General features: G+C 33.5%; 51 protein-coding genes and 1 tRNA gene. 29 read left to right on the top strand and 23 right to left on the bottom strand.

Annotation, left to right across the window (positions count from 1 at the left end):
- The first annotated feature begins 267 nt into the window (after window positions 1-267).
- A complete protein-coding gene (locus A4F88_RS22750) occupies window positions 268-579 on the top strand; it encodes a GNAT family N-acetyltransferase (protein WP_233173349.1) in 312 nt (103 codons plus the stop codon).
- Window positions 580-581: 2 nt separating this feature from the next.
- Here the strand turns inward: A4F88_RS22750 and A4F88_RS22745 are convergent, their stop codons facing one another.
- Window positions 582-2,012, bottom strand: coding sequence for an anion permease (locus tag A4F88_RS22745; protein WP_068845080.1), 1,431 nt, complete (start codon window positions 2,010-2,012; stop codon window positions 582-584).
- Window positions 2,013-2,033: 21 nt separating this feature from the next.
- Window positions 2,034-3,185, bottom strand: a complete 1,152-nt coding sequence (locus A4F88_RS22740; RefSeq protein WP_068845078.1) for a porin — start codon at window positions 3,183-3,185, stop codon at window positions 2,034-2,036.
- Between the two features lie 552 nt (window positions 3,186-3,737).
- Here A4F88_RS22740 and A4F88_RS22735 point away from each other — a divergent pair.
- The 3 genes from A4F88_RS22735 to A4F88_RS22725 are packed head-to-tail and all read left to right on the top strand — an operon-like array spanning window position 3,738 to window position 7,248.
- Window positions 3,738-5,123, top strand: a complete 1,386-nt coding sequence (locus A4F88_RS22735) for a TolC family protein (RefSeq protein WP_245179199.1) — start codon at window positions 3,738-3,740, stop codon at window positions 5,121-5,123.
- 11 nt (window positions 5,124-5,134) lie between these two features.
- Complete coding sequence (locus A4F88_RS22730) at window positions 5,135-6,088, top strand: HlyD family secretion protein (protein WP_068845074.1); 954 nt, start codon at window positions 5,135-5,137, stop codon at window positions 6,086-6,088.
- Window positions 6,089-6,090: 2 nt separating this feature from the next.
- A complete protein-coding gene (locus A4F88_RS22725) occupies window positions 6,091-7,248 on the top strand; it encodes an ABC transporter permease (protein ID WP_068845072.1) in 1,158 nt (385 codons plus the stop codon).
- Window positions 7,249-7,309: 61 nt separating this feature from the next.
- On the opposite strand, the gene A4F88_RS22720 is transcribed toward A4F88_RS22725, so the two are convergent.
- Window positions 7,310-8,944: an ABC-F family ATP-binding cassette domain-containing protein gene (locus tag A4F88_RS22720; RefSeq protein ID WP_068845070.1), complete on the bottom strand. Its 1,635-nt coding sequence runs from the start codon at window positions 8,942-8,944 to the stop codon at window positions 7,310-7,312.
- Window positions 8,945-9,146: 202 nt separating this feature from the next.
- On the opposite strand from A4F88_RS22720, the gene A4F88_RS22715 reads away from it, so the two are divergent.
- Window positions 9,147-9,590 (top strand): PepSY-like domain-containing protein, encoded by a 444-nt coding sequence (locus tag A4F88_RS22715; RefSeq protein WP_068845068.1) that lies wholly within the window; start codon window positions 9,147-9,149, stop codon window positions 9,588-9,590.
- A gap of 99 nt (window positions 9,591-9,689) precedes the next feature.
- On the opposite strand, the gene A4F88_RS22710 is transcribed toward A4F88_RS22715, so the two are convergent.
- Both A4F88_RS22710 and A4F88_RS22705 read right to left on the bottom strand, forming a co-directional pair.
- Window positions 9,690-10,865, bottom strand: a complete 1,176-nt coding sequence (locus tag A4F88_RS22710; protein WP_068845066.1) for a GlmU family protein — start codon at window positions 10,863-10,865, stop codon at window positions 9,690-9,692.
- Between the two features lie 196 nt (window positions 10,866-11,061).
- Window positions 11,062-11,316, bottom strand: coding sequence for a type B 50S ribosomal protein L31 (locus A4F88_RS22705; protein ID WP_008464817.1), 255 nt, complete (start codon window positions 11,314-11,316; stop codon window positions 11,062-11,064).
- Between the two features lie 251 nt (window positions 11,317-11,567).
- Between A4F88_RS22705 and A4F88_RS22700 the strand changes: the two genes are divergently transcribed.
- The 6 genes from A4F88_RS22700 to A4F88_RS22675 all read left to right on the top strand — a co-directional run bounded on the left by A4F88_RS22700 (window position 11,568) and on the right by A4F88_RS22675 (window position 18,624).
- On the top strand, window positions 11,568-12,098 hold the full coding sequence (locus tag A4F88_RS22700) for a DUF4199 domain-containing protein (protein WP_068845064.1): 531 nt from the start codon (window positions 11,568-11,570) through the stop codon (window positions 12,096-12,098).
- Window positions 12,099-12,107: 9 nt separating this feature from the next.
- Complete coding sequence (locus A4F88_RS22695) at window positions 12,108-13,064, top strand: glycosyltransferase family 2 protein (protein WP_068845062.1); 957 nt, start codon at window positions 12,108-12,110, stop codon at window positions 13,062-13,064.
- 129 nt (window positions 13,065-13,193) lie between these two features.
- Window positions 13,194-14,921: a phospho-sugar mutase gene (locus A4F88_RS22690; RefSeq protein WP_068845060.1), complete on the top strand. Its 1,728-nt coding sequence runs from the start codon at window positions 13,194-13,196 to the stop codon at window positions 14,919-14,921.
- Window positions 14,922-14,926: 5 nt separating this feature from the next.
- Window positions 14,927-15,964, top strand: a complete 1,038-nt coding sequence (locus A4F88_RS22685; RefSeq protein WP_068845058.1) for a PDDEXK nuclease domain-containing protein — start codon at window positions 14,927-14,929, stop codon at window positions 15,962-15,964.
- Window positions 15,965-17,794 (top strand): ABC transporter ATP-binding protein, encoded by a 1,830-nt coding sequence (locus A4F88_RS22680; protein WP_068845056.1) that lies wholly within the window; start codon window positions 15,965-15,967, stop codon window positions 17,792-17,794.
- Between the two features lie 128 nt (window positions 17,795-17,922).
- Window positions 17,923-18,624, top strand: a complete 702-nt coding sequence (locus tag A4F88_RS22675; protein WP_068845054.1) for a hypothetical protein — start codon at window positions 17,923-17,925, stop codon at window positions 18,622-18,624.
- 153 nt (window positions 18,625-18,777) lie between these two features.
- Here A4F88_RS22675 and A4F88_RS22670 read toward each other — a convergent pair whose 3' ends face one another.
- The 3 genes from A4F88_RS22670 to A4F88_RS22660 form a co-directional block, all read right to left on the bottom strand.
- Window positions 18,778-19,500, bottom strand: coding sequence for a hypothetical protein (locus A4F88_RS22670; RefSeq protein WP_068845052.1), 723 nt, complete (start codon window positions 19,498-19,500; stop codon window positions 18,778-18,780).
- Between the two features lie 135 nt (window positions 19,501-19,635).
- The gene (locus tag A4F88_RS22665) at window positions 19,636-22,095 is read right to left on the bottom strand and encodes a TonB-dependent receptor (RefSeq protein WP_068845050.1); all 2,460 of its coding nucleotides are present in this window, start codon (window positions 22,093-22,095) and stop codon (window positions 19,636-19,638) included.
- 12 nt (window positions 22,096-22,107) lie between these two features.
- Window positions 22,108-23,802, bottom strand: coding sequence for a M23 family metallopeptidase (locus A4F88_RS22660; RefSeq protein WP_082815839.1), 1,695 nt, complete (start codon window positions 23,800-23,802; stop codon window positions 22,108-22,110).
- Window positions 23,803-23,981: 179 nt separating this feature from the next.
- Here A4F88_RS22660 and A4F88_RS22655 point away from each other — a divergent pair, with 179 nt between their 5' ends.
- From A4F88_RS22655 to rny, 3 genes are all read left to right on the top strand, one after another.
- The gene (locus tag A4F88_RS22655; protein WP_068845046.1) at window positions 23,982-24,272 is read left to right on the top strand and encodes a hypothetical protein; all 291 of its coding nucleotides are present in this window, start codon (window positions 23,982-23,984) and stop codon (window positions 24,270-24,272) included.
- Window positions 24,273-24,278: 6 nt separating this feature from the next.
- The gene (locus tag A4F88_RS22650; RefSeq protein WP_068845044.1) at window positions 24,279-24,572 is read left to right on the top strand and encodes a cell division protein ZapA; all 294 of its coding nucleotides are present in this window, start codon (window positions 24,279-24,281) and stop codon (window positions 24,570-24,572) included.
- Window positions 24,573-24,780: 208 nt separating this feature from the next.
- Window positions 24,781-26,343: a ribonuclease Y gene (gene rny, locus A4F88_RS22645; RefSeq protein WP_068845042.1), complete on the top strand. Its 1,563-nt coding sequence runs from the start codon at window positions 24,781-24,783 to the stop codon at window positions 26,341-26,343.
- A gap of 77 nt (window positions 26,344-26,420) precedes the next feature.
- On the opposite strand, the gene A4F88_RS22640 is transcribed toward rny, so the two are convergent.
- The 4 genes from A4F88_RS22640 to A4F88_RS22625 form a co-directional block, all read right to left on the bottom strand.
- Entirely contained in the window at window positions 26,421-27,941 is a 1,521-nt protein-coding gene (locus A4F88_RS22640; protein ID WP_068845040.1) for a PAS domain-containing sensor histidine kinase, read from the bottom strand.
- A 149-nt stretch (window positions 27,942-28,090) separates the two neighbouring features.
- On the bottom strand, window positions 28,091-28,987 hold the full coding sequence (xerD, locus tag A4F88_RS22635; RefSeq protein WP_068845038.1) for a site-specific tyrosine recombinase XerD: 897 nt from the start codon (window positions 28,985-28,987) through the stop codon (window positions 28,091-28,093).
- 81 nt (window positions 28,988-29,068) lie between these two features.
- Window positions 29,069-29,650 (bottom strand): porin family protein, encoded by a 582-nt coding sequence (locus A4F88_RS22630; protein WP_068845037.1) that lies wholly within the window; start codon window positions 29,648-29,650, stop codon window positions 29,069-29,071.
- A gap of 199 nt (window positions 29,651-29,849) precedes the next feature.
- A complete protein-coding gene (locus A4F88_RS22625; RefSeq protein WP_068845036.1) occupies window positions 29,850-30,401 on the bottom strand; it encodes an outer membrane beta-barrel protein in 552 nt (183 codons plus the stop codon).
- Between the two features lie 279 nt (window positions 30,402-30,680).
- Between A4F88_RS22625 and A4F88_RS22620 the strand changes: the two genes are divergently transcribed.
- The 3 genes from A4F88_RS22620 (at window position 30,681) to A4F88_RS22610 (ending at window position 34,362) form a co-directional block, all read left to right on the top strand.
- A complete protein-coding gene (locus A4F88_RS22620; protein ID WP_068845035.1) occupies window positions 30,681-31,244 on the top strand; it encodes a porin family protein in 564 nt (187 codons plus the stop codon).
- A gap of 144 nt (window positions 31,245-31,388) precedes the next feature.
- Window positions 31,389-31,802, top strand: coding sequence for a type II 3-dehydroquinate dehydratase (gene aroQ, locus A4F88_RS22615; RefSeq protein ID WP_068845034.1), 414 nt, complete (start codon window positions 31,389-31,391; stop codon window positions 31,800-31,802).
- A 70-nt stretch (window positions 31,803-31,872) separates the two neighbouring features.
- Window positions 31,873-34,362, top strand: a complete 2,490-nt coding sequence (locus tag A4F88_RS22610; RefSeq protein WP_068845033.1) for a DUF5686 and carboxypeptidase regulatory-like domain-containing protein — start codon at window positions 31,873-31,875, stop codon at window positions 34,360-34,362.
- A 312-nt stretch (window positions 34,363-34,674) separates the two neighbouring features.
- Here the strand turns inward: A4F88_RS22610 and A4F88_RS22605 are convergent, their stop codons facing one another.
- The 4 genes from A4F88_RS22605 to A4F88_RS22590 form a co-directional block, all read right to left on the bottom strand.
- Window positions 34,675-35,550 (bottom strand): cation diffusion facilitator family transporter, encoded by an 876-nt coding sequence (locus A4F88_RS22605; RefSeq protein ID WP_068845032.1) that lies wholly within the window; start codon window positions 35,548-35,550, stop codon window positions 34,675-34,677.
- Between the two features lie 142 nt (window positions 35,551-35,692).
- Window positions 35,693-37,003 carry a UDP-N-acetylglucosamine 1-carboxyvinyltransferase gene (gene murA / locus A4F88_RS22600; RefSeq protein ID WP_068845031.1) on the bottom strand — a complete coding sequence of 437 codons (1,311 nt, stop codon included), beginning with the start codon at window positions 37,001-37,003 and terminating at the stop codon, window positions 35,693-35,695.
- Between the two features lie 201 nt (window positions 37,004-37,204).
- Window positions 37,205-37,927 (bottom strand): DUF4290 domain-containing protein, encoded by a 723-nt coding sequence (locus A4F88_RS22595; RefSeq protein WP_068845030.1) that lies wholly within the window; start codon window positions 37,925-37,927, stop codon window positions 37,205-37,207.
- 3 nt (window positions 37,928-37,930) lie between these two features.
- Window positions 37,931-38,227, bottom strand: coding sequence for a DUF493 family protein (locus A4F88_RS22590; protein WP_068845029.1), 297 nt, complete (start codon window positions 38,225-38,227; stop codon window positions 37,931-37,933).
- 275 nt (window positions 38,228-38,502) lie between these two features.
- On the opposite strand from A4F88_RS22590, the gene A4F88_RS22585 reads away from it, so the two are divergent.
- The 7 genes from A4F88_RS22585 (at window position 38,503) to A4F88_RS22555 (ending at window position 45,015) form a co-directional block, all read left to right on the top strand.
- On the top strand, window positions 38,503-39,417 hold the full coding sequence (locus tag A4F88_RS22585; protein ID WP_068845028.1) for an alpha/beta hydrolase family protein: 915 nt from the start codon (window positions 38,503-38,505) through the stop codon (window positions 39,415-39,417).
- 53 nt (window positions 39,418-39,470) lie between these two features.
- Window positions 39,471-40,169, top strand: coding sequence for a hypothetical protein (locus A4F88_RS22580; protein ID WP_068845027.1), 699 nt, complete (start codon window positions 39,471-39,473; stop codon window positions 40,167-40,169).
- Between the two features lie 262 nt (window positions 40,170-40,431).
- Window positions 40,432-40,965: an AAA family ATPase gene (locus A4F88_RS22575; protein WP_068845246.1), complete on the top strand. Its 534-nt coding sequence runs from the start codon at window positions 40,432-40,434 to the stop codon at window positions 40,963-40,965.
- Window positions 40,966-41,030: 65 nt separating this feature from the next.
- Window positions 41,031-42,926, top strand: coding sequence for a RecQ family ATP-dependent DNA helicase (locus tag A4F88_RS22570; protein WP_068845026.1), 1,896 nt, complete (start codon window positions 41,031-41,033; stop codon window positions 42,924-42,926).
- A complete protein-coding gene (fmt, locus tag A4F88_RS22565) occupies window positions 42,926-43,873 on the top strand; it encodes a methionyl-tRNA formyltransferase (protein ID WP_068845025.1) in 948 nt (315 codons plus the stop codon). The genes A4F88_RS22570 and fmt overlap by 1 nt, the downstream gene beginning before the upstream one ends.
- A 180-nt stretch (window positions 43,874-44,053) precedes the next feature.
- A complete protein-coding gene (locus A4F88_RS22560; RefSeq protein WP_012022249.1) occupies window positions 44,054-44,326 on the top strand; it encodes an HU family DNA-binding protein in 273 nt (90 codons plus the stop codon).
- A 128-nt stretch (window positions 44,327-44,454) separates the two neighbouring features.
- Window positions 44,455-45,015, top strand: coding sequence for a YqgE/AlgH family protein (locus tag A4F88_RS22555; RefSeq protein WP_068845244.1), 561 nt, complete (start codon window positions 44,455-44,457; stop codon window positions 45,013-45,015).
- Here the strand turns inward: A4F88_RS22555 and A4F88_RS22550 are convergent.
- Window positions 45,012-45,851: an aminotransferase class IV gene (locus A4F88_RS22550; protein WP_068845024.1), complete on the bottom strand. Its 840-nt coding sequence runs from the start codon at window positions 45,849-45,851 to the stop codon at window positions 45,012-45,014. The two genes, A4F88_RS22555 and A4F88_RS22550, sit on opposite strands and share 4 nt — an antisense overlap.
- A gap of 54 nt (window positions 45,852-45,905) precedes the next feature.
- On the bottom strand, window positions 45,906-46,298 hold the full coding sequence (locus A4F88_RS22545) for an START-like domain-containing protein (RefSeq protein ID WP_026984135.1): 393 nt from the start codon (window positions 46,296-46,298) through the stop codon (window positions 45,906-45,908).
- 154 nt (window positions 46,299-46,452) lie between these two features.
- Here A4F88_RS22545 and A4F88_RS22540 point away from each other — a divergent pair.
- The 5 genes from A4F88_RS22540 to A4F88_RS22520 all read left to right on the top strand — a co-directional run bounded on the left by A4F88_RS22540 (window position 46,453) and on the right by A4F88_RS22520 (window position 50,585).
- Window positions 46,453-46,526, top strand: a tRNA-Met gene (locus A4F88_RS22540).
- Window positions 46,527-46,908: 382 nt separating this feature from the next.
- A complete protein-coding gene (locus tag A4F88_RS22535; protein WP_068845023.1) occupies window positions 46,909-47,166 on the top strand; it encodes a hypothetical protein in 258 nt (85 codons plus the stop codon).
- A gap of 81 nt (window positions 47,167-47,247) precedes the next feature.
- Window positions 47,248-47,880 (top strand): SMI1/KNR4 family protein, encoded by a 633-nt coding sequence (locus A4F88_RS22530; protein WP_068845022.1) that lies wholly within the window; start codon window positions 47,248-47,250, stop codon window positions 47,878-47,880.
- 86 nt (window positions 47,881-47,966) lie between these two features.
- The gene (map, locus tag A4F88_RS22525) at window positions 47,967-48,731 is read left to right on the top strand and encodes a type I methionyl aminopeptidase (RefSeq protein WP_068845021.1); all 765 of its coding nucleotides are present in this window, start codon (window positions 47,967-47,969) and stop codon (window positions 48,729-48,731) included.
- A gap of 387 nt (window positions 48,732-49,118) precedes the next feature.
- A complete protein-coding gene (locus A4F88_RS22520) occupies window positions 49,119-50,585 on the top strand; it encodes a glycoside hydrolase family 130 protein (protein WP_068845020.1) in 1,467 nt (488 codons plus the stop codon).
- 10 nt (window positions 50,586-50,595) lie between these two features.
- Here A4F88_RS22520 and A4F88_RS22515 read toward each other — a convergent pair whose 3' ends face one another.
- The 5 genes from A4F88_RS22515 to A4F88_RS22495 form a co-directional block, all read right to left on the bottom strand.
- Window positions 50,596-51,378, bottom strand: coding sequence for a TIGR03915 family putative DNA repair protein (locus tag A4F88_RS22515; RefSeq protein ID WP_068845019.1), 783 nt, complete (start codon window positions 51,376-51,378; stop codon window positions 50,596-50,598).
- A 5-nt stretch (window positions 51,379-51,383) separates the two neighbouring features.
- On the bottom strand, window positions 51,384-52,643 hold the full coding sequence (locus A4F88_RS22510) for a putative DNA modification/repair radical SAM protein (protein WP_068845018.1): 1,260 nt from the start codon (window positions 52,641-52,643) through the stop codon (window positions 51,384-51,386).
- A 289-nt stretch (window positions 52,644-52,932) separates the two neighbouring features.
- Window positions 52,933-54,873, bottom strand: a complete 1,941-nt coding sequence (locus tag A4F88_RS22505) for an OmpA family protein (RefSeq protein ID WP_068845017.1) — start codon at window positions 54,871-54,873, stop codon at window positions 52,933-52,935.
- Window positions 54,874-54,875: 2 nt separating this feature from the next.
- Window positions 54,876-55,784: a PorP/SprF family type IX secretion system membrane protein gene (locus tag A4F88_RS22500; protein ID WP_068845016.1), complete on the bottom strand. Its 909-nt coding sequence runs from the start codon at window positions 55,782-55,784 to the stop codon at window positions 54,876-54,878.
- A 60-nt stretch (window positions 55,785-55,844) separates the two neighbouring features.
- Window positions 55,845-57,671: T9SS type B sorting domain-containing protein (locus A4F88_RS22495; RefSeq protein ID WP_156062676.1), on the bottom strand; the 1,827-nt coding region annotated here is incomplete at its 5' end.

Genomic DNA, 57,671 nt, shown 5'->3' with positions numbered 1-57,671 from the left:
AGATTTTAATTTCACGTTAAAATTACTTTTTTTAACAATATACACTGCAAATCTTACACCACAATTATTTTTTGAATCTAATAAAATCGCAAAAAAGCCTGCTAATACAAGCAACTGCAGCGGTATTAAAAAATAATTTCATATTGAGAATCAAATGATTACCTTTGCAGTCAATTTAACCATTATTTAAATATCATTCCAAGATCTTTTAAATAATGCTGCGAACGTTCTTTTTCTATTATTTTTTTTTAAACCTACCAAAAAAACATGACTAATATGGAACCTATTGAAACTATGGAAATCAAAGACAACACTTTTGCAAGACAATTTGAAGCCATAGTCCCTGAAGGATTACTCTCTGTAGAGTATTCATTTCAGGAAAAAAAAATCTTCTTAACTAAAATAAATACACCAGAAGGCTTTGAAAATCAATCATTAATTGATTTATTACTAAAAAACATTATGGAAATTGTCACTGAAAAGAAATTCAGATTAATGCCTATCCACCCAAAAATTGTGTTATTCATCAAAAAAAATCCAAAATACAAAGAGTTATTACCTCCGGGAATCAGGATTTAATTTTAAAAATAACCAATAATTCGGAGCCATAATCCTCCAATTACCATATAAATAAAGAGCATCACTAAACCGGTTACCAAACCTTTAACCCACCAACTCTTTAAGTCAACATATCCGCTCCCAAAGAAAACAGGCGCCGGACCATGACCATAATGTGTTAAAGTTCCGTAAAGTGATCCCACAAAACCCAGCATAAAAGCTAACAATAATCCCGGAATTCCAAGAGAAACTCCTACTCCAAGTAACGCCGCATACATGGCTGCCACGTGTGCGGTTGCACTTGCAAACAGATAATGGCTAAAAAAGTACACTAATACTATAATCGGGAAAGCCATTTGCCAGCTCAGTCCACCAATTTCAGCTTTTACCAAATTACTAAACCAGCCTATAAATCCCAGTTCATTTAGCGAACTTGCCATCATTACCAAAACCGAAAACCAAACAATGGTGTCCCACGCCCCTTTTTCGGCTTTGACATCATCCCAGGTTAAAACCGAGGTAAGAAGCAAAATGACCAAACCAATAAAGGCAGTTGTAGTAGCATCAATAGAAAACAAATCACCTGTCATCCATAAGAACAACAAAATAAAGAAAGTCAGCAACATCATCCATTCGTTGCGACTTATTGGCCCCATTTCTTTTAACTTTTGAGCTGCAATTTGAGGAGCATCACCTGTTTTTTTAAGTTCAGGCGCATAAATTTTATACAATACAAACGGAATCACAAAAAAGGACACTAAACCGGGAACTATGGCAGCCGTTGCCCAGGAAATCCAACTAATTTTAATTCCTAAATTAAGGGCAAATTTTTGACACATGGGATTACTCGCTGTTCCGGTTAGAAACATAGACGAAGCAATTAAATTGGCATTATAACTACTCAACGTTAAATAAGAACCTAATTTTCTATGAGTTTCCGGCTGATCTGGCATTGAACCAAAACTCATTGACATCGACTTCATAATAGGATAAATAATTCCTCCTCCTCTCGCTGTATTACTTGGTACAGCAGGAGCCAGAACCAAATCTGCCAAACCTAAACCATAAGCAAGACCCAACGAACTTTTTCCGAATATTCGAATAAACAAAAAAGCAATTCTGTTTCCTAAACCTGTTTTAATAAATCCTCTTGCGATAAAAAACGAAATACCTATAAGCCAGATCACTTTATCACCAAAACCTCTTAAAGCCAGTGTGATCGATTTTCCAGCTTCTCCCGGAGCCAAAACCTGCGACAAAGCAGTCAGAGCAATGGCAATCATACACATCGTTCCCATTGGAGCCGCTTTTAGGATAATCCCTAGAATTGTTGCTACGAAAATGGCAAACAAATGCCAGGCTTCAATTTTTACACCGTCCGGAGCAGGAATAAGCCAAATTGCGATTCCAACCGCAAGTGTAATCAAGGTTTGAGGAATTTTTACTTCTTTCATAAAAACAGGAATTAAATTATATTAAAGTCGGAGTTGTAGCTGAATCAGGAATAAATCATCATTATAAAAAGATGTATCCGGAACATTCTTATCATATCTGTCAATTTCAAACCCCATTTCTATACGTCCCAAATAAGCTTTACCAAACTCCAAACTTAACATAGGAGTATAGGTTTTACGAACATTTGAATTGATTTTATAATTATTATCAAAAGATTCAAATCGGCAGGACAACTCCAGTGAGGTTAATTTTTTATAATCGACCACATATCTCAGATTAGGCAGGAAATAAACTCCACGCATTTGATAATCTGCAACATTTGAAGTTCTTGAATCTGCAGGCAAGGAGAAATATAAATTATGATTGGTTCCCTGCTTATACTCTATTTGTAAATCAAACGTAAATCGATCTGTTAGTTTAAAATCACTGGTAATATCAGCACCCAAAGCAAAAACTTTTTGATCAGATCGCTTTCCTATTCCACCATTTAAACCCAGATTTATTTTATGCTCTTTAGACAAACCAAAAACCCATCGTGTAGCATATTGTTTCCCGTTGTCATTATCCATTTCCTGATTACGCCCGTTTCCGTTCAGAACAGAAACTGCATAACTTACAGGAATTTTACCAATGTCAAAATCTCCCGTTGCAGAAGCTCCAATTTGAAAACTCGTCCAGCCATTTTTTCCAAACTCATAATACTGATTCGAGAAATCAAATGATTTAATAATATCAACAGGTACTAATTCTTCTATACCAAAAGCAGGTCTGAATTGTCCTCCTGTTAAAGCGATATATTTACTAAAAGTATATTTCCCGTATGCATTTTCAAGGACTTTTCCTTTTGGGTCTGATTTAAAATCGGCCAGGTTTACCAAGATCACAACTTCGGTAGTGCTGCTTAATTTAGTATTAAGACCAACACGCATTCTTTTTATATCAAATGAACTCTGGGTAACTTCTCCTGTAGAATGATGCACACCTAACACATCGATATTATCGCCAAAACTTTCCAAATATCTGGCTTGTAAAAGTCCTTTAAATTGAAATTGAGGATATTTAACTGCACTTTCAGAATCTGTCTGAGAATCTGTAGCAGCAGTTTGGGCATTTATAAAAAATGGAAATATAAGAAAGACAAAAACAATTTTTAAGTGTAAAGATCTGATCATAAACTCTAAAATAAAAATTAAGCCAATATTAGCTGAATTTGAAACCTAAATCTCAAATCGTATTTTATATTAAACAATAATTCACAATTTTTCAGCAACCAATATTTGATATGCTGTATCCAAAGTTTACTTTTTTAATTTATGTCGATTTTGTGGCATTTGTTTTTGATTTAAATACGTTCTTTCAGATTCAAAAATTGGTTCAAAATCCAAAAGCAGTGTTTTCTAACATTCACTAAATGTAAGAATCTTTTAAAGCGATTTTAGAATAAACACACTATAACTATCTTAATAGTATGTTAATTAAAAATTACGATGACTAAGGTATAAAAAAAATATAAATATCTAACTACTAACTATAACTTTCTGTATAGCAAGATAAACAGGTCAAAAGTGTTTTTAAAAAATCTCATAGATTACTTTCTGCAAAAATAGCACATGTAAGATTAATATTCTTAACTTTGTAAATACCCCTATCGCTCTTTAAATCTGTCTTTTTGAATATCTTACAAAAAAGTGTTTAAGATTTACTATAACTCCAGAAACAAAATTATGATGAGAAAACATTTACCTATTTTCATTTTCTTTCTTTTTCTAAATTACAGCTATAGCCAGATCGAAGTTTCTACAACCCTGGAAGATGCTATAAATAAGGCTATAGAAAAAAGTGCTTCATTAAAAAACAAGGATTTAGATATCGAAAAACTAAATCTTCAGGAAAAGGGAGTCTGGAATAAATACATTCCAACCATTGAAGCCAGTGCACTTTACTCTTATTTTGACAATAAACTAACTGTCGATCTGCCTACGGCTACCATTCCTATTGTGAATTATCCGTTATTTGACGGAAAAACTGCTTTTAAAAACTATGGAAACATTTTCAATGGAAGTGTAATGGCAAAAACGGTTCTTTTTAGCGGAATGCAAATTCCTAACGGAGCCAAAGCTATACAGGAAAAAACCAAAGGAACCGAGTTCTTAAAAGAATCCGAAAAAGATCAAATCATAAAAGATGTTATCAATACATTTGATCAGCTTGAACTTTTAAAACAAATAGAAAAACTAATAAAAGACAGCGAAAACAGACTGGACACTGAAACCAAACGCGTCACAAAAGCTATAGAACAAGGACTTGCAGTTCCGTATGACAGAGATAAAATAAAACTGGCTTCTCTGGAATTAGCTTCAAAAAAAATTGAATTAGACGGAAAACGAAAGTTGGTCTATAAAAAGATTCAGTATCTCACCGGTTATTCGGTAAACGAAATTGAGAATGTTCACTATAATTTGGTTCCTTATCTGATTGCGGATGAAAAGTTAAGCACTCAGAATAAACAAGAAATAAAAGCCTTAGAATCGTTCAAAACCGCTTATGAATATCTGCTAAAAAAAGAAAAAGGCACTTATTTACCTACTCTAGGTGCTTTTGGAGGTGTTTCTTATTCGAGTTTGTTTAATGCCAATGCTACAACACCTGTTATTACCGGAATCAACGAGGCATTGTATCTGGGTTTAAACGAAGTAACTATAAGTAACAACTGGGTTGTAGGTGCCGCTATGAAATGGGAAGTTTTTTCTGGTTTTGAACGAAAACACAAAGTTCATGAAGCTAAAATAAACATTGAGCAGGTTCAGAACCAAATTGATGATACAAAAGAAAAACTAGAATTGCTTCTGGAGAAAAATCTTGTTGACTATACGGTATTAACTCAAAAAATAGACATTACACAACAGCAGGAAAAAGTAGCCGGTAATAACCTGAATCTGGCAATCAAGCAATACAAAGAAGGTCTGATCAATGTTTCGGAACGGCTTGAAGCAGAAAATGACTCTTATAAAGCATCAGTAAACAAAACAACCACTTTAATAGAGCAACGCTTATCTGCTATCGAAACTATCATCGCTACCGGAGATTTATCAAAAAAACTATCTAAATAAAATTTCTATTTATGAAAAAAGCAATTATCATAATCGGTTTCATTTTCGTTTTTATCAGTTGTCAAAAAGATAAAAAAGAGAATATAATTCAGGGAAAAATAGAAAAGGAACAAATTGCCGTTGTTAGTAAAGTACCCGGCAAGATTTTAAAAATATTTGTCAAAGAAGGAGATCTTGTTCAAAAAGGAGACACGCTGGCTATTCTTGATATTCCGGAAGTAGATGCTAAAAAAAGCCAGGCCGAAGGCGCCGTAACATCTGCCAAAGCACAATATAAAATGGCTGTAAAAGGCGCTACCGAAAATCAAATCAAACAACTTGAAGCCAAAAAGATGGGTCTAAAAGAGCAATATGAATTTGCTCAGAAATCTATCAAGCGATTAACAAACATGCTTAAAGACTCTTTGATTTCGCAACAAACCTATGATGAAACTTTTGCCAAATACCAGGGAGCCCAAGCGCAATATAACGCCGTAATTGCAGAATTGGATGATGCAAAAAAAGGAGCCCGTATTGAACAGCAAACTATGGCTTTGGGACAACAAGACAGAGCTCTTGGCGCTTTACAGGAAGTCGAAACTGCTGATAAGGAACGTTATATTATTGCTCCGCAAAATATGAGTATCGAAACCATTACACTAAATCTTGGCGAACTTGCCCTGCCGGGTTATACTTTATTTAATGGCTACATTGAGAACAGCACTTATTTTCGTTTTACCATACCCGAAAATAAGTTAGCAAAATTCAAACAAGGTCAGGAAATCACGGTTCATGTTCCTTATAAAAAAGAAGATCTAAAAGGAACCGTTTCTACCATAAAACAATTAGGCGCTTACGGCAATATTGCGACAGCATATCCGGATTATGAAATGCAGGAAAGTTTATTTGAAATAAAAATAACGCCTTCAAAACTAGACGAAACAAAAGATCTTATTACAAAAACAACCGTTACTTTATCTCTTTAACTATGCAAAATTTCTTTTCATTGCTTAAACGGGAATTCCGGTTATTCTGGAACAACAATGTACTTCGACTATTATTTATTGGCGCACCAATACTTTACGGAGTTCTGTTAGGATATGTTTATGGTAAAGGCAAAGTGACAGATTTACCTATAATTGTTGTAGATCAGGACCGATCTGAATTAAGCTCAAAAGCCATCCAGATGTTTGAAGATAATGAAGTTCTCTCGATTGCTTCAATTCGATATGATCAAAATAATCTTTCTCAGCTTGCTATTCAAAAAGAAGCGACTTGTGTTGTGATTATTCCGAAAGGTTTCGAAAAAATGACACTCACCAAAAAGTATCCTGAAATTACTACTATTGTCAATACATCTAATGTCCTAACGGCCAATTATGCTTCGACAGCCATACAAGTCTGCCTTGGAACATTAAAAGCCGGTGTTCAAATCGAAACTTTAAGAAAACAAGGTGTTCCGGAAAATCTGCTGGCTTCACAATACGAGCCTTTTAAAACTACATTTATTAAAAAGTACAACCGAAGTACCAACTATATGTATTTTCTCTGGCCGGGCGTTTTGGCAACAGTGCTACAACAGGTTCTTTTGTTGGGACTAGCCCTTTCATTTGCTTCAGAATTTGAAAACAGAACTTTTAAAAACCTGGTTCAACGGTGTCCGTCAATTCTAAAAATGTTAGCTGTAAAAATTATTCCGTATATGATTATGAGCTTTGGCGTATGGCTTATTTATTGGCTTTTTACTTTATGGTTCAGACTTCCGTTTTACGAAAATTTACTTCCACTTACATTTATCGCCGGTATATTTGTCCTTTCTGTTTCTTTTATTGGAATTTTAGTCAGTGTTGTGGTTCCGAATCAGCTTAAGGCCACAGAAATCCTGATGGTTATTGCAACACCAAGTTTTATACTAAGCGGATTTACTTGGCCATTAAGTCAAATGCCACAGGCTGTTCAGGCTATTGCCAATGTTATTCCGCTGACTCATTTTCTTAAAGCTTTCAGGATACTAATAATTGAAAACGGAACTTTTTCACAAACAACAAAACCTATCTGGAACATGATCATTATAGGTTTGGTCTGTTTTGTTGCAGCTTATATTGCTTTGTACTTTAAAAAGAAAAACGTTTTAAAAGAAGCCTAAAAACAAAAAAGCACAAGAATTAAACTTTCTTGTGCTTTAAAATGATGTTATTTCAACTATTTTATTTTTCTATCTCTCTCATCGAGTCCATTTTCTTATGAGCAAGGAAACCAGCTACATCTTCAAAATGCTCTTTAACTCGTTTATTACCAAACTCAAAAACTTTAGTTGCTAATCCGTCAAGGAAATCACGGTCGTGAGAAACCAAAATCAAAGTTCCGTCAAAATCACGTAAAGCATCTTTAATAATGTCTTTCGTTTTCATATCCAGGTGATTCGAAGGCTCATCAAGAATCAACAAGTTTACTGGCTCCAATAATAATTTAATCATTGCCAAACGTGTTTTTTCCCCACCTGAAAGTACTTTTACTTTTTTGGTAATGTCATCTCCCTGGAACATGAAAGCTCCCAAAATATTTTTAATCTGCGTACGAATATCTCCAACTGCAATGGCATCAATGGTTTCAAAAATAGTAGCATTTTCATCTAATAATGAAGCCTGATTTTGAGCAAAATATCCAATTTGTGCGTTATGACCAATTTCAACACTTCCGGAGTCAACGCCTATTTCTTTCATGATCGCTTTGATCATAGTCGATTTTCCTTCTCCATTTTTTCCAACAAAAGCTACTTTCTGACCGCGTTCGATTACAATATTAGCATCTTTAAAAACGACATGATCCCCATAAGCCTTAGACATTTCTTTTACAATAACAGGATATTGACCAGAACGTGCTGCAGGAGGGAATTTTAAACGTAATGCAGATGTATCTACTTCATCAACCTGAACAATCTCCAGTTTCTCCAACATTTTTACACGAGACTGAACTGCATCTGTTTTTGAAAATGTTCCTTTAAAACGATCAATAAAAGCTCTGTTGTCAGCAATCATTTTTTGCTGCTCATCATAAGCTTTTTGCTGATGAATACGACGGTCTTTTCTTAATTCTAAGTAATGGGTATATTTTGCTTTATAATCGTAGATTCTTCCCATTGTTACTTCGATCGTACGATTTGTAATATTATCTACAAATGCTCTGTCGTGCGAAATTACCACAACGGCTTTTGCCGAATTCACCAAAAACTCTTCTAACCATTGAATACTTTCGATATCCATGTGGTTGGTTGGCTCATCCAGTAAAATTAAATCCGGTTTTTGTAATAAGATTTTAGCAAGCTCAATACGCATTCTCCATCCTCCTGAAAACTCAGAAGTCTGTCTTGTAAAATCTTCGCGTTCAAAACCTAAACCAACTAAAATTTTCTCCACTTCGGCTTCGTAGTTTACTTCTTCAATAGCGTAGTATTTCTCACTTAAGTCAGAAACTCTTTCGATTAGTTTCATATACTCGTCACTTTCGTAATCGGTACGAACTGTTAATTGCTCATTGATTTCGTCGATTTCGGCTTTCATTTTAAAAATCTCACCAAAAGCTTTAGATGCTTCTTCCATTACAGTTGAGCCATCTTTTGTCAATAAGTGCTGAGGCAAATACGCTACAACAGCATCTTTTGGCGTAGAAATACTTCCGGTCGAAGGTTTGCTTTGACCTGCAATAATTTTTAAAAGTGTCGATTTTCCCGCACCATTTTTACCCATAAGGGCTATTTTATCATTTTCATTGATAGCAAAAGAAACATCGCTAAAAAGTGTAGTTCCACCAAACTGAACCGAAATATCGTTAACTGTAATCATTTAGATTTTTAGATTTTTAGACTGCTTAGATTATTAAAATTCTTTGCAAGTATTTTTTTGAAAGCGCAAAGATAGATTAATTAGAGTATTAGACAATATTATTTAGACGACTGTCATTCTTGTTTTTAAAATCGCGTAAATATTCTTACAGATTCTTAATTTTTAGTATTACCTTGTATAATAATTTTAAAATCAGCAAAATATGAAAACGAAATTAAATCTGACCGCTTCTATAATTGCAGGATTATTATTTGGATTTTCTGCAAATGCGCAAAAAACGGTAATTAAAAAAGAAGCTTTACCTGCAAATGCACAAACTTTTTTAAAGACTCACTTTGGGTCAAAAAAGCCAAGCTATATATTAGAGGACAAAGAAATTCTTTCTACAGAATACAAAGTTCAGTTTGATAATAAAATTGAAATCGAATTTGATAAAAAAGGAAACTGGAAAGAAGTTGACGGTAAAAGCGCTAAAATCCCATCATCTATAATTCCTAAAAAAATTGCTTCGTATATAAAAGTTAATTTCCCTAAAGAAAAAGTCACCAAAATAGAAATAGGAACTTTTGGCTATGAAACAAAACTAACCAACGGGTTAGAATTAAAATTCAATTTGAAAGGTGATTTTAGTAAAATCGATAGGTAACATTTAATCCTAAAACATATAAACCCGACAGATTTTTGAAATCTGTCGGGTTTACTAAATTATCTTATTATCAAATTGACTAATTAGATAATTAGATAATTAGTCTTTTCTCCACTTTTTAGTTTCTTCAAAAATGTGTTCTAAGATTGCTGCTTCAGTTTCGTCAAAATCTATGTTTCTTCGTCCCATTACCAGTTTTGCAGTTTCAAAAGCTTTTTTGGTTACATAAGTTGTAAAACCTGCTGCTCCGCCCCACGAAAAACTTGGGACAAAATTGCGAGGAAAACCGCTTCCAAAAATATTAGCACTTACTCCAACTACAGTTCCGGTATTAAACATTGTATTGATTCCGCATTTACTATGATCTCCCATCATTAAACCGCAAAACTGAAGTCCGGTTTTTGCAAAACCTTCTGTTTCATAGCTCCACAATTTTACTTCTTCGTAATTGTTTTTCAGGTTTGAATTATTACTGTCTGCACCAATATTACACCATTCGCCCAAAACAGAATCTCCTAAAAACCCATCATGCCCTTTGTTTGAATTGGCAAACAGAACAGAATTTTTAACCTCTCCTCCTATTCTTGATCCCGGACCAACAGTTGTGGCTCCATAAACTTTTGCATTTAGCTTTACCTGTGCATTTTCGCATAAAGCAAAAGGACCACGAATTACGGTTCCTTCCATAATTTCGGCATTCTTACCTATATATATTGGACCTGTTGAAGCATTTAGAGTTACAAATTCCAGTTTTGCACCTTCTTCAATAAAAATATTCTCCGGCGCAATTACATTGACACTTTTAGGAATTGCCTGTGATTTTCTATCTTCTGTCAAATAAGCAAAATCGGCACGAATTGCCGCGTCATTTTTTGAGAAAATATCCCAGGTGTGTTCTATAGTAAGACAATCATCATTGTATTGAATGATTTCATACGAATCAAAATCAACTTCTTCCTGATTTTCGGTTGTAAAAAAAGCAATAACATCATCTCCTTTAAAGATTGCCTGGTTTTCTTTTAAATCTGAAACCATTTCAGCAAGCATATCATTTGGTAAATATGCAGCATTTATCATCACATTTTCCTCCATTTCCACCATCGGAAATTTGGCAGACAAATAATCTTCGGTAATGGTCGTAATGGTAGACCCTAAACGGCTTTCCCATTTTTGACGAATCGTCATTATTCCAATTAATATGTCAGCAACAGGTCTTGTAAATGTAAAAGGCAATAAAGCATTCCGGACAGGACCGTCAAAAAGGATGTAATTCATAAATAAATTTGTTACTTGTTAAAATCTTGATTTGGTTATCGGGGTCAAAGTTACAAATATTTCTGTTTTACATTAATCGTGTCTGTTCATAAATAAAGAAAATACCTCTATAATTTAACATCTTGTTCTTTATAAAAAAGACGGCATAAAAAAAGCCTTCCGGTCCGGAAGGCTTTTGTATAAATAAAAACAGCTATTATTTTTTAGCGTGTTTTGCATATTTAGTTTTGAATTTATCAATACGTCCTGCAGTATCGATAAGTTTAGATTTACCAGTATAAAAAGGGTGAGATGTTCTAGAAATCTCCATTTTTACAACTGGATACTCAACTCCGTCAACTTCAATTGTTTCTTTTGTATCTGCTGTAGATTTAGTGATAAAAACTTCGTCATTTGACATGTCTTTAAATGCAACTAATCTGTAATTTTCTGGGTGAATTCCTTTTTTCATCTTTTCTTTTTATTTATTGTTTAGAGCATTTTTATTTTGAAGCTTTTTCATGGTTAGAAAAAGGTGTAAACAAAGGATACTCTTTTTTGTTTAAAAATTTAATTATTTTTGAGTGTGCAAATTTACAATTCTTTTTTAATAAACAAATACTTAGCCCACTTTTTTTTGCCTAAATTGAAAAAGCTTTTTTTATCTCTGATTATAGTGGTAATTACTATATTTGTGGATTAATTTTAAAACATATAGAAAATATGATTAATGAAGTTATAAAAAAGAATGGAATTACTTATGGTGTAATGATTGGTGTTGCATCTGCGTTGATTACTGCTACAATATATGCGGTTGATTTAAATTTATTTACTGCATGGTGGATGGGACTTATAGGTATTGCAATAAGTATAACTATTAGTATTATTTTACTTTCTAAAACCAAAAGAGAGTTAAAAGGTATTTTCTCTTTCAAAGAAGCATTTACCACTTATTTTATAGCTGCAGTAATTGGAATTCTGATTTCTACATCTTTTAATATTATCTTATTTAATTTTATTGACCCAAGTGCAAAAGACACTTTAAGCGAACTAATGATTAAATATACCGTTGGAATGATGCAAAAATTTGGATCGCCAGCTTCTGTAATTAATGAGACAATCGAAAAAATGAAACTAAGCAATCCTTATTCTACTTTAGAACTATTAAAAGGATCTGTTTTCGCGATTGTAATTAGTGCCGTTTTTGGATTAATTTTCGCAGCATTTTTTAAAAGCAAATCTACACAAGAATAAAAAACATAAATGAATTTATCTATACTTATACCGCTTCTAAATGAGGAGGAATCACTACAAGAACTCTATTCATGGATTATTAAAGTGATGCAATCTAACAATTACTCTTATGAAATCATTTTTGTAGATGATGGCAGTACAGATGATTCTTGGAATATTATTGAAAGTTTCTCTAAGAAAAACCCAAATGTAAAGGGAATTCGTTTTATGAAAAACTTTGGAAAATCTCAGGCTTTACATGCCGGTTTTGCAAAAGCCCAGGGTGATGTTATTATTACAATGGATGCGGATTTGCAGGATAGTCCGGATGAGATTCCGGGATTGTATGAAATGATTACAGCCCAGAAATTTGATTTGGTTTCCGGCTGGAAAAAGAAACGTTACGACTCTGTTGTAGCAAAAAACCTTCCGTCTAAACTTTTTAACTGGGCAGCCAGAAAGACATCGGGGGTTGAACTGAATGATTTTAACTGCGGATTAAAAGCATACAAAAACACGGTTGTAAAAAACATTGAAGTTTCGGGCGAAATGCACCGATACATTCCTGTTTTGGCAAAAAATGCCGGTTTTAATAAAATTGGCGAAAAAGTGGTTATTCACCAGGCTCGTAAATATGGTGAAACGAAGTTTGGAATGGAACGTTTTATTAACGGTTTTCTGGATTTAATCACAATCTGGTTTTTATCCCGATTTGGAAAAAGACCAATGCACTTATTTGGGGCAATTGGATCGGTGATGTTTATCATTGGATTTCTATTAGCGGGTTATATTGGAATTTCGAAGTTATACCATATGTATAACGGAATGAAGTATAGCTTAATTACCAGTAATCCTTGGTTTTTTATCGCCCTGACAACCATGATTTTAGGAACTCAATTATTCTTAGCAGGTTTTCTTGGTGAGATTATTTTAAGAACCAAAAGCAATGAAGCACGTTATAAAGTAGCCCGAGAGGTTAATTTTTAACGAAAGGTCCTAGCCCTGATGGGAACGGCATCCTTTTGTGGCGGGGTTCGCCACAAAAGATATAGTGGACAGCAGGACTGGCTCCTGAAAAAACATTATCTTTAATTAAATACTAAAAAAGACATCTACATGAATATAGCACCTAATATTTTAAATGCTGTAAACGAATGGCTGACGCCTACATTTGACAACGAAACTCAAGCTGCGGTTAAGGAATTAATGACTACGTCGCCAAAGGAACTGGAAGAAAGTTTTTATAAAAACCTGGAATTTGGAACAGGCGGAATGCGTGGCGTTATGGGTGTTGGAAACAACAGAATAAACAAATATACGCTTGGAAAAAACACTCAGGGTTTATCTGATTATTTACATCAGGTTTTCCCAAATCAACCCTTAAAAGTGGTTATTGCTTATGATTGCCGTCATAACAGTAATACTTTGGCAAAAGTAGTTGCCGATGTTTTCTCGGCAAACGGAATTCACGTTTATTTATTCTCTGATTTACGTCCAACCCCTGAATTGTCTTTTGCGCTTAAATATTTAGGTTGCCAATGCGGAATTGTATTAACAGCTTCTCACAATCCACCGGAATATAACGGATACAAAGTATATTGGGAAGATGGCGGACAAATTGTTCCTCCGCAGGATGCAGCGATTATTAATGTAATCGAAAATTTAGGCTACGACAAAATCAAGTTCAATGCTAACGAAAGCCTTATTGAATATATTGACACTGAGATTGACAAAGCTTTTATAAAATCATCTATAGAAAACGCAAGTTTTAATACTCCGGCTGAAGCCAAAGATAATTTGCAAATTGTTTTTACTTCACTACACGGAACTTCTATAAAATCGATTCCGGACACTTTATCACAGGCTGGTTATAAAAATGTACACATTGTACCTGAGCAGGCTATTCCTGACGGAAATTTTCCAACAGTAAAATCTCCAAATCCCGAAGAACCTGAAGCTTTGACAATGGCTTTGGCCCTTGCTGATAAAACAGATTCAGATATTGTTGTGGGAACTGATCCTGACTGTGACCGTTTGGGTGTTGCTGTTAGAAATAACGATGGCAAAATGATTTTGCTTAACGGAAACCAAACAATGATTTTAATGACTTCTTTCTTATTGAAACAATGGAAAAAAGCCGGAAAAATTAATGGTAAACAATTCGTAGGCTCTACTATTGTTTCGACTCCAATGATGATGGAATTAGCAACAAGTTATGGCGTAGAATGCAAAGTTGGTCTGACTGGTTTTAAATGGATTGCCAAAATGATTAAAGATTTTCCTGAACTTGAATTTATTGGTGGCGGAGAAGAAAGTTTTGGTTTTATGGTAGGTGATGCTGTTAGAGACAAAGATGCTGTTGCCGCTACTTTATTAATATGCGAAGTTGCAGCTCAGGCAAAAGCAGCAGGAAGCAGTGTTTACAAAGAACTTTTACAACTGTATGTTGAAAATGGTTTCTATAAAGAACACTTAGTTTCGCTGACTAAAAAAGGAATGGAAGGTTTACAGGAAATCAATCAGATGATGATTGATTTACGTCAGAATCCTTTGAAAGAAATCAGCGGACAAAGAGTAATTATGGTAGAAGATTATCAATCGTCTATTGCTTTAAATTTATTAACTGGTGAAGAATCTACAATGGAGATTCCAAAATCTAATGTATTGATCTATTATACTGAAGATGGTTCTAAAATTTGTGCAAGACCAAGCGGAACTGAACCAAAAATCAAATTCTACATTAGTGTGAATGCAGAATTAGACTCTGTTATGAATTTTGATGCTGCCGAAAGTTACTTAGACGAAAAAATACAAAATATCATTGCAGGAATGCAATTGAAATAAACAAAATGAGTGACAAACCTGAAACAAATGATGAACCTGAACTATTAGATTCAATAATTGGATTAATAGATCAGTCTCGTCATTTTGTTGCTAAAACAGTGAATCAGGAATTGACGCTTTTATATTGGAAAATTGGAAAAACAATCAATAACGAGATTCTTAAAAACGATAGAGCTGATTACGGAAAAAAACTCATTAAAAATTTAAGCGAAGAGCTATCCAATAGATACGGAAGCGGATTTAACAAAAGAAACATTCACAGCTTCATCAGGTTAAACGCTACATTTCAAGACCTTACAATTGTGCACACAGTGTGTGCACAATTAAGTTGGTCTCACATCAGAACTTTAATTTATATTGACAATAATATAAAACGTGAATTCTACATTCAGATGAGTGCTCACGAACGCTGGAGCGTACGAACCTTACAAGAGCGCATTGACAGTATGCTTTTTGAAAGAACTGCCATCAGCAAAAAACCCGAAAAAACTATAATTAACGACCTGGAGTTATTAAAAACTGAAAAACAAATTAGTCCTGATTTAACTTTTCGGGATCCTTATTTTTTAGATTTCTTAGGTCTTCACGATAGTTATTCAGAAAAAGATTTAGAAAGTTCAATCTTAGCCCAATTACAAAATTTCATTACCGAAATGGGCAGCGAATTTGCCTTTCTTGCACGCCAAAAAAGAATCACCATTGATGATGAAGATTTCTATATCGACCTGCTTTTTTACCATCGTGGTTTACGCCGATTGGTTGCAATTGACTTAAAATTAGGAAAATTTAAAGCCAGCTACAAAGGTCAAATGGAGCTTTATTTACGTTGGCTAGAGAAAAATGAACAAAAAGAAGGAGAAAACAAACCAATTGGATTAATTTTGTGCAGTGAAAAATCTCCCGAGCAAATTAATTATTTAATGCTTGACAATGATGAACAAATCAAAGTTTCGGCTTATTTAACCCAATTACCTGAAAAAAAATTATTGCTGGAAAAACTCGAAAGAGCCATTGCCATAGCAGAAAATAACATCCACAAATAAATGAGTAATTTTAAAAAAATAGTTCCTTTTATATATCCATATAAAAAATACGCATTCCTAAACATCTTTTTTAATGTTTTGTACGCGCTTTTCAGCACACTTTCATTTGTTGCTTTAATACCAATGCTTCAGGTTCTATTTGACAAAACCAAAGCAAATCACGTAAAACCTGTATACAACGGAATACTCGAGCTTAAACAATTTGGCGAAGATTATTTAAGCTATTATATTACTACCACAAAAGGAACACACGAATCCGGATATGTCTTATCTGTAATGGTTGCCATTATTATTTCGATCTTTTTATTAAAGAACTTAGCTGATTATTTGGCTATGTTTTTTATTAACTTTTTACGAAATGGCGTCTTAAGAGATATGCGAAATTCTTTGTATAAAAAAACACTGGAATTGCCTTTGGCTTTTTATTCTGAAAAAAGAAAAGGAGATATAATTTCCAGAATTTCAGCAGATGTAAACGAGGTACAAAACTCATTTCTAGCTATTTTGGAACTTATCGTAAAAGAACCGCTTACCATAGTTTTCACTATAGTAGCAATGCTAATCATCAGTGCGAAACTAACCATATTTGTTTTTATATTTATTCCAATTTCCGGATATATCATTTCATTAATTGGGAAACAGCTTAAAAAACAATCCAGTAAAGCACAGCAGGAACAAGGCGCTTTTTTATCTACTATTGAAGAAACTATAGGCGGATTAAAGGTGGTTAAAGGATACAATGCCGAAAACTATTTTAATACTGTTTTTCAGAACTCTACTGAACGTTTTTTCTCATTATCAAACAGTATTGGTAATCGCCAGAACTTAGCTTCTCCTGCTAGTGAATTTATGGGAATTACTGTAATTGCGATATTACTTTGGTACGGAGGTCAAATGGTTTTGATAGACAAAACATTAGAAGGCGCTGCATTTATTGCTTACATGGGTCTTGCTTATAACATCTTAACTCCGGCAAAAGCAATCTCTAAAGCTTCCTATGGGGTAAAAAGAGGAAACGCAGCTGCAGAACGCGTTCTTGAGATTTTAGACCAGGAAAATACTATTGTTTCAAAAGAAAATGCCATTGAAAAAACAACTTTTGACGATAATATTAGCGTTCAGAATATTAATTTCAAATATGAGAATGAAACTATTTTAAAAGACTTCTCTCTTCAAATTAAAAAAGGCCAGACTGTTGCACTTGTTGGTCAATCCGGAAGTGGAAAAAGTACTATGGCAAATTTGTTAACTCGTTTTTACGATGTTAATGACGGATCTATTTCTGTTGACGGAATCAATATTAAAGATATAAATCTACAATCACTTCGTAATTTAATCGGATTAGTGACACAAGACAGTATTTTATTTAATGATACAATTAAGGCAAATATTGCCTTAGGAAAATTAGACGCTACTGATGATGAAATTATCGAAGCGCTAAAAATTGCAAATGCCTATGAGTTTGTAAAAGATCTGCCTTTAGGAATTTACACCAATATTGGCGATAGTGGAAATAAAATTTCAGGCGGACAAAAACAACGTTTATCAATCGCGAGAGCAGTATTAAAGAATCCACCAATTATGATTCTGGATGAAGCCACTTCTAATTTAGATACAGAAAGTGAAAAATTTGTTCAGGTTGCACTTGAAAACATGATGCAGAACAGAACTTCTATTATAATTGCTCACCGACTTTCGACGATTCAAAAAGCAGACGTAATTGTAGTAATGCAAAAAGGAAAAATCGTCGAACAAGGAACCCATGAAGAACTGATTGCACATAATGGAACTTATAACAAATTGGTAACCATGCAGTCTTTCGAGTCTTAAAATTCTATACAAAGCTAAAATAACGCACAGATTAAGGAACCATTAAAACTAAGTTTATTGTCCTTAATCTGTGTTTATTTTTATAACTTTAGACTAGTTAAAGAATAAATCATTTTAAGCTGTAGAGAATGTATCTGAAAAATCCGAACATAAAGCTTCCTGATGATCCGGATACAATTGTCTGGAAATACTTAGATTTATCTAAATTCCTTGATTTATTATTGTCTAAAAAATTATTTATGTCCCGTTCTGATAAATTTGAAGATCAGTACGAAGGCACTTTTAGCGAACCTACTTATGAGGAGATTAAAAAACTGGCGATTGACAATCCTGAATTTTTAAATTACTACAAAACACATCGTGAAAAAGTAGCTATTAGCAGCTGGCATATTAACGAATATGAATCTTTTGCCATGTGGCAGATTTTCACCAAAAACAATGAAGGTCTGGCGATTCAGTCTACAATTGGAAGACTTCAAAAAGCAGTAAAGCCTGAAAACAACTTTGATCAGTATATTGGCGAAGTAAATTACATTGATTACAAAAAAGAATATATCCCGTTTGATGACTTATTCTTTCCGTTTTTATTTAAAAGAAAAAGCTTTCAATACGAACGCGAAGTACGTATTCTGACCGACACTTCAAAAAGCGATCTTAAATTAAATGACGGATTAAAAATCAATGTCGACCTTAAGCAATTAATCGAAAAAATATACATTCACCCAAAATCAGAAAACTGGTACAAAAAGCTGGTAATCGAACTCGTAGAACGTCTGGATTTTGGTTTTGAAATTGAAAAATCTGATTTGGAAAGTGATATATTAATTTAAAGGTTCTAAGGGACTAAGATTCTGAGGGACTAAGGTTTTGAGGTACTAAGATTCACCAATCTTTGACATAAAGAAAGGCTGTTAAAAATTATATTTTTAACAGCCTTTCTTTAATTACATCTAAAAAACTTAGAATCTTAGAACCTGAGCACCTTAGATAGGTTTATAACTCTTAACTTCCCATTTTTTAGAACCCAGATCTATATAGTTATAATGTAAAACATCATTTTTATCAAATTGTCCGTTTTGGTTTGTGTCTTCAATTGTTCTAAAATACAAACGGTTTTTAGATTCGATTAAACTCCAGTCTACCAATTCCTGAAAATCTTCAGAAACCTTAGTAAAATGCTCTCCGCTAATATCACTTAAATATAAAGTTTTAATATCGCTCGTATCAATTTTACCATCTTTATTGGTATCTGCATCAGCCAAAGTATAAACCATGATCTGATTTTGAGTTTTATCAGCAACTGTTTTTAAATAAGTTGCTGTTAAAATTAAAGCCGGTTTATCTGTCAAAGGTCTGATAGAATCTGAATCTACTTTTTGAAATTTCAGGTTTTGTAAATAGCCCGTAATTTCATATTCGCCTAAATTAGAAATCGTAAAACTAACATCGTTCACACTCGAAGATCCGTAACGTGCTTTTGTTCCTTTTTCATACACTCTTAAATCACCAACAGGATGAATCAGATAACTGGTTCCTTCCATCTGAATAGGCAAATCAGCCACTTCAATCTGTGTTGAATCTGTTTTTGCAACAACATTTGCTTTATTTGAAGCATCATAAATTACTTTTGGCTTCTGCACTTCATCCTTACAACTCACTAATGTTCCGATGATTACTAAGGCTATATATTTTAAGGAATTTTTCATGTCTGCAAATTATATTAGAATATCAAATATAGCATTTTTGATTGTATTATCTATTTTTATTGAATTTTACTAACATCAGGCACTTTATTCAACACACAGGATGCTATTCTTATTACAACACAATTCAATTAACACTTATAATCTTGCATTAATCTTTAGATTAAAAACTCTTGAAGTCATGTAATTTGGAATCGCATATTGATTTTTAGAATAGACATCACGAACCCAGGTATTGGTTATTGCATTTTGATTATTAAACAGGTTAAAAATCTCTACTCCAACAGATAATTCTTTAAAATTTTTCAGCCAGTTTGCTTTAGCAACTTTAGTACTATTATCTACAAAAACCTTAGCAAAACCAACATCTACCCTACGATAATCATTTAATCGGCTTTGGTATAAGTACGGATCAGAATATGCAGGAGCACCGCCAGGCAAACCTGTATTATAAACTAAATTTAAATACAATTTTACACTTGGAATATTAGGCATATAATCCTGAAACAGCATAGCAAATTTTAAACGCTGATCTGTTGGTCTCGCGATATATCCTTTATCTGCATAATTTTCTTCGGTTTTTAAATATCCAAAACTAATCCACGATTCTGTTCCCGGAACAAACTCTCCGTTTAATCTAAAATCAAGACCTTGCGCATAAGCTTTTGCATTGTTATTGGCAACATAACGAATTCTGACATTATCAATCGAATAGACATTTACATCTGAAAGTGATTTATAATAAAGTTCTGTAACCCATTTAAAAGGACGATTCCAAATTTTAAAGTTATAATCATTACTCAAAACAACATGTACCGCCTCCTGTGCTTTTACATTTGGATTCACCACTCCGTCTAAATCGCGAAGTTCTCTATAAAAAGGCGGCTGATGATACAATCCTCCTGAAAGCCTGAAAACCATATCCATATCCCAATCCGGTTTTATAGCAAACTGGGCACGCGGACTTATTACAATTTGATTTTTTCCTTCAACAGCAGCTCCGGAAACATTCCAGCTTTGGAAACGCGCTCCTAAATGATACCAGATTTGATTGGATCCAATCTCTGCTTTTTTATTAAATTGTGCATAACCCGAAAATCGGTTAATGGTATTGTAATTTGTAGCACGAACATCCTGATAAGGCAAAAGCGGCCCTGTATAAGGTTGATAAGGCTGATTGTTTTTTGGTAAAACAACGATTGGCGGATTTATAGAAAAACCAGCAGAATCTATCATCTCCCACTCTACAATTCGGTCACGAATAGATTCTCTTGTATATTTTAAACCAAATTCTAACTGGCTGTCATTTTTCCATTCTTTAAAGCCTTTAATCTCAGCATTTGCAATTAATGCGTCGAGATCATTTCGGGCATGGCTCAGTTGCGAACCAATACCGCGTGTAAAATCGACTTGAGTTGTTTGATCTTCACCCACATTTCCAAGGCGATATTGTGCCAAAATATCAAAATGTTCTTGCTCTGTAGTATGAAATAAGGAACCAATAAACTTTAAAGTCAGACTTGGAGAAACTTTATAAGTTGTTTTTAATGCTCCAAAATAAGTATCGTACTGATCTCTTTCTTTTCCCTCATAATACACTGCAAGGGACATAGGCTGATCTATTGTTCCAAATTTTGTTTCGCGGGTTAAAGGCTGGTATAAATATTTATTCTGCGAAATATTTCCTAAAAAACTCACCTGCCATTTTTTAGAAATATCATAATTTATATTGGTCTGAATATCGGCAAAAGTTGGTGTATAATTGGTTTGCGTATCCTGACTGTTCACTAACAAACTATTATTACGATATCGGACTCCGGTAACTGCTGACCATTTTTTATTTTTAGAAACTGCATCAACAGAAACACTTCCTCCAAGTAAGCTCGCCTCCAGAGAAGCACCAAACTGAGTTGGTTTTCTGTAGGTAATATCGAGAACAGAAGATAATTTATCTCCAAATTTTGCCTGAAATCCTCCTGCCGAAAAATCAACGTTCTGAACTAAATCTGTATTGGTAAAACTTAATCCTTCTTGTTGTCCTGAACGAATTAAAAAAGGCCGGTATACTTCAACCTCATTTACATACACCAGGTTTTCATCATAATTCCCGCCTCTCACTGCATATTGTGTACTGAGCTCATTGTTTGAATTTACACCAGGCAAAGTTTTTAGAATATTTTCGATTCCGGCATTTGCACCCGGAATTTTCTTAATAGTAGCTACATCTACAGTGGTAATTCCCTGAACACGTTTTTTATTTTTGGACGAAACAAAAACTTCTCCCATTTGCTCTTCTGAATTACTCATTACGGGATTAAAAACAAAAATCTCGTTAGGCTTTAAACTCACCGTTAAGCTTATCATCTTTAATGAAATGTGGGTAAAAATCACAGAAGCTTTTTTATTGGAAAGTACATCTATTTCAAAATAACCATTGGAATCTGATTGTGTACTATTCTTAGCTGAGCTAATATTTACATTACTAACCGGACGGTTTTCATTGTCTAAAATAACTCCTTTAACATGAGCATTTTGAGCAAATGATAAATAGCTACTCCATAAAAAAACAAAAACGAATATTATTTTATTCTGATTCAAACGTTTGGGGTTTTATTTTTGTTGGCTTCTAAAAAAATGAGTTTCAAAGATAGCAGAATTTCCTACATTGTCAACTACTTCTATTTTTAAATCATTTGCACCTTCAGCCAGTAAGGCGTCATCAAATGTATGCGTAATTTTTTTTGTTTTATTTTCATATTCGAATAAAACCCAATTTCCGTTCAAATAACCATTATAAGACTTAATTCCTGAAGAAGCATCGCTTATTACAAACTCAATTTTCTTCTGGTCACTAATCCATTTTCCTTCAATTGGTTTAAGAATTTTTATAACCGGAGCGATGGTATCCAACACCAATCCAAATTGTCCTAATGTTTTTGATTTCGCGGTAAAAACATCACCTTTTCTGATTGTTCCATTATAACTACTGCTGTTTCCACTCATTCTTCCAATGAAAAGTTTATCTCTTAGTGCTTCCGGATAAGAATCATCTTTGATTGTAATGGTAAAATTAGAATGTACAGGAACTGTATCATCATGAATATAGATACGTTTGTTTTTCACATCAAAATTCAAATTAAAATCATCATAAAAAGTTCCTGCCGGAAAAAAAACAGACATATTATCTTTTTCGAAATTAGCATCTTTGCTGACTTTAATAAAATATTTTGACGTTACAGGTTCTGCATTTACAATTGGTGTTGCGGCATCGTATTCAATTGGAACCGTAATAGCACTTAAATTTCCGAAATAATCCGAAACTTCAATTCTATAGGTAGAAGCTAAATTCGGCTCGACCGGAATAATTCCACGAAGCGAATCGGTTTTAATAATACTTAAAGCATAAGGTGTTTTCATGAAAAGCTTCTGAACACGCTGACCGGATTTTTTATATTTACCATAGTCAATTAAAGCATTAACAAATCGCATTTCATCAAATGAATAGGTGTTGAACTGATAATTATAGTTTTGATTTCCGTTTAAAAAAGTAGAAACATTAAAAACGCCATTTTTGTTAAACGAAACATCATCATAATCTACTGCTGAGATTCCAAAACCAAATTTTCCGTTTGCTTTTACTTTACTTGCCAGATACGTACCGTCTTTTTGCAAAGCAACATTCAGCAATAAAGGTTGTTTGGACTGATTGACTGTCGTATTGCCTAAAGGATATACATAAACACTGGAAATAGTAGGTTTTTTGGTATCTTTTATGTTTTTATCAAATCCAAAAAATATTGGATTGATAACAAATTCTGTTTTGGTATCACGAATTTCAAAATGCAAATGTGGACCTTCTGATGAACCTGTATTCCCTGACAAGGCAATTAACTGACCTTTTGTGACAGGCAGTTCATTGGGCTTAAGAAACATTTCAATTTCATATGCTTTTTCTTTGTAATGCGTTTTTTTTACATAATCCTGAATTGGTCCAAGTGTAGTTTGCAGATGTCCGTAAACAGAAGTATACCCGTTAGGATGTGTAATATAAATACATTTTCCGTTTCCAAAAGTTGAAATTTTTATTCTCGAAACATATCCGTCAGCAACCGCATAAACATTTAATCCCTCCCTTTGATTTGTTTTTAAATCGAAGCCGGCATGAAAATGATTAGGCCTTAACTCCCCGAAATTCCCGGAAAGCTGCATTGGAATATCAAGTGGCGGACGAAAATCATTTTTGGGATATTGCGTTTGAGCAAAAGCAAAATGACAAAAAAACAGTGTAAGTAATGAAAATCTCATAAGCAACATTTTTGCTAAGATAAAAAATAAAGGAGCGAAAACCGAGTAAAAAGCCACAAAAATACAATCGATTGAATTTCATTTATTTGTCTATTTTTAATGCAAAAAAATCGAGAAAAAATTGCATTAATAAAAAGGAATACTAACTTTGTATGATTAAGTAATGAATAGGATTTATAATGAGTGTAATTGCCGAAATAATTGATACTCTTGAATATAAAGTCGAAAAGCTTTTTGAGAAGTCAAAAGGCCTGGAGAAAAACAATCAGGTTTTACGATTAGAATTAGCCAAAGCTGCGCAAATTATCCAGAAACAATCTGAAGAAATGGAGGCTTTGAAGAAGCAATATGAAACACTTAAAATAGCCAATTCGTTGCTCGGCAGCGATAATAACAAGAGAGAGACAAAGCTTAAAATAAATTCATTAATTCGCGAGATTGACTACTGTATAGCACAACTATCAGATTAGAAAAACATGGACGGAAAGCTTAGAATTAAAATATCAATTGCAGACAGAGTTTACCCATTAACGGTAGATCCAGCCCAGGAAGAAGGACTTAGAAGTGCTTCAAAAAAAATTGATGCTATGATCAAGCAATTCGAAGAAAGTTATGCAGTTCGTGATAAACAAGATGTTCTGGCTATGTGTGCATTGCAATTTGCATCACAAGTAGAACAAAAACAAATTGATAACGCAATCGATGGCGAAGAAACTATCGAGAGAATTAAAAAATTAAATTCGCTATTAGATCAATATCTCGAAAATTAAACGTTCTTTACAGAAACTAAGATACTGCCTACATTAGTTCACAATTGGTAAACTCAACACTAACAATTTAGAATGAGCAAATCGTCGCTACTATAGTATGCCCAGCTTTGACCGGGAAACTTGAACAGTGAGTTAGCTCAAAACTTGTCTTTACGAGTTTATTCAAGCAATTAATGTAGGCTTTTTTTATATATAAATTTTAATAAACATGGACATAATAACGATCATTATTTCAGGTATTATAGGTATTGCAGCAGGTTTTGCAATAGCTAAAATTATCGAAAAAAGCAATATCTCTAATTTAATCAAAAACGCAAAAAAAGAAGCAGCTTCCATTTTAAAAGACGCTAATTTAGAAGCAGAAAATATCAAAAAAGATAAAATTCTTCAGGCAAAAGAGCGTTTTATCGAATTAAAATCAGAGCACGAACAAGTTATTTTAGCCAGAGATAAAAAAGTTGCTGAAGTAGAAAAAAGAGTACGTGATAAAGAATCTCAGGTTTCAAATGAACTTTCGAAAGCTAAGAAAGTAAATGACGATTTTGAATCTAAAACACAAGAATACAATAACAAAATTGAAATTTTAGATAAAAAACAAGCTGAAGTTGATAAGTTACACAAAAGCCAGTTACAACAACTTGAGGTAATCTCAGGCCTTTCTGCTGATGAAGCAAAAGAACAATTAGTTGAAGGCTTAAAAGCTGAAGCTAAAAGCAAAGCGATGTCTCATATTCAGGATACTATCGAAGAGGCAAAACTTACTGCTCAACAAGAAGCTAAGAAAATTATCATCAATACAATTCAAAGAGTTGGAACAGAAGAAGCGGTTGAAAATTGCGTATCTGTTTTTAACATTGAATCTGACGATGTAAAAGGTAGAATTATTGGTCGTGAAGGACGTAACATTAGAGCTCTTGAAGCTGCAACCGGAGTAGAAATCATTGTTGATGATACACCGGAAGCTATTATTCTTTCTTGTTTTGACCCGGTTCGTAGAGAAATTGCCCGTTTGTCATTGCATAAATTAGTAACTGACGGACGTATTCACCCGGCACGTATTGAAGAAGTAGTAGCTAAAACAGCTAAACAAATCGACGATGAAATTATTGAAGTTGGTAAACGTACCGTTATTGACTTAGGAATTCACGGTTTACACCCTGAATTAATAAAAGTGGTAGGTAGAATGAAATACCGTTCTTCTTACGGACAAAACTTATTACAACACTCAAGAGAAGTTTCTAAACTTTGTGGTATCATGGCAGCCGAATTAGGCTTAAATGTAAAACTGGCCAAAAGAGCCGGTTTACTTCACGATATTGGTAAAGTTCCGGATACTGAAAGCGATTTGCCTCACGCATTATTAGGTATGCAATGGGCAGAGAAATATGGTGAAAAAGAAGAAGTTTGCAACGCTATTGGAGCCCACCACGACGAGATCGAAATGAAATCATTATTATCTCCAATTGTTCAGGTTTGTGACGCTATTTCAGGAGCAAGACCAGGAGCAAGACGTCAGGTATTAGATTCATACATTCAACGTTTGAAAGATCTTGAAGAAGTGGCTTACGGATTTAGCGGTGTAAAAAATGCATACGCAATTCAGGCAGGTAGAGAATTACGTGTTATTGTAGAAAGCGAAAAAGTTTCTGATGACAATGCAGCTAATTTATCTTTCGAAATTTCGCAAAAAATCCAAACCGAAATGACTTATCCAGGTCAGGTAAAAGTTACGGTAATCAGAGAAACCAGAGCAGTTAATATTGCTAAGTAATCTCTTTTCTTTATAAAACAATAAAGGCTATCTAATTCAAGATAGCCTTTATTGTTTTATATCATCTTAGAAACCCATTAAACATCGTTAAAAACGATTTTAAAGCTAGTACCTACTCCAACCTCACTTTCAACTGAAATACTCCCTTTCATCGCCTCAATTTGATTTCTGGTGATATAAAGTCCAATTCCTCGGGCTTCATGATGTTTATGAAATGTTTTATACATCCCAAACAATAAATCACCATAAATTTTTAAATCGATACCAAGACCGTTATCAGTAATTTTTAAAGATTTAAATCCTTCCGGTTCTATCCCAAAATCAAAAACAATAACAGGATCTCTGTCAGGATGTGCATATTTTATAGCATTTGTTGCAAAATTCAACAATACACTTTCCATATAAGCAGGATTAAAATTAACCGTTAGATACTTAGGCACATTATTAATAATAGTAACGTTTGTCTGTCTATCATATCCTTTAATAGTCGAAATCGTTTTATCGATATACTCACAAAGATTTAGCGGAATTACGGCAATATTAATATTACTTTGCGTTTTTACGATTTGTGTCAGGTTTGAAATAGTTTCATTCAAATCATTTGAAACTGTACGCAAATGCTCTAACATTTCGTTTACAGTTTGCTTTTCTATATCAGCATCAATAAAATCTAAAATTGATTTAATATTTCCCGCCTGAGTATTTAGATTATGCGAAACGATATGCGAAAAATTAACCAAACGGCTATTTTGATCACTATACAGCTTCATCGTTTTTAAAAGCTCAAGTTCCTTTTCTTTTTGTAAAGAAACATCGGTATGCGTCCCAATGACACGCAATGGCTTTCCGTTTTCATCTCTTGCAATAACTTTTCCACGATCTAAAATCCATTTATAGTTTCCACTCGAAGTCATTACGCGATGATAGTTTTCGTAATACGGAATCTTATTATCGAAGTGTTCCTGAATATCAGAATAATATTTTGGAAGATCATCAGGATGCACAATTTTATCCCAACGCTCCGGATCATCAAAGATATCTGCAGAGTCTAATTCCAGAATTTTTAGCGATAACGAAGAGTAAAAAACAGTATTAGTTACCATATCCCAATCCCAAATTCCGGCAGTTGAAGCCTCAAGAGCAAACTGAAATCGCTCTTCAGAAATTCTCAGCTTTTCTTCTTTATCCTTTAAATTGGTAATATCTGAAACATGACCATAAAAACTCACACAATCATTAGACGACGATTCTGTTTTTGAAGAGATTTTAAACCATCGCAGTCCTTTAACAGGCAAAACTGCCCTAAACTCAACTTCCCATGGCTTTACTTCTTTACGCGCTTTGACCAAAGACTGAAAAAAGAAATCACGATCCTGAGGAAACACCCTTTCATAAATAATGAGTTTGGGATCTTTAGAAAACATTTCAGAGGTAAGCTCGAAGATTTCATCAGCCGACTTACTGACCAATGGAAAAGAATAATTGTTATCGCGATCAATAACAAACTGGAATAATAAATCCGGCATTTCGGCAAACAATTTTTTGTAGAAATTATTCACTTCTAAACAATCCTCATTTCCATACAAATCAAAAACCATATATCACTTATTTATGTAGATTGAATTATTAAAAAAATTGATTCTCAAGAGAACAAAGATTTAAAAATCAAACCCTTACCCCTTATTACTACAAAATATTATACAATATATTAATTTTTTGACTTAAAAATGACTTATCAGTCAAAAAATTATCTTCTTGGATGAAACGAATGCATAACTTCTTTCAGGAAACTTCGGTCCAGATGCACATAGATCTCCGTAGTCGTTATAGATTCATGCCCCAGCATTAATTGAATCGATCTTAAATCGGCACCATTTTCAAGCAAATGAGTAGCAAAAGAATGACGCAAAGTATGTGGACTGATCGTTTTATTTAAACTAACTTTTACTGCCAAATCTTTTATAATAGTAAATATCATAGCCCGCGTAAGCTGTCCGCCTCTTCGGTTTAAAAACAAAGTATCTTCGAACCCTTTTTTGATAGTTAAATGTGTCCGGATTTCTTTTTGATAAATCTGTATGAATTTCTGCGTCAGTTTTCCAATTGGAACAAAACGCTCTTTATTTCCTTTTCCTGTAATTTTTATAAAACCTTCTTCAAAAAACAAATCTGATATTTTAAGCGAAACCAATTCAGAAACCCTCAATCCACAACCATACAATGTTTCCAGCATAGCACGATTTCGTTCTCCTTCATTTGTGCTCAAATCAATGGCAGCAATAAGCGAATCAATTTCCTTAACAGATAAAGTGTCAGGTAATTTTCTTCCGGTTTTTGGCGTTTCGATTAACTCTAACGGATTATCAAGCCGATAATCCTCAAAAACCAGATAGTTAAAAAAACTTTTTAATCCTGATATAATACGTGCCTGAGATCGTGGATTAACTTCTTTTGAGACTGCATATATAAATTGCTGCACTGTTTCATCTGTAATTTTTAAAGGCGAAACTTCAATTTGATTTATTTCCAAGAAAAGACACAATCGTTCAATATCGAAACTATAGTTTTCAATAGTATTTTTAGACAAACCTCTTTCGATTCGCAAATATGATTGATAATCTTTTATATATCTATTCCAGTTCATACTTACAAAGTAAACCATTTTTGAGCATAAAAAAACCTCCCGGACTATGGAAGGTTTTTAAAAATATTATTTCTGGAGAAATTAAAATTTATAAGCTAATGATAATGCAAGGTTGCTATTTTTAGCACTGTCATAATAATCATCTGAATTATCAATATCTTTATCAGAAAGAGGAGATAATCCAATAGTATAACGCAGACCTACTGAAAAATTATCTGTAAAATTGTATCCGGCTCCTAAGTTAAAACCTAAATCTGCCGATCTTGTATTGTCTTTTATATCTGTACCGTCTGCTTTGGCTGACAATAAAATACCAAGTTGCGGACCTGCTTCAACACTAAACTTTTTATCAACGATATAATATTTAGCGACTACCGGAATATTCAGATAATTCAATTTAATATCAGCATCAGTTCCAAATGGTCCGTCTACTTTAGTTCCCTGAGCCGAGAATAAAAGCTCTGGCTGAACATAAAATCGCTGAACAACATGGATTTCTGCAAAACCTCCTACGTGAAAACCAACTAAAGTTTTAGTATTTTCAACATCACCTCCAACTACAGTTGAAAGGTTAAGTCCACCTTTAACTCCAAATCTTGTCTGTTGAGCATTAGTAAATCCAAATGCCATAACAGCAATCGCGCATAAAATAATTTTCTTCATCTTATTTGTTTTTGGTTAAATTAATATTCAAATATAGAAATTTACTTCATAAAAATTAATTTTTATTTTAACAAATAAAATAGTAATAAGAATTTGAGCCTTTAACTAATTTTATACTTAAAAAACATATTATCATATAAACACAAAAAAACCTTCCTCAAAACGAGGAAGGTCTTCAAAAAACTAACTAAAAAAAAATTTAGAATTTATAGACTACCCCAAAGCCTACATTTCTTAAGTCAGTACCGAAGCTAAAGCTATTCGTTTTATCAGCACCATGACCTCCATTGTTGCTTACATTGTATCCTAAACCTAACCAAGTAGCTTCGATTGCAAAATGATTAGACAAGAAATAGCTTAAACCTAAGCCAACGTTTGCTCCAATGTCGTTTGTTTTAACATCAGTACCTTTAAGTTTTGTGTTTGAAAAATCAAGACCAGCCTGACCAAATACTGAAAATTGAGAAGCTGGAGTAAAATAGTATCTACCAAATGCTCCTACTGTAACTGCATCTGAAACATCTTTCACACTTTTGTAACCTAATTTACCACCAATTGCAATGTTTTCAGATACAAAATATCCTACTTTTGGTTCAATTTCAAACGTGCTAGTTTTATCATTTCCTGTTTTTTCTGAACCTACAGTTAAAGCTCCAGAAATAAATGTATCACCTTTAGCATACCCGCCTGTTTGAGCATTTGCAAATGTGAATCCTAAAACTGCAATAGCAGTTAACATAATCTTTTTCATAATTTTGATTTTTAATTACAGCCAAAAGTAGAATTAGTCTGACTAAAAAACCGCCACAAGACGTAATTAAAATATCAAAATAAGACAGAATTTAATTACAAATAATGCTCTGAAATTCAATCTTTTAAAATAAAAAACAATCGAAAAAGCCTTGAAAAACCAAAAATTTATGTAAATTTTATTAATTTTTTAAAGCTGGATGTAAAACAATAAAATCAAAATAATGTAGTTTTGACTTATAGATAACATAAAAAAATACGAAATTTTAAAAACACATTTATGAAAAAAATAATTTTAGCAGCTGTTTTGTTTATTGCAACATCGGCTACAATTCAGGCACAATTACTAAAAATTGGGGTTAAAGCAGGGGTTAACTTTGCTAATCAAACTGGAGATGCCTCTTTTAGCGGAATAGATTACAGCAAAGATGGTATCACAAGCTATCACGCAGGTTTAGTTGCAGAAGTAAAATTATTAGAAAAATTTTCTATCCAGCCTGAACTTTTATATTCTACCCAAGGTGCTACTTACAAAAATGCTATTGGAGAATTTAAAAATGAATTAGGCTATCTATCTATTCCAGTAATGGCAAAAATATATGTAACTAAATCCTTGAGTTTAGAGGTAGGTCCTCAGGCATCATTTTTATTAAGCAATAAAAAAGAGTTTGATGTACAAGATCCTAAAACATTTGACTTTGCTATCAATGCAGGATTGGGATTAAAGATTACTGAAGGTATTTTCATTCAAGGACGTTATGGTTTTGGACTAACTGAAGTTTCTTCTAAAGCTGATCTTAAAAACTCTGTATTCCAACTTTCAGCCGGAATTATGTTGTTCTAAAAGAATATCACATACTTTTATAAAAACCGTTCTATTAATTAGAACGGTTTTTTTATTTTTACAGCATGCAATAGTAATGGTAAAAATCAATAGCAATTTCAAAACCAATGCGAATTGCAATACCTCAACATAAATAATTTAAAAATGAAAATCTGCATTATCAACGGACCCAATTTAAATCTTTTAGGGAAAAGAGAACCTGAAGTTTACGGAAGTCAAACTTTTGAAGATTATTTTGAAACGTTGCAGATCAAATTTCCAAATATTGAACTTTCATACTATCAAAGTAACATTGAAGGTGAACTGATTGGAAAAATTCAGGAATGTGGCTTTACATTTGACGGAATTATTTTAAATGCCGGAGCCTATACGCATACTTCTATTGGTTTAGGTGACGCTATAAAAGCAGTTACTACTCCTGTTATCGAAGTACACATTTCGAATACTTATGCCCGCGAAAGCTTCAGACATCAATCGTATTTATCCGGAAATGCAAAAGGTGTTATTCTGGGTTTTGGACTAAAAAGTTACGAATTAGCAATTCAATCTTTCTTGTAAGTCTTTATTTAACAAATTTTTAATAGGCTCGTTTTTAACTTATTCTATTTTTGTGAGAGAAACAACTTTCATGAAAAACTATACTTTAATCGCCTTTTTATTTTTTTCGATTTCAAATTTTGCCCAAATAAAGGGAACTATAACTGATGAAAAAGGAAATCCATTGCCCTTTGTTTCTGTGTTTGAAGAAAACACCTATAGCGGAACTACTTCAAACGAACAGGGAAAATACCAGCTTAACGTAAAAGAAGTAGGTAAAAACAAAATCATCTTTCAATATTTAGGTTTTAAAACCCAAAAGATAACCGTTTCTGCTGATGCAAAGACAATGACTCTGGATGTAAAAATGCTGGAAGAAAGCTTTGCATTAAATGAAGTTGTAATTGATCCTAAAAACAATCCTGCAAATGCGATTATAAGAAATGCGATTGCAAACAAAAAGGATAACTCAGACAAAACAGCAAGATACACCGCTGATTTTTACTCGAAAGGAATGTTTAAGGTGAAAGATTTACCAAAAAAAATCCTTGGAAAAAAAGTAGATCTTGGCCAGGATATGGCTTCAAATCTGGACTCAACCGGAACAGGAATTTTATATTTATCTGAAACCATTTCAAAAATTACTTTTGAAAAGCCCAACAAATTAAAAGAGAAAATTATTGCTTCCAGAATTTCCGGAAACAACAAGGGCTATAGTTACAACACAGCTTCCTTGTCTACTTATGATTTTTACGAAAACACATTAGACTTCGATATTAAACTGATCTCTCCTATTGCTGATAATGCTTTTAGTTATTACAAGTACAAGCTCGAAGGTACTTTTTTTGACGAAAACAATCATCAGATTAATAAAATCAAAGTCATTCCTAAACGTGATAAAGAACCTGTCTTTGAAGGCTACATTTATATTGTTGATGACAGTTTTGCTATTTATGCCATTGATCTGGATATAAAAGGATATCGTATGAAAAACGAATTCACCGAAGTAATGCAGCTTAACCAGAGTTTTAGCTATAATACCAAAAATAAAATCTGGACAAAAAATGCCCAGACGCTGGATTTTACTGCCGGCATTTTTGGAATAAAATTTTCAGGAAAATTCAATTATGTGTATTCGAATTATGAATTTCCTGCTTCGTTTGAAAAGAAAACTTTTGGAAACGAAATCGTTGCTTTTGAAGCCAATGCCAACAAAAAAGATGATGCTTTTTGGAATGAGATTCGTCCAATCCCGTTAACCATAGAAGAGAAGACTGATTATACCAAAAAAGACAGTTTACAGACGATCAGAAAATCTCAAAAATATACGGATTCAATAGATGCCAAAACCAATAAATTTAAGATCACAGATGTCTTAATGGGTTATGGTTATAAAAATACTTTTAAAAAGTACTCATTCGATTATAAAGGATTATTAAATCTAACATCACTAAGTTTTAATACTGTTCAGGGATTTAATCTGGATTCCGGATTTTCATTCAAAAAAGGAAATGAGGAAGAAGGAAAAACAACTTCTGTGAGTACTACTTTCAATTATGGGTTTTCGGATCAGCGTTTTAGGGCTATCGGACAATTTACCCATAAATTCAATAATATAAATTATGCTACAATAAGTGCTTCGGGAGGAACAAAAGTGGCTCAGTTTAATAGTGCCGAGCCTATAAGTAAACTCATCAATTCTGTAAGTTCTCTATTTTATAAAGACAATTATATGAAGTTGTATAATTTAGAGTTTGCTCAGGTTAATTATTCGCAAAACATTTTAAATGGTATAAAGTTGATTGCAAAGGCAGGATACGAGCAACGAAAACCTCTTTTTAATACTACCGACTATTCGTTCTTTAAAAGAGATGACCAATATTCATCGAATAATCCGCAAGCACCAAATGATTTTACAACACCAGCATTTGATCAGCATCATTTGTTTAAAACTGCTTTGACTACCCTGATTAATTTTGGAACCAAATACATTTCAAGACCAGACGGAAGATACAATGTAAAGAACGATAAATACCCAACCTTATCGTTAACTTATGAAAAAGCGTTTGCTGCAAGTGAAAAAAAATACGAATTTGAACGCATCGGAGCTTTTGCATCTTATGATTTATCATTAGGCAACAAAGGTATCTTAGGCATGAATTTAAGAGCAGGGAAGTTCTTTAATGCCGAAAATATATCTTTTATTGATTACAGACATTTTAACGGAAACCAAACTCACATTGGAACCAGTAACCGTTATCTGAATGTTTTTAATTTAATGCCTTATTACACCAATAGTACCAATGACAGTTATTTCGAAATGCACTTAGAACATAACGACATGGGATTTGTTACCAATAAGATTCCGTTGATCAATTTATTAAAATCAACAATGAATATTGGCTTTCATTCACTCGCAATTCCGGATCGAAAACCATATTCTGAATTTACAGTTGGCTTAGACAACCTTGGTTTTGGAAAATTTAAAATCTTCAGGTTAGATTATGTACATTCATACCAAGGAGGAATTCAACAAAATGGTGTCGTATTTGGATTGAAGATTCTAAATGCGTTAAATTAGGTACAAAGGATCAAAGGTCCAGAGGTACAAAGGCAAATGCTTTAAAAATTTCTTCACTCCACTCGCACTGACAATTATAGTTATGTAAAAATTAAAAAAGTTAATTTTCTCATTACTAAGATTGCGTTAGGGATAGAAGCGGTATCCTTTTTGTTTTTCCTTTAAAAACAAAAAGATATAGCGGATAGCCCGACCGAAGGGAACGCCCAAATAAAAAATCCGCTTACTCTAACTAGAATAAACGGATTTTTTATTTATCGTTACAAAACAAAACCTTAGTCCCTTTGGACCTTTGATCCTTTGTACCTTTTTTTAGTGATAATCATCAGGTTCAATATGAATCAGGACATTGCCTAATTGAGGTATTTGTTCTTTTAAGGTATCTTGTAACTTATGAGATAAGTCATGTCCTTCTTTTACCGAAATTTTGGCTGATACAATAGCATGAAGATCTACATGATATCTCATTCCTGCTTTGCGGATAAAACATTTTTCGGTACCTAAAATACCTTCAACAGTTAAAGATTTCACCCGAATTTCTTCGACCAAATCATCATTCAGATTCTCATCCATAATTTCGCCAAGTGCAGGTCTGAAAATTTTACAACTGTTGTACAGAATAAAAAATGCGGCAAAAAGTGCTGCCCAGTCATCTGCAGATTCGTAGCCTTTACCCATAATTAGTGCGATCGAAATTCCGACAAAAGCCGCCACAGAAGTTATCGCATCACTACGATGGTGCCAGGCATCGGCTGCCAAAGATGAACTATTGGTTTGCTTACTGCGTTTCATAACCAGACGAAAAGAATATTCTTTCCAGATAATAATTGCGCCTAAAACATACAAAGTCCATGATTTTGGTAAATCATGCGAAGTTTGAATATTTGAAATACTTTCATATCCAATAATTGTTGCCGAAGTAATTAAGAATCCAACAACCAAAAAGGTAATCAGAGGTTCTGCCCTACCGTGTCCGTATGGATGATTTTCATCTGCAGGTTTATTAGAATATTTAATTCCAAACAACACCAAACAAGACGAAAATATATCCGTAGTCGATTCGATTGCATCTGCAATTAAGGCATAAGAATTGCCAAAAAAACCTGCCAGACCTTTTATCAGGGCCAGGCAGGTGTTTCCAACTATACTAAAGATAGTAGCTTTTACAGCTTTTTGTTCGTTTGTCATTTAGACTATTTTTTTTCGCCACGAATTCAACAAATTACACGAAAAATAACATTGTGTTTTATCACACTAATTTTTAAAACCCAAATCGTATAATTGAATTTCAAAAATTAGTTTTAATTCGTGAATTCGTAGCAAATATTTTTTACGCTCTCACGATTTTTGCTCCAATTGCTCTTAAACGTTCATCAATACGCTCGTATCCGCGATCGATTTGTTCAATATTTTGAATAGTACTTGTACCTTTTGCAGAAAGCGCAGCAATCAATAATGAAATCCCTGCACGAATATCAGGAGATGACATTGTAGTAGCTTTTAACTGAGACTCAAAATTATGTCCCATAACTACCGCTCTGTGCGGATCACATAACATAATTTTTGCTCCCATGTCGATCAGTTTGTCTACAAAAAACAAACGGCTTTCGAACATCTTTTGGTGAATTAAAACATCTCCTTTTGCCTGTGTTGCCACAACCAAAACAATACTTAATAAATCGGGTGTAAATCCTGGCCAAGGTGCATCTGCAATGGTTAAAATAGAACCATCGATATCTGTTTTTACTTCATATCCGTCTTTGTGAGCCGGAATGTAAATATCATCATTGCGTTTTTCGATGGTAATTCCAAGTTTTCTGAATGTATTTGGAATTAATCCTAAATTTTCCCAGCTTACATTTTTGATCGTAATTTCGCTTTTTGTCATAGCTGCAAGACCAATCCAGGAACCAATTTCGATCATATCAGGAAGAATTCTGTGCTCACAACCACCAAGGCTTTCAACACCTTCGATAGTCAATAAGTTAGATCCAACACCTGTAATTTTAGCACCCATCGAATTTAGCATTTTGCATAATTGTTGCAGGTAAGGCTCACATGCAGCGTTATAAACTGTTGTGGTTCCTTTTGCCAAAACTGCAGCCATTACAATGTTTGCTGTTCCGGTAACTGATGCTTCATCAAGCAACATATCTGTTCCTATCAATCCTTCAGGAGCTTCTACTCCGTAAAAATGATCTTCTCTGTTATATCTGAATTTTGCCCCGAGGTTAATAAAACCTTCAAAGTGTGTATCTAATCTGCGACGACCAATTTTATCTCCTCCTGGTTTTGGAATATATCCTTTTCCAAAACGAGCCAATAGTGGTCCAACAATCATAATAGAACCACGAAGCGCTCCTCCTTCTTTTTTGAAAGCTTCGGTTTCTAAATATCCAACATTAACCTCATCAGCCTGAAACGTAATCGAACCCGGTTCATTGCGTTGAATTTTCACTCCTAAATTACCCAACAATGTGATTAATTTATTGATGTCTATAATATCGGGAATATTATTAATTTTTACTTTATCCCCCGTTAGAAGCACGGCACATAAAATTTGCAATGCCTCGTTTTTTGCTCCTTGCGGAGTGATTTCTCCTTTTAAAGGAGTTCCTCCTTCGATTTTAAAAATTCCCATATTTATTTTTTAAGATTCTGAGCTACTGAGATTCCATGGTTCTGAGGTTTTCTGAGCTAAAATCTTAGCATCTTAGTCCCTTAGCATCTTAGCGCCTTTTTTTATTTCTGATTGTTATTTTTAAGATTCAGAGTTACTGAGGTTATAAGATTAAAAGCTAAAAAACTTAGCATCTCAGCACCTTAGAAACTTAGTCCCTTTTTATTTCTGATTGTTATTTTTCTGAAAAGGCTTTGGTTTTCCCGGCCCTTTGTTATTTTTATTGCCTTGTATTTTGGGCTGTCCTGTTGACGTGATTTTATTTGACATACGTTTATTAGTACGTAATAAATCAGTAGTGTTCAGTAATTCCTCAGTACTTTGCAGCAAATTGATTTTTCCTCCTGACAATTCATATAAATGCTCGAAAATCACATCGTCTTTTACAGTGTCTTTGTTCCAGCTCAAATATGATTTTTTCATATGATTGGCTATTACAAGTACCAAAGCATTTTTCATTTCGCCTTCTTCCCATTTATTGGCAACATCAATCATATATTTGATATTGTTACCATAAAATCTGTATTTTGGAAAGTTTTGCGGATAATGTAATACATCTGGTTTTAACTGCAACACATCGCGGGATGGAATTGGATATGGAGACTCTACATCTAATTTAAAATCAGACATGATAAAAAGCTGATCCCATAATTTATGCTGAAAATCCGGCACATCACGCAAATGCGGATTTAAGCTTCCCATAACCTGAATGATGTATTTTGCAGCTTTATTGCGCGTTTCGGCATCTTCGATTGCAGTAGCCTGATCGATCAGTTTTTGCAAATGACGACCATATTCCGGAATGATTAAACGTTGTCTTTCAGAATTATATTCTAAATTAAAAACAACATCATTCGCAATTTCTTTTTTATATTTCTCGTTCATAAGTTATAATGAAACTATACCTTCTATGGTAGAAACTTCTTTGTATTTAAGAATTACTTCGTCTGCACTATGCATGGTAACATCAACTGAAACACTGGTAAATTTACCGGTTTTAGATTTTGTTGTTTTAATAACCGCGCCCATCCCATCAAAAGCTTTCTCAACTCTCTCAACATTATCGTCTACAGAAGGCACTATAAATTTATATAAATATTCTGCTGGCCAAGTATTTGAATTATCTAACTCGACTTTTAATCTCTCGTAAAATTCAGCGGTGTTTTTTTCTTTATCGTTCTCCATTCTTAATTAAAAATAAAGGCAAATATACGCTTTTGATTTCAGACTTTTGATTTTAGATTTTAGATTTTTTTTCAATAAAAAGGGTTCAAAGTTACAGAGGCTCAAAGGCTCAAAGAAAAAACCTTTACAACCTTATTCCTTTATAATTTTTCCTCTTATATTTGAGAAATCATTGCAACAAAATTTCCCCACAAAAACACTAAGTCGCCAGCAAAAAAACAAAACTCAAAAAAATTACAACTCTGCGACTTTGCGAGATTCAAAAATATTTTATCATGAAAAAAATCATTTTCTTACTTTTCATCACTACCTCTTTTTACACTATTCAGGCGCAGGAAATTAAAACCATGACTTATTTCCAGAATGACACCATCAAACTGGATTTAGACTTATATCTGCCTCAGAAAAAAACAAATGAAAAAATCCCCTTAATCATTTTCGCTTTTGGCGGAGGATTTTCAGGTGGCGAACGTACTCAGGAAAAAAACTTTGGTATGTTTATGGCGCAAAACGGATATGCTGTTGCAAGCATTTCGTACAGCTTGTATATGAAGGGAAAAGATTTTGGATGCAAAGGAACTTTGACCGAAAAGATTAAAGCAATACAAATTGGCGTGAGCGATATGTGGCAGGCAACTTCTTATTTAATCGAAAATGCAAATAAATATAATCTTGACACTTCAAAATATTTTATTTCTGGTATTAGTGCTGGTGCCGAAATTGGATTTCATGCTTCATTTTGGGATTATAAACTAATGAATTTATATAAAAACAATTTACTGGAAAGTTTTAAATATGCTGGTTTCATTGGAGGTTCCGGAGCAATTCAGGATATTAACCTGATTACTAAAGAAAAAGCAATTCCGATGTTATTGGCACACGGAAATAATGACGATACTGTTCCATATGCAGCAGGTTCACATCGTTCCTGCCCTACAAATGCTTCGGGCTGGCTAATTCTATTTGGATCTTATGCCGTTTACAATCACATGCAGGATTTACATAAAGACATTGAACTGATTACTTTTTGCGGAGGCGGACATGAATTTTCGGGATATTTATTTCATGAAGGACAGCAATATGTTCTGGATTTTGTAAATGATGTTTTGAAAGGAAAGAAATTTGAATCGCATTTGATTGTTCCTTCTAAAAAAGGAAAAGATTCGGGGAAATATTTGTTTTGTGAGTAAACAAAAGAAAGATTATTACTATATTTACGAATATTTTTTTATTTATTCTGAATATGGAATTAACAAAGTCGGATCTTCAAAAATTAATACAAGTTCAAAAAGAAAACACTTTTTTAGATCATTTTATATTCTCACTTACAAAAGATTACAAAACATACGGAAATATCAAAAAAAATAAAATGAATCTTTGGAAAAGTACTGGTTTTACAGGAAGTTTTTATCCTGTATTTTCTTTTGAATTTGATTCAGAAGGTACACTTATAAAGATAACAGACGAATTAAATCCATTTGCTAAATTTTTGAGGCTACTATTTCCATTATTCTTTTTCTTCCCAACTCTTTCAACTGCTTTTACCGATTTTCAACTTAAAAAGTTTTTAATCTGCATAAGCATTTTTCTAATTTTAAGTTTTGCTAGTTACTTATTAAGTCTAAAAATATATTCATATAACAAAAAAGGTCTATTAAAAGATTTTTATCAAGTACTAAATAGTACAACAAAAAGCAAGCAATTGACAAAGCAAAGCAAAAGCAAAATACTTAACAACGAAACTGAGGAAAAATTGGAAAAGGAATGGACTATTGGTAAAATATTAACTCGATTATTTACATATCCTTTTTGTTTTGCTTTAATATTACTTGTTATATTTGGAATGATTCCAGATGGAAAATTTATAATTGCGATTCCGATGTTAGTAATTATTGGGGTTTATTTATATTCTGATTTGAAGATGATTTTCAAAAGCAAATAAACTAAAATGCTTTTTTTCTCCTGTAAGGTTTTAAAAACCTTGTAGGAAATACAACTGTTTGAGATAACTCCAAAAACAAAACCATCTCTCCTATTTAGCCCTGATGGCAGTGAAAATCCTTTTGCTTTTTCCTTTAAAAAGCAAAAGATTGAAGCGAACAGCAGGAACATTGATGACAAAAATTACGAAATCGTTCGCTTCAGCCAAAATAATCTTTTTAAATACAATAACTTTAGGTAAATTTGCGCTTTATTTTACGAAAGTGCAAAAACAAATCATAGTTCTCATTGGTGGCCCGGGAACGGGAAAATCTACTCTTATCAACGAATTAGTAGCTCGTGGCTACTGTTGTTACCCTGAAATTTCAAGACAAGTTACACTCGAAGCACAACAACGCGGCATTGAACAATTGTTTCTTGAACAGCCTTTATTATTTAGCGAAATGCTCCTTAAAGGACGTATTAAACAGTTTAAAGATGCACTGGAAGAACCTCATGAAGTAGTTTTTATAGATCGCGGAATTCCTGATGTTACGGCTTACATGGATTATATTGGCGATACTTATCCGGAGGATTTTATCAAAGCTTGTGAGGATTATAAATATTCTAAAACTTTTATATTACCGCCCTGGGAAGAAATTTACGAAAGCGACACAGAACGTTACGAGAATTTCGAGCAGGCTTTAACAATACAAAAGCATCTTGTTGAAACGTATAAAAAATACGGTTATGACTTAATTGAGGTGCCTAAAGATACAGTTGAAAACAGAATTCTTTATATCTTAGATAAAATTTAGACATGTGTTTAAAGTTGCAAAACTAGAAACTGCTTTCTAAATTTTTTAACTTTAAAACACGATCTATGCCTGAAGCACAAGAAATTCTTTTAAAATACTGGAAACATGACAGTTTCAGACCGTTACAAAAAGAAATTATCGATTCGGTTTTAGGCGGTCAGGATACTTTTGCACTACTTCCAACAGGAGGCGGAAAATCAATTTGTTTTCAGGTTCCTTCCATGATGCAGGAAGGTATTTGCCTCGTTATTTCGCCTTTGATTGCTCTAATGAAAGATCAGGTGGCGAATTTGCAGAAAAGGGGAATTAAGGCGATTGCACTTACCGGAGGAATTCATACAGAAGAAATCATTGATCTTCTGGACAATTGCCAATACGGAAATTACAAATTCCTTTATCTTTCGCCAGAACGACTTCAGTCGGAATGGATTTTGGAACGTATTAAAAACCTTCCTATAAATTTAATCGCTATTGATGAAGCACATTGTGTTTCGCAATGGGGACATGACTTTCGTCCGGCATACCTTAAAATCTCAGAACTTAAAAAACATTTTCCAAAAATTCCGTTTTTGGCTTTAACTGCTACAGCCACTCCAAGAGTTATTGAAGATATTAAAACCGAATTAGGATTAAAAGATCCTAAACTTTTTCAGCAGTCTTTTGAAAGAAAAAACATTGCTTATATGGTTTTTGAAGTTGAAGACAAACTCTATCGTGTTGAACAAATTTTAAGAAAAAATCCGCAGCCTTCTATTATATATGTACGAAACCGAAAATCGTGTTTAAACATTTCAACGCAATTAGAGTCACTTGGCTTTAAGGCTACCTATTATCATGGCGGGCTTTCGACAAAGGAAAAAGATAAAAACATGCAATTGTGGATGTCACAACAAGCACAGGTTATTGTGGCTACAAACGCGTTTGGAATGGGAATCGACAAAGACAATGTAAAAACGGTTATTCACACACAACTGCCGGAGAATCTCGAAAATTATTATCAGGAATCCGGAAGAGCCGGACGAAATGGAGAAAAAGCTTTCTCAGTTTTACTTTTTAATAACTCAGATGCAAATCAGACTGAACAGCAGTTTTTAAGCATTTTGCCTGATAAAAAGTTTCTAAAAACAATGTATGTCAAATTGTGTAATTATTTTCAGATTGCATACGGAGAAGGTTTAGATGAATCATTTTCTTTTAAGATGAATCATTTTTGCCATAAATATGACTTCCCTACTTTAAAAACATACAATGCTTTGCAGTTTTTAAATCAACAGGGCATTATTACAATGTCTCAGGAATTTTCAGAAAAGATTACGTTACAATTTCTAATTGAATCAAAAGAAGTAATTCGCTACATGAGTCTGAATCCGAATGAAGAAGAAATTATTCTGGCGATTTTAAGAACATACCCGGGAGTTTATGAAATGAAAACTCCTTTTAACCTTTCGCTTATTGCAAAAAAATCACACCATACAGAAGAGCAGGTTACTGCTGTTTTAGAAAAATTAAAAGAAAAAGGAATCATTGAATACAAATCTAAAAATAACGATGCAACTATTTTATTTAATGAAGTTCGGGAAGATGATTTAACCATTAATAGAGTTTCAAAATATCTGGAAAAACAAAATAAATTAAAAGAAGAACAACTACTATCTGTTTTACATTATATAAAGGAAAACAAAACATGTAAAAACCGATTGATTTTAGCTTATTTTGGAGAAGAAACAAATTCTAATTGTGGTGTTTGTTCTTATTGTATTACACAAAAAGGAAAAATTACAGAAACAGATTCGATTGCTGATAAAATTCTGCACTTATTAAAAACAGCAGCTTTGACATCGAGAGAAATCCAGACAGAAATAAAACTAGATGCAAATGATATAATTTTGGTCCTTCAGGAATTACTGGAAAACAATCATATCATTATACTACCTAATAATAAATACACTTTAAAATCATAATGGAAAAATTGAGAATTATATTTATGGGAACTCCTGAATTTGCCGTTGGCATTCTGGATACCATTATCAAAAACAATTACGATGTTGTTGGCGTGATTACTGCGGCAGATAAACCTGCAGGACGCGGACAAAAAATAAAATATTCAGCAGTTAAAGAATATGCACTCGCAAACAATCTTACTTTATTACAACCAACGAATTTAAAAGACGAAGCTTTTTTAGCTGAATTAAAAGCTTTGAATGCCAATTTACAAATTGTAGTTGCTTTTAGAATGCTGCCTAAAGTAGTTTGGGAAATGCCAAACTTGGGAACATTTAACCTGCACGCTTCTTTATTACCAAATTATCGCGGTGCAGCACCCATAAACTGGGCTATTATTAATGGAGAAACCAAAACCGGAGTGACTACTTTTTTTATCGATGATAAAATTGATACAGGAGCTATGATCCTAAATTCTGAAATAGCAATTGAACCTACAGAAAATGCAGGACAACTTCATGATCGTTTAATGCATTTAGGAAGCACAACTGTTATTGATACTTTGAAAGTGATCGAAAGCGGAAATGTAACTACTACTATTCAGGAGGACAATGCAGAAATTAAAACGGCTTACAAATTAAACAAAGAAAACTGCAGGATCGACTGGACAAAATCTGGCGAAGAAATCAACAATCTGATTCGTGGTTTAAGTCCGTATCCGGCTGCGTGGTGTTTTTTGAAAGATAAAAATGAAGAGCAAAACATTAAAATATACGAAGCAAAATTGGTTTTAGAAGCACATTCTCATGCAATTGGAAGTGTATTAAGCAGCAAAAAAGAAATTAAAATTGCCATACAAAATGGCTTTATCCAGCTTTTAAGTTTACAGTTACCCGGAAAAAAGAGAATGCAGGTGGCAGAATTATTAAACGGAATAACTTTTTCTGATGACGCAAAGGTCTATTAACCTCAGTAAAACAGGGGTTTCTACTTATTTTTGATCGACCAACAACCTGCTTTATGAACAAAAAAAGCAAGTTATCAACAATTATTGCTAAATTTAAAGAAAACACTTGCAAGGAACGGATTTCCTACTAAATTTGTGTATTAACAATTTTTTTTAACCAACAATTAATAACTAATTATTATGAACAAATCAGAATTAATCGATGCTATCGCTGCTGATGCAGGAATCACAAAAGCTGCGGCAAAATTAGCTTTAGAGTCATTTTTAGGAAATGTAGGAACTACTTTGAAAAAAGGCGGAAGAATTTCATTAGTAGGTTTCGGATCTTGGTCAGTATCTGCGAGAGCTGCTAGAGACGGTAGAAATCCTCAAACAGGAAAAACTATCAAAATTGCTGCAAAAAATGTAGTAAAATTCAAAGCTGGTGCAGAATTAGAAGGTGCAGTAAACTAAGTAAGAAAGTTCTCTACACTAAATAATATAATTAAAACCCTCTTATGGAGGGTTTTTTTATGCGGTTTAACGATTTTTTTTGTGATTTTAAAAATTTTATGATTAAATTTAATAAAAATTGTAGCCGTATGATTTCAGAAAAATTAAAAAAAGGACACCTGCTTATTGCCGAGCCTTCAATAATTGGAGATTTATCTTTTAACAGATCGGTAATTTTATTAGCAGACCATAATAAGGAAGGATCAATAGGTTTTATCATTAATAAACCATTAAAATATACTATTAATGATTTAATACCTGAAATTGATGCCACTTTCAAGATATATAACGGAGGCCCGGTTGAACAGGACAATCTGTACTTTATTCATAATATCCCGGATTTAATCCCGAACAGCGTCGAGATTTCTAATGGGATTTATTGGGGAGGAGATTTTGAATCCACTAAGGACTTAATTAATGACGGATCGATCAATAAAAACAACATCCGTTTTTTCTTAGGCTATACTGGTTGGGACGAAAATCAGCTTGAAAGCGAAATGCAAGGCAACTCCTGGATTATTGCTGATAATAATTACAAAAATAAAATTATTGGTAAATCTACTACCCATTTTTGGAAAGAGCAGATTATTGAGCTTGGCGGAGATTATCTCATTTGGTCCAATGCACCAGAAAATCCATATCTGAATTAATTTTCAGATATGGACTCATTTAGCTTTTGTACCAATACCTGAGCCCAATTATTGGTAAACTCTTTTTTTCGATATTTAGTTATCGGCTGTATCCCTGTGATTACATTGGTCAAAAATAATTCGTCTGCTTTTTGAAGATCGAATGGAGAAATTATTTCTTCATAAACTTCTATGCCTTCCAGTTTTTTAGCTAAAGCTAAAATTTGTTTACGCATAATACCATTTAAACATCCTTCAGAAATTGGCGGTGTAATCATTTTTTTACCCACAATCATGAATAAATTACCCTGAAGTGCTTCTACCACATTTTTGGTGTCATTTACCAAAATGCAGTTTGCCAGACCATTTTCATGAGCAAAAATGCTTCCGGTTACATTGATCATCTTATTAGTTGTTTTAATAGACGATAATAACTGCTTTGTAACATAGAAGTCTTTATACAAATCGACTTCGTACTCAGCAGTATTTAAAACATAAGAAGTGTTTTCCAGTGATGTTGCGTGAATTAGAAAAGAAACGTCATTCGTTTTTGGCAAATACAAACCTCCATCGTTTCTAAAAACTGTGATTCGGGCTCTGGCTGAAGCCGAAATACCTTTTTGATCCACCAGATTTAAAACTTGCTCTTCAAAATATTCCATGGTAAAGTTCATCGGAATTTCCATTCGAACAACACGCATAGAAGCCATTAATCTAAAATAATGATCTTCTAGAAATAAGATTTTTTTATTTACTATTTTAAGCGTTTCAAAAACACCATCTCCATACAAAAAGGCACGGTTTTGAGTTAATATATTCTCTTCCTGTACCACTATATTTCCGTTAAAATTGATCATAAAAAAACCCTGAATTTTGTTCAGGGCAAATATAAGGCATAAAATAGAATTTTACTAAACTGATCCGATAAGATGTTTCAGATCTGAGATCTGATTCTCCCACAATTGTTTAGCTTCTCCTACTTCTTCTTTTTCTGCGAAATCGACTACCATCAACGACACATCTTTTGTCAATTCATCGACTAAAATATGCAGTTCGAAAAAATATTCAGTATCCTTACTGCTTTCGTCAACCCATTTAAATTTTACTTTTTCTCCTGTTTTTTTAGAAGCCAAACGCGCTTTTTCCTGCGAGTCATTCCAAATGAAAGTAAAAAATTCGCCTCTTGAGTTCACATTGTCTGCGAACCATTCTGACAAACCTGACGGTGTTGATATATATTGATATAATAATTGCGGCGAAGAATTTATGGGAAACTCGATTTCGTAACGTATTTTTGGATCCATGTGCTACTTTTAATTTTTTCGAAATATAAGAATATATGTTCAAAAACAATGCATTTTTAAAAAAATAATTTTTTCTTCATTTTATTCTTGTGAGCTTTAATAATATTTCTATCTTTGCACCCGCAATGAAGGAAACAATCCTACTAGCAGTCCAGGCGAGGTAGCTCAGTTGGTTAGAGCGCAGGATTCATAACCCTGAGGTCACGGGTTCAACTCCCGTCCTCGCTACAAAAGGCAAAACCCTTAAACAGAAATGTTTAAGGGTTTTTTATTTAAAATATATTCCTGATTTTGTGAGGAATCATAAAAAAAACAGACATATAACACTGATCATGAGATCAGCATACCACCAAACCAGAGACTTTTGAATCGTTTTATTCTCACCCAGAACACATTTTGGTTAGATCAAAATACGTTTTTAAAGCATAATATCATTATTAACAAATGTTTTTTACTACTGATCAATAATAGCATCTAATGAACATAATGTTTTGTATTAAAATTGATTCTCTTAAATTTGATACATGCTTTCTCCGGATATAAAAAAACATAAAATAATGGCGATAATCGCTTTAAAATAATATTTGCAACCTAAGTAATTTATAAACATATGGATATAGTCAAATTTAAAATCACGTCAAAAACGATAAAAGTAGAGGTACGTAATTCCAATAATTATGTTTTTAATTTTAATACCGCTTTAGAGATTGAAAAAGAAGACAGAGATGTTTTATTAAGACTGTATAATGCATTAGATCTTCTTTTTAAGAAAGAAACTGTTATTGAGAATAAAAACTATATCTCACCTAATCAAACCAATATTTTGGATCAGATTTCGGCTGTTGATAATTTAGAAGAGGAAAAATAAACGAATTTTCGATTAAATTAAGGGAGAAGAACGAGATTCTTCATAACCTTTGCCCTTATCTAATAAAATCAAAATGATCTCATGAGCAATAAACTAATTCATATGTTAATCGAAGCTTTTAAATCAAAGCTGGATATTTTTGATACTTTCATGAATAAGGGTGCAAATGAGAAAGAAATATTAGATCTGGAAAACTCAATTAGTCTGACTTTACCTGTTTCTTATATCGACTTGCTAAAAACCTATAATGGTGAAAAAAGATTGGGTATAATGGCGGGATTTGGATTTTTAAGCATCGAGGATGTAAAAATACAATGGGATTTTTTCAGAATATCATCTGGTCAGGGAGAACCCGAATCTATATATCAAAAAAATAAAATTAAAAATATACTTTATGCCGTAAAAAGGGTTCCGTTTGCTCATGACGGTTCAGGAAACTTTTTATGCATTGATTATGATCCTGCCAGCGAAGGAAAGAGCGGTCAGATTTTGTACCTGCCAGCAGGTGATCCTGAACCCATTTCAGTTATTGCAGATGATTTTGATACGTTTCTTGCTTTTTTAATTGATGCTATTCTTTCAGATAAATTAATGTTAATAGACGAACGGGATGAATGGGATGAAGAAGACTGGGAAAAGGCAGAAATTTATTTTGAGAATACCTGGAGAGATGACTGGACAGATATTGCCAATGAATATAATTTAAAAACATAAAGAATAAAGTCAAAATTAATCCGGGACACAAAACTTTAATCTAAGACTATTAAATATTTTTTTTAGATAAACAAAAAACAAATATCATGTCGATACAACACGAATCAGAATTAACAGGAATGAAAAAGGTAAGTCAGGCTGTGGCTTATACTCTGAAAGAAATGAGAAATTTTGCCCGACCAGGTATAACAACCAAGGAATTGGATGATTATGGCGGAAAAATTCTGAATGATTTAGGAGCAAAATCAGCTCCGTATCTGACTTATGGTTTTCCGGGGTGGACTTGTATCAGCGTGAATAACGAATTCTGTCACGGAATTCCATCTGATAAAAGAATCCTCAAAGAAGGTGATTTAATTAATATTGATGTTTCGGCAGAATTAGATGGTTTTTGGTCTGATAACGGAGGTTCTTTTGTTATTGGTGAAGATAAAAACGGACACCAAAAACTGGTTGATGCCTCTAAAGATATTCTGCAAAAAGCGATAGACAACATAAAAGGAGGAGTAAAAATTTCTGAGATAGGATATCTTATAGAAACAGAAGCTAGAAAAAGAGGTTATAAAGTAATCAAAAATTTAGGCGGACATGGTATTGGCAGAAGCTTACACGAACAGCCTGATGAATTACTCAACTATAAAAACCGATTTGACCAAAGACGTTTTAAGAAGGACTCTGTTGTGGCTATTGAAACTTTTATAGCAACATCTTCATCGCTTGCAGTAGAACTCAATGACGGCTGGACCATGGTGGGCAACAAAGGCGGTCATATGGCTCAACACGAACATACGATTGTGGTTACCAATGGTAAACCTATCATCCTGACAGAAATGAACGGGATCTGGAACTAACAAAAATTGATGAACTCATAGATAAATTCGAAACCCCTTAAACAAAATTGTTTAAGGGGTTTTTATTTGCAATTAGTCCTAAAGCATCTAATTTTAACTTTTATCTTGATTTGTTTGTCTCAATGAGACGACCTTTTTATTTGTTTTTGAATTCATTTTGAGTAAAAACAAATTCTATTCAGAAAGCTCTTCAAAGAATTTAATAAAGATTTAAGTTTTTTTTCGTTTACAAAATCACTAACTTGTTATAGAATTAGAAATAATTTACAGTAAAAATACTGTTTTAAACCAGTGTCTTCTACATTCTTTACAAGATAAATTATAGTTGAGGTATTTTACTAAGACATAAAAATGCACTCCTTTTATTGTAATTAAAAACAAAAAACTATGCGAGTATCTGTTATTCGAAAAAATATAAAATTCACCCCTGATTCCCGAAGAGTTGTTGCCCGATTTTTTATAAATGGCGACGAAAGAACCCAACAAATGGTAACTCGTATTATGATGCTGGATGAAAAACAGGTATTAGAAACCCTGGAACAAACCCTTCGTGAATTCGCCAGACGCCATAGAAATATTTCGGCTATATTTTTCAGACATTGCGAAAAAATCAGACCTGTAATAGAAGGAATGCAAATTGATTATGAGGCGATGTCACTTGATCGAAAAATGCTTATTGGTTCTTATTGCACAATGGAGTATGCTATAGAATCTGCTGCCATTTTTAATCCTTCTATTATTGAAGATTTTGATCAGTCAGGACTCGAAGCGGGCGAAAAAAGGGTCATAATTTCTTTTCGTGCAACGGGTGAAGGTCATATTTCATCTATTGTCTTTAGACGAGGAATTCTTGATAGAGACAATAATCTTCAGGTAATGAAAATTGGTCATAATATAGACAAAGCCGAGATTGAGCATAAAAGTCTGTACAATAAAGAACGTTTTTTGTTGAAATTATCCGAAATGCATACCCAGGATAAATATATTGCACAAATAATGCAGGATTTACCCAACGAATTTGAATTTGCCGTTTTAAAAAGTATGGTCAACACTGCTTTGAGCGATCCTTCGATTCGTCAGGAACGAAGAACGGCACTTGAAGAAATTATCTGGCTGGCTGATTCTTTTTATGATTTACAATTCAAACATGATTCTGACATTACTGAACGTGTTATATTCCCGATATCTGAATCTGAGAGCCGTGGTATCGAAGATGCCCGTTTTGTTCGTTTTGTAGATGATGATAATTCTACACGGGTAATGGCGACTTACACTGCTTACAATGGTCACGCCATATTGCCTAAACTTATTTCTACTGAGGATTTTTATACGTACAGAGTAATGCCTTTGCATGGTGTTGGTGCCCAAAATAAAAACCTGGCATTATTTCCTAGAAAAATAAAGGGTAAATATGCCATGCTTGCCCGAATCGACGGCGTAAATAATTACATCATGTATTCTGAAAGGGTTACACAATGGAACACTCCTATCCTTTTGCAGGAACCACGTTATACATGGGAATTCACTCAAATAGGAAATTGCGGTTCCCCTCTTTGGACTACCGAAGGATGGCTGGTAATTACTCATGGCGTGGGTACTATGAGACGTTATTGTATAGGGGCTTCATTATTTGATCTTGATGATCCGTCTAAAGAAATTGGAAGACTTAAAGAACCACTACTTTCGCCTCTGGAAGATGAAAGAGAAGGCTATGTTCCAAATGTGGTATATTCCTGTGGAGCCATTATTCATAACAATAGTCTTATTTTGCCTTATGCGGTATCTGATTATTCGTCTACTTATGCTGTAGTGGATATGGTGGAATTAATTGATGCTTTAAAGAAAAGCAGGTAGTAATCTCGTATTATCTTCTATTTTTCATATCCGGAATTTTTTCTGTCAAATGTTTCCAGTAGCGTTTTGGCATGTGCTGAAGATGAAGCCTGGTATTTTTTCTTGATTCAATATTGACATTTTTAAAGTAATGTCGCCAGAGGTTTTGAAAAAATTCTTCTTGTTGGTCGCTTATTTCTGCCAGATATTTTGAAGAAGCAGGATTGTTATCAAATTGCAATTCGACAGTTGAAATGTTTTCAAGATCATAATAAACGCCATATTTACGTTTTGCATCGTAAATCAGCCAGCGTTGATCTGCATAACGGTTTTTGAAATGTTTTTCTATAATAGGCAAAACATCGCAATCTGGTTCAATGATGGCATAATACAGCTGGTCTTTTGTTAATTTAAAACGAACAAATGCCTCCATTCGATGTGCCTCTTTTCCGGTAAGTCTGACTGCTTTTTTAAAATCCAGAACAGCGCTGTTTCCATAATCGTCTTCTACATTTTGTGCACTGGACAATACATATTGAACAAAACGAAACATGACTTCTTCGATTTGATTAATTTCAGATAAAAACGCATTATAAATACTTATAAACCCCTGTCTTGAAAGACGTTTTTTGAGTCCGTCTAAAACCCGTTGTACTTTTAGGTCATTTGTAATTACAATATGATGTGTAGAAAACAGCAAAGCAGCAGAAGCTTCTTTTTTGGCAAAAACAATATCCTTCAGTTTATACTCATAAATCTCAAACACTGCTGTAAGCCAGCCTTCGTAAGTACCATCATAAACTATTTGTGTCATTTTAATTAGAATAAAGCCAGTTGATTCGAGAAATCATTTTTGTATTTACTTTTTTGTGAATTCAAAATATGATCTTTGATTTGGATAGAGGTTAAATCTTTCTGAATTTGAAATGGTATTGCAAAAGCCAAAAAATATCTTGCCCGACTGTATGCAATTCCTAATTTTCGAAGATCTTCAGGTTGCAATTTCTTAAACTGTCTGGCTGCCACAATTTTTTTTGCACTCAAAAATCCGATTCCCGGAATGCGCTTAATCAATTCTAAATCGGCAGTATTAATATCGACAGGAAACTGATTCAGGTTTCGCAATGCCCAACCTAGTTTTGGGTCAATATCGAGATCCAGATTTGGCTGATCAAAACCTACAATTTCATTTACATTAAATCCGTAAAAACGAATTAACCAATCAGCCTGATACAAACGATTTTCCCGAATCATGGGTACCGGAGTTCCTATTGCCGGCAATCGATTATCATAACTTATGGGCACATATCCTGAATAATAAACCCTTCTCATATTCATTTGCTGATAAAAATAATTGGCCATGCCTAAAATTTCGAGATCATTTTCTTTTGTCGCCCCAATAACCATTTGGGTGCTTTGACCTGCCGGAGCAAAAAGAGGAGCTTTGTAGTTTAGCTTTTTTTCTTCTTTATAACCTACAATCTCATTTTTCAGGTATTCCATTGGCTTAATTACATCTTTGTGATTCTTTTCAGGCGCAAGCAATTTAAGACTTTGCTCGGTTGGCATTTCGACATTTACACTTAACCGATCAGCATACATCCCTGCTTCTTTCAACAATTCATCGCTTGCTCCCGGAATTGCTTTAAGATGAATATACCCATTAAAATTCTCTTCTAATCTTAACTTTTTGGCAATTCGAACCAAACGTTCCATCGTATAATCAGGATTATCAAAAATACCTGAACTTAAAAACAATCCTTCTATGTAATTTCTTCTGTAAAAGCCAATGGTAAGATCAACAACTTCCTGTACTGTAAAAGCTGCACGTTTTATATCATTACTTTTTCGGCTCACACAATAAGCACAGTCAAAGATACAATGATTGGTCAGTAAAATTTTCAGTAACGAAACGCAGCGTCCGTCTTCTGTATAGGCATGACAAATTCCGTAACCTGAAGAATCGCCCAGCCCTTTATTTTTATTTTCCCGCTTGCTTTGTCCGGATGAACATGAAACATCATACTTAGCTGCATCTGCCAAAATACCCAGCTTCTCCATCACTCTTTCATTCACCATTTTGTTCTCTTTTATTTGTTTTTGAAATGAAATTTATCACATCAAAACTACTCATTCGTCATAAAAAAGTACTGAATATCACTGTTCTAAATTGTATCATTTTTTTAGTAACGATCTGCCTTTTCTTTAATCAAAATATTATACTAAGAGTTAAAAAAGTGATCACGAGTAAAAACAAAACTGCCCCAAACAATTTAATAACTATTTGAGGCAGCTTGTCTGCTAATTCTTGTATTTTATCAAATCAAAAAAACCTGACTGATTTATCTTCTCCTGATAATAATTTAAATTATTTCATGGAAACAATTACAAATTCACTTCTTCTGTTTAATTGGTGTTCTTCTTCTGTACAATTTACATTATCAGAACATTTGTTTATCAATTGACTTTCGCCATATCCTCTGCCTGAAATTCTTTTAGCCGAAATTCCTTTTTTAACCAGCCAGTCAATTGTTGCTTTTGCTCTCTTGTTCGACAAAGTCATATTATACTGTTCTGTTTGTCTGCTATCTGTATGAGAACGAACATCTATTTTCATGTCCGGATATTGCTTCATAACAGCTACAATTTTCTCTAACTGAAAAGCGGCTTCTTTTCGAATAAATGACTGATCCAGATCAAAATAAATAATGGGTATATCTAAAGTTTTAGCTAAATCTGTCCCAACTCCAATTTCTTTAATTTGCTTTTCTAACCTGACATCTTTTTCAGATTTGTCATTTAATCCATTAATTGTAATTGGGCTTTCCTGAGTTTCATAATCTTTTTTTGTAGCTCTGACATGATAGGTTTTATCGCATTTTACGTCAAACGTATAAGTTCCGTCTGCACCTGAAACTGCTTCTGCTATCTGTTGAAATTTATCATCCAGTAAAATTATTTTTGCATCACCCAAAACTGCATTTGTCTGAGCATCTGATATAATACCTGATAATTTTTTCTCACAATCCAGTCTTTTTGTTTCTCTGAATTTATAAATATCATCATTGCCTTTTCCTCCTTCTTTGTTCGATGAGAAAAATCCACTTCTTGTGTTACTGTCAATTATAAAAGCGAAATCATCAAACTTGGTATTTACTGGTTCTCCAATATTTTGTACGGGACCAAAACTGGTATCTTCTTTTATTTTTGATACAAATATGTCTAATCCTCCCAATCCAGGGCGCCCGTCACTTGCAAAATAAAGTTCATTTTCTGCTGATATGAAAGGAAATGTTTCACGTCCTTCGGTATTAATTACAGCACCCAGATTTTCAGGTTTGCCAAATGTTCCATCTCCATTAATTACAACACTGTATAAATCAGATTGTCCTAAACTTCCCGGCATATCTGATGCAAAATATAGTTTCTTTTCGTCTACACTCAAAGCGGGATGCGCAATACTAAATTGATCACTGTTAAATGGCATTGCGGTAACATTAGTCCATTCATCGTTGACCAAATCGGCTTTATACAACTTCAGTAATGTAATTCTCTTGGAATCTTTTCCTTTTTTACCACGCAAAAAATTGTTTCTTGTAAAATACATCGTCTTTCCGTCTTTGGTAAAAACAGGTGTAGATTCATTGAATTTTGAGTTAATTTTTTTCTCTAACCGAACAGGATTTTCTAAAGTTCCATCTGATTTTAATTCTGCTGCAAATAAGTTTGTAAAAGATTTATTGGTCCATTTGAACATTTTTCTTTTTGCAACTCCTGTATCACGTGCCGAAGCAAATACTAATTTGTTATTAAAAACAGTACTTCCATAATCAGATTGGTTCGAATTAATTCCGGCATCTGATATATCAAATCTTCCTGAATTTGTTTTAATCTGCTCTAAATAGTTTTTATTATTTTCAAACAAAACACCCCTGGTATCTGTTTTAACTTTTGCATTAAAAGCTTCAAGCATCTTGTCTGATTTAGCATAGTCTCCTATAGATTTTAGTGCCTGAGCATATCTGTAATAATATTCAGGTTCTTGCTGACTGTTTAAAGAAAACAGCGCATCATACCATTTTACTGCTTTTGTTAGTTCTGCATTAAAATAATAGGCGTTTCCTAATCTCTGAAACATTTTTTCATCCTTAAAACCACTTTCAGCTACTTTTTCATAAATAGAAATAGCATCTACATAAGCATACTGATCATACTCTTTTTCCGCTTTATTTAAAACGGCTTTTTGAGCTATTCCATTAAAAGTAATGGAAAACAGGAAAGCTGTATATATTATTTTTTTTATTTTCATAATTAGAAGAATCTTGGTGAAGTTATTCGTCCATATTTATTTAAGAATTCAAAACGCAGAAATATCTCATGCGATCCTGAATTATAATTTACCAGTTTGGTTGTTTCACGATCGTATGCATAACCAATGTACAAACTGTCTGTTATCTGAAATCCTGCTAAAGCACTTATAGAAGCACTCCATCTGTAAGCAAGTCCAATTACAAATTTTTCATTAAACATAAAGTTTGCAGATGCATCAACCTGTAATGGTGAACCTTCGACCATTTTGGTTAAAATTGCCGGTTTGAATTTTATTGTTTCATATCGATCTAAATCGAATACATAACCTGCAATAAAGTAGTAGTTAATTCGGTCTTTGTAAATAGAAACTTCATTATCATCGTAACGATTGGTCTGAATAAAATTAGGTACCGATAAACCAACATAAGCTTTATCTGTATGCCAGTAAATACCAGCCCCGATATTGGGTGTGAATTTATTTTTAAAATCCTGAAATTGTGGATCTCCCTGATCTTCGGGCGTTAATTTTGTAGGATCTAATTTGAACAAATTTGCAGATCCTTTAATACCAAAAGAAAGTTTGGCTGTCGCCGATGTAGGGATCGAATACGAGAAATCTGCTGATAAATTATTCTCATTTGTGGGACCAATTTTATCGTTTACCAGCGAAACTCCAAGCCCTACATTGTTAGTAACCGGCGTATTTACTGAAAAACTACTGGTTTCCGGCGCACCATCTAATCCAACCCATTGTGTACGATACAAACCAAAAACACTCATAACGCCTCTTGAACCGGCATAAGCAGGATTTATATTAATGGTATTATACATGTATTGCGTAAACTGCGCATCTTGCTGAGCAAAACCTGCAACCGAACAAAACAATAAAACTAAAACTAATTTTCTCATTTATTTTATTTTTAAATAATGGCTTAGCTTTTCGCTAAGCCATTTTAATTCTACAGAATGTTATTTGGTTAGGTATAAATACCCCGCTTCCTGATGTGGATTAGACTGCTGATCTTTATATTTTATGATATAATAATAAGTCCCTTCCGGTAATCCGTTTGAGTCTTTAATCGTCACACGTCCTTCTGAAATACCTCTAAAAGCTATGTCATTATTATTGTAGTGATCTCTTTCGAATACCAAAACTCCCCAACGGTTATAAATCTGTACCGTATTATCCGGATAACATTCTAAACCTTGTATATAGAATCTTTCGTTCTTATTATCTCCGTTTACAGAAACGGCATTAAAGATTTTGATTACACAACCACTTAATTCTAAAATAGTTGGTTTATCTCCGTCCAAATTATCAGAATCTGATTTATCTGAAACTTTTATACCGCTTTTTGTCACTCCGGATACAGTTGCCTGATTACTAATACTTCCGAAATTTACATCTGCCTGAGTTAAAGTATAAATTCCTGTAATTGAATAACTGTCACTTTGACCAGCCGCCAAACTTATTGGCCCGCCACTCATAACAATTCCCGGTAAAGGATCAGAAACTTTAATATTCTGAAGATCGGTGTTTCCTGTATTTGTAATCGTAAAACTATAGGTTAAAGTTTCTCCTGCTTCTGCATATCCATTAGCATTCTTATCGTTTAATACCACTGTTTTTACAATTGCAATAGCAGGAACTTCTACAAAAATCTTAACTGTTGCAGTACTACAATTAGATGAATTTGCCAGTTCACATATTTGATATGTTACAGTATAATTTCCTCCTGCAGTTCCCGGCGCAACATCAATTGTTCCATCTGCATTTAAAGTCATTCCTTTTGGTACATCTAAACCTTTCAAAATAACATCTTCTGGTTTAACCGGAACACCGTTTAATTTATCATTATCTAAAACGTTAACTACTTCTAACGAACCATTAAGTCCGTCTGCAAGTGTTACATCGTCTTCATTTCCTGCCTGAATTCCAAATGTAGGCATGGCATTACAACCTGATATTACTGATGGATAATTAACCACAACAGATTTAGTAGGATTTAATGTAAACTGCATCGTAACAGCAGGTCTTGTTAATTCAAAACCATCGTTTCCTTGAATCCATTGTCCGTTTACTAATACCCATCCTGGCCAGTCTGTTGGTTTGTTATTTCCATCAACAGTTGCTCCAGGCCATAATACATTTCCGCTTAATGGCATATTGGTTTGAGTAGCGACAACATTATTTGCGCTATCTATCCAGTTAATTGTTAGTAATCCTGTTGGAACAAAATTATCTGCTACAACATTATACGAAACGTATGGTGTATTATTTGAACAATAACTACTTGCAGTTACGGTCATTGTTGGCGCCACAACTGTAACTGAAACTGTTGCAGGGCTACAATTTTGTGGATTTGCCTTTTCACAAATTTCGTATGTCAATGTATAAGTTCCGGCTGGTGCACTTGGAACTAATTCTACAGTACCATCAGGTTTTAAGGTCAATACTCCTTTTGGATCTGGTGTTATCACACTTAAATTAACATCTGAAAGTACTACCGGGTTATTGTTTAAAGTATCATTATCCAATACATTAATAACTTTTACAATTTTATCAACTCCTACAACAGAAGTTATAGGATCTGATACTGCATTCACAATTGATTTACCTACCGGAATGTTTACTAATGCCGGAGTAGAAACAGCTCCATTGTTATCTGTAACTGTAAAAGTAAAGGTATCGTTTCCTGAAAACGCGCCACTTGGATCATAGGTAAGATTCGCTGCCTGAGTCGGGGTTAAAACCTGTCCGGCTGTTACCGCAACGCCACCTAAAGCTAAAGTTCC

This window comes from Flavobacterium chilense (assembly GCF_001602525.1).
Lineage (GTDB): Bacteria > Bacteroidota > Bacteroidia > Flavobacteriales > Flavobacteriaceae > Flavobacterium > Flavobacterium chilense.
The sequence above is the reverse complement of the archived record's forward strand: the minus strand, read 5'-3'. Positions and strand labels throughout refer to the sequence as shown.

What these genes read in the sequence shown, in the direction of transcription:
- A4F88_RS22750 (WP_233173349.1), top strand. Translation starts at nt 268, where the DNA reads ATGACTAATATGGAACCTATTGAAACTATGGAAATCAAAGACAACACT.
- A4F88_RS22745 (WP_068845080.1), bottom strand. Translation starts at nt 2,012, where the DNA reads ATGAAAGAAGTAAAAATTCCTCAAACCTTGATTACACTTGCGGTTGGA.
- A4F88_RS22740 (WP_068845078.1), bottom strand. Translation starts at nt 3,185, where the DNA reads ATGATCAGATCTTTACACTTAAAAATTGTTTTTGTCTTTCTTATATTT.
- A4F88_RS22735 (WP_245179199.1), top strand. Translation starts at nt 3,738, where the DNA reads ATGATGAGAAAACATTTACCTATTTTCATTTTCTTTCTTTTTCTAAAT.
- A4F88_RS22730 (WP_068845074.1), top strand. Translation starts at nt 5,135, where the DNA reads ATGAAAAAAGCAATTATCATAATCGGTTTCATTTTCGTTTTTATCAGT.
- A4F88_RS22725 (WP_068845072.1), top strand. Translation starts at nt 6,091, where the DNA reads ATGCAAAATTTCTTTTCATTGCTTAAACGGGAATTCCGGTTATTCTGG.
- A4F88_RS22720 (WP_068845070.1), bottom strand. Translation starts at nt 8,944, where the DNA reads ATGATTACAGTTAACGATATTTCGGTTCAGTTTGGTGGAACTACACTT.
- A4F88_RS22715 (WP_068845068.1), top strand. Translation starts at nt 9,147, where the DNA reads ATGAAAACGAAATTAAATCTGACCGCTTCTATAATTGCAGGATTATTA.
- A4F88_RS22710 (WP_068845066.1), bottom strand. Translation starts at nt 10,865, where the DNA reads ATGAATTACATCCTTTTTGACGGTCCTGTCCGGAATGCTTTATTGCCT.
- A4F88_RS22705 (WP_008464817.1), bottom strand. Translation starts at nt 11,316, where the DNA reads ATGAAAAAAGGAATTCACCCAGAAAATTACAGATTAGTTGCATTTAAA.
- A4F88_RS22700 (WP_068845064.1), top strand. Translation starts at nt 11,568, where the DNA reads ATGATTAATGAAGTTATAAAAAAGAATGGAATTACTTATGGTGTAATG.
- A4F88_RS22695 (WP_068845062.1), top strand. Translation starts at nt 12,108, where the DNA reads ATGAATTTATCTATACTTATACCGCTTCTAAATGAGGAGGAATCACTA.
- A4F88_RS22690 (WP_068845060.1), top strand. Translation starts at nt 13,194, where the DNA reads ATGAATATAGCACCTAATATTTTAAATGCTGTAAACGAATGGCTGACG.
- A4F88_RS22685 (WP_068845058.1), top strand. Translation starts at nt 14,927, where the DNA reads ATGAGTGACAAACCTGAAACAAATGATGAACCTGAACTATTAGATTCA.
- A4F88_RS22680 (WP_068845056.1), top strand. Translation starts at nt 15,965, where the DNA reads ATGAGTAATTTTAAAAAAATAGTTCCTTTTATATATCCATATAAAAAA.
- A4F88_RS22675 (WP_068845054.1), top strand. Translation starts at nt 17,923, where the DNA reads ATGTATCTGAAAAATCCGAACATAAAGCTTCCTGATGATCCGGATACA.
- A4F88_RS22670 (WP_068845052.1), bottom strand. Translation starts at nt 19,500, where the DNA reads ATGAAAAATTCCTTAAAATATATAGCCTTAGTAATCATCGGAACATTA.
- A4F88_RS22660 (WP_082815839.1), bottom strand. Translation starts at nt 23,802, where the DNA reads ATGAGATTTTCATTACTTACACTGTTTTTTTGTCATTTTGCTTTTGCT.
- A4F88_RS22655 (WP_068845046.1), top strand. Translation starts at nt 23,982, where the DNA reads ATGAGTGTAATTGCCGAAATAATTGATACTCTTGAATATAAAGTCGAA.
- A4F88_RS22650 (WP_068845044.1), top strand. Translation starts at nt 24,279, where the DNA reads ATGGACGGAAAGCTTAGAATTAAAATATCAATTGCAGACAGAGTTTAC.
- rny (WP_068845042.1), top strand. Translation starts at nt 24,781, where the DNA reads ATGGACATAATAACGATCATTATTTCAGGTATTATAGGTATTGCAGCA.
- A4F88_RS22640 (WP_068845040.1), bottom strand. Translation starts at nt 27,941, where the DNA reads ATGGTTTTTGATTTGTATGGAAATGAGGATTGTTTAGAAGTGAATAAT.
- xerD (WP_068845038.1), bottom strand. Translation starts at nt 28,987, where the DNA reads ATGAACTGGAATAGATATATAAAAGATTATCAATCATATTTGCGAATC.
- A4F88_RS22630 (WP_068845037.1), bottom strand. Translation starts at nt 29,650, where the DNA reads ATGAAGAAAATTATTTTATGCGCGATTGCTGTTATGGCATTTGGATTT.
- A4F88_RS22625 (WP_068845036.1), bottom strand. Translation starts at nt 30,401, where the DNA reads ATGAAAAAGATTATGTTAACTGCTATTGCAGTTTTAGGATTCACATTT.
- A4F88_RS22620 (WP_068845035.1), top strand. Translation starts at nt 30,681, where the DNA reads ATGAAAAAAATAATTTTAGCAGCTGTTTTGTTTATTGCAACATCGGCT.
- aroQ (WP_068845034.1), top strand. Translation starts at nt 31,389, where the DNA reads ATGAAAATCTGCATTATCAACGGACCCAATTTAAATCTTTTAGGGAAA.
- A4F88_RS22610 (WP_068845033.1), top strand. Translation starts at nt 31,873, where the DNA reads ATGAAAAACTATACTTTAATCGCCTTTTTATTTTTTTCGATTTCAAAT.
- A4F88_RS22605 (WP_068845032.1), bottom strand. Translation starts at nt 35,550, where the DNA reads ATGACAAACGAACAAAAAGCTGTAAAAGCTACTATCTTTAGTATAGTT.
- murA (WP_068845031.1), bottom strand. Translation starts at nt 37,003, where the DNA reads ATGGGAATTTTTAAAATCGAAGGAGGAACTCCTTTAAAAGGAGAAATC.
- A4F88_RS22595 (WP_068845030.1), bottom strand. Translation starts at nt 37,927, where the DNA reads ATGAACGAGAAATATAAAAAAGAAATTGCGAATGATGTTGTTTTTAAT.
- A4F88_RS22590 (WP_068845029.1), bottom strand. Translation starts at nt 38,227, where the DNA reads ATGGAGAACGATAAAGAAAAAAACACCGCTGAATTTTACGAGAGATTA.
- A4F88_RS22585 (WP_068845028.1), top strand. Translation starts at nt 38,503, where the DNA reads ATGAAAAAAATCATTTTCTTACTTTTCATCACTACCTCTTTTTACACT.
- A4F88_RS22580 (WP_068845027.1), top strand. Translation starts at nt 39,471, where the DNA reads ATGGAATTAACAAAGTCGGATCTTCAAAAATTAATACAAGTTCAAAAA.
- A4F88_RS22570 (WP_068845026.1), top strand. Translation starts at nt 41,031, where the DNA reads ATGCCTGAAGCACAAGAAATTCTTTTAAAATACTGGAAACATGACAGT.
- fmt (WP_068845025.1), top strand. Translation starts at nt 42,926, where the DNA reads ATGGAAAAATTGAGAATTATATTTATGGGAACTCCTGAATTTGCCGTT.
- A4F88_RS22560 (WP_012022249.1), top strand. Translation starts at nt 44,054, where the DNA reads ATGAACAAATCAGAATTAATCGATGCTATCGCTGCTGATGCAGGAATC.
- A4F88_RS22555 (WP_068845244.1), top strand. Translation starts at nt 44,455, where the DNA reads ATGATTTCAGAAAAATTAAAAAAAGGACACCTGCTTATTGCCGAGCCT.
- A4F88_RS22550 (WP_068845024.1), bottom strand. Translation starts at nt 45,851, where the DNA reads ATGATCAATTTTAACGGAAATATAGTGGTACAGGAAGAGAATATATTA.
- A4F88_RS22545 (WP_026984135.1), bottom strand. Translation starts at nt 46,298, where the DNA reads ATGGATCCAAAAATACGTTACGAAATCGAGTTTCCCATAAATTCTTCG.
- A4F88_RS22535 (WP_068845023.1), top strand. Translation starts at nt 46,909, where the DNA reads ATGGATATAGTCAAATTTAAAATCACGTCAAAAACGATAAAAGTAGAG.
- A4F88_RS22530 (WP_068845022.1), top strand. Translation starts at nt 47,248, where the DNA reads ATGAGCAATAAACTAATTCATATGTTAATCGAAGCTTTTAAATCAAAG.
- map (WP_068845021.1), top strand. Translation starts at nt 47,967, where the DNA reads ATGTCGATACAACACGAATCAGAATTAACAGGAATGAAAAAGGTAAGT.
- A4F88_RS22520 (WP_068845020.1), top strand. Translation starts at nt 49,119, where the DNA reads ATGCGAGTATCTGTTATTCGAAAAAATATAAAATTCACCCCTGATTCC.
- A4F88_RS22515 (WP_068845019.1), bottom strand. Translation starts at nt 51,378, where the DNA reads ATGACACAAATAGTTTATGATGGTACTTACGAAGGCTGGCTTACAGCA.
- A4F88_RS22510 (WP_068845018.1), bottom strand. Translation starts at nt 52,643, where the DNA reads ATGGTGAATGAAAGAGTGATGGAGAAGCTGGGTATTTTGGCAGATGCA.
- A4F88_RS22505 (WP_068845017.1), bottom strand. Translation starts at nt 54,873, where the DNA reads ATGAAAATAAAAAAAATAATATATACAGCTTTCCTGTTTTCCATTACT.
- A4F88_RS22500 (WP_068845016.1), bottom strand. Translation starts at nt 55,784, where the DNA reads ATGAGAAAATTAGTTTTAGTTTTATTGTTTTGTTCGGTTGCAGGTTTT.